Raw genomic sequence first — 57,671 nt, 5'->3', positions numbered from 1 at the left:
GCGGGTGGTCGTCCGCGCGGTCCTGGCCGTAGGTGGCGAGCAGGGCCTGGGCCTCGATGGGGTCGCCGAGGCTGGTGCCGGTGCCGTGCGCCTCGACGGCGTCGACGTCCTGGGGTGTGAGCCCGGCGGAGGCGAGCGCCTGGCGGATGACGCGCTGCTGGGAGGGGCCGTTGGGGGCGGTGAGGCCGCTGCTGGCGCCGTCCTGGTTGACGGCCGAGCCGCGGATCACGGCGAGTACGGGGTGTCCGTTGCGGCGGGCGTCGCAGAGGCGTTCGAGCAGCAGGACGCCGGCGCCCTCGCCCCAGCCGGTGCCGTCGGTGGCGTCCGCGAAGGACTTGCAGCGGCCGTCGGGTGCGAGGCCGCGCTGGCGGCTGAACTCCAGGAAGGTGACCGGTGTCGACATGAACGCGACGCCGCCGGCGAGGGCGAGGTCGCACTCGTCCTGGCGCAGGGACTGGACGGCGAGGTGCAGGGCGACGAGGGAGGAGGAGCACGCGGTGTCGACGGTGAGGGCGGGGCCCTCGAAGCCGAAGGTGTAGGAGACGCGGCCGGAGGCGATGCTCGCCGCGCTGCCGTTGCCGAGGTAGCCCTCGACGCCGGGGGGCGGCTCGGGGAAACGGGTGGCGTAGTCGTTGTACATGACCCCGGCGAACACGCTGGTGGCGCTGCCACGCAGGTCCGAGGGGCGCAGTCCGGCGCGTTCGAGGGATTCCCAGGCGAGTTCGAGCAGGAGGCGCTGCTGCGGGTCGGTGGCGAGGGCCTCGCGCGGTGACATGCCGAAGAAGGCGGGGTCGAAGTCGGCGGCGTCGTGGAGGAAGCCGCCTTCGCGCGTGTAGCAGGTGCCGGGGCTCGCGGGGTCGGGGTCGTAGAGGGTGTCGAGGTCCCAGCCACGGTCGTCGGGGAACGGGGAGATGCCGTCGGTGCCGGTGTCGACGAGGCGCCACAGGTCCTCGGGGGTGCGGACCCCGCCGGGGTAGCGGCAGCTCATGGAGACGACGGCGATCGGTTCCGTGGCCCTGCCCTCGACCTGGCGCAGCCGGGCGCGGGTGCGCTGCAGGTCGTTGGAGACGCGGGTCAAGAAGTCGCGCAGCTTGTCCTCGCTCACAGGGCGGTCTCCCTTCGGCGGCGGGCACGCTGGCTCCGCCGGTGGGCACGGGGGTATCGGGCGGGCCCCGGCGCCTTGTGGGCGCCGGGGCCGGTGAGGGGCGGGCGTGCCACCCGATGCCCTCGTGGGGGCCGGCCGTGGCGCTCCCGGTGCCGGGCCTGTCCCTGGGGCCGATTATGGGAAGAGTCGTGCCGGTGCACGGGGTGTCAGCGGGGTGCTCTAAGAGAACTTCTAGCGTTACCGCTCGTCGGAGTCCGCCGGTGATCCGGGCCGCGGGTCACAGGGCGAGCGTCGCGTCGAAGGATCCGTCAGGGACGGGGGGCAGCAGCCCGAGTCCGGCCGAGCGGTCGAGCAGGGTGCGTACGGCGTGCAGACCGTTCTCGCCGAGGTCGGCGGTGAACTCGTTGACGTACAGGTCGATGTGCTGGTCGACGACGTCGGGCTCCATCTCCTGCGCATGCCGCAGGACATGGGCCCTGGAGGCGTCGGGGTCGCGGCGGGCGGCTCGTACGGAGGCGCGGGTGGCGTCGGCGAGGGAGCGCAGGACGGGGGTGCCGAGGGAGCGGCGGGCGACGATGGCGCCGAGCGGGATGGGAAGGCCGGTGCGCTTCTCCCACTCCTCGCCCATGTCGGCGGTGCGGTGCAGGCCGTAGCGGCCGTAGGTGAAGCGGGCCTCGTGGATGACGAGTCCGGCGTCCACGAGGCCGTCGCGGACGGCGGGCATGATCTCGTGGAACGGCAGGACGACGATCTCGCCGACGCCGCCGGGCACGGCGTCGGCCGCCCACAGCCGGAACAGCAGGTAGGCCGTGGAGGTGGTGCTGGGGACGGCGACGCGGGCCCCGGCGAGGGCCGCGGGTTCGCCCGGCTCGGCGACCAGGACGAGCGGGCCGCAGCCGTGTCCGAGTGCGCCGCCGCAGGGCAGCAGCGCGTACTCGTCGAGGATGTGCGGCAGTACGCCGTAGGAGACCTTCAGGACGTCGAGTTCGCCGCGCCGGGCCTGGCCGTTGGTGACGTCGATGTCGGCGAGGGTGAGCGTGACCCCGGGGGCGTCGGGGAGCAGCCCTTCGGTCCAGGCGTGGAAGACGAAGGTGTCGTTGGGGCAGGACGAGTGCGCGAGGGTCAGCGGTGCCGGCATGGCGTTCCTCTCCTGGGATGTGGCGGTGGTGCCCTCAGCAAAGCCGTTGCGGATGTGGGGTTTTCCCCAGACTGCCCTCCGCGAGGATGGGGGAGCCCCACCCGACGCGGCGTCGGTGCCCGCCGACGGGCCTGGGGTCCGCGATGCCGGATGGTTGGCCGGCCCCGCGGGCCCGTGACGGTCCCCAGGTGCGACGGAGTGTCCGTGTGGTGCGGTCCCGGCCGTCGTGCCCACTCCCCTTCGGGCACGACGGCCGGGGCCGTGGTCCGTCGGCGCCGGGACGTCCCGGGCTCGCCGACGTGGCACCCCGCGCGCCGTGCGCAGACCCACTACGCGTGCCGTCAGGCACTGAACGAGGAGGTTCCCGGCCATGGACGCTGGGCTCAAGCGCGAACTGGAGGAGAAGGTCTTCTCCGGTGAGCGGCTGTCCCGTGAGGACGGCATCGCCCTGTACGAGTCGGACGACCTGGCGTGGCTGGGCGGTCTGGCACACGAGGTGCGCACGCGCAAGAACGGTGACGTGGTGCACTTCAACGTCAACCGGCACCTCAACATGACCAATGTGTGCACGGCGTCCTGCGCCTACTGCTCCTTCCAGCGCAAGCCGGGCGAGCAGGACGCGTACACGATGCGCATCGAGGAGGCCGTCCGCCTGGCGAAGGCGATGGAGAACGAGCACCTCTCGGAGCTCCACATCGTCAACGGTCTGCACCCGAACCTGCCGTGGCGCTACTACCCGCGCTCGCTGCGGGAGCTGAAGAAGGCGCTGCCGCACGTCGGCCTCAAGGCGTTCACGGCCACCGAGATCCACCACTTCGAGACGATCAGCGGGATGAGCGCGTCCGAGATCCTCGACGAGCTGATCGACGCCGGTCTGGAGTCGCTGACCGGTGGCGGTGCGGAGATCTTCGACTGGGAGGTCCGCCAGCACATCGTGGACCACCGCACCCACTGGGAGGACTGGTCCCGGATCCACCGCCTCGCGCACGAGAAGGGTCTGAAGACCCCGTGCACCATGCTCTACGGGCACATCGAGGAGCGGCGCCACCGCGTCGACCACGTGCTTCGCCTGCGCGAGCTGCAGGACGAGACGAACGGTTTCCAGGTCTTCATCCCGCTGCGCTACCAGCACGACTTCGTGGACATGAAGGACGGCAAGATCCGCAACCGGCTGCAGGCGCGGACCACCATGGCGACCGGTGCCGAGGCGCTCAAGACCTTCGCGGTCTCGCGGCTGCTGTTCGACAACGTCCCGCACGTCAAGGTCTTCTGGGTCATGCACGGCGTCCAGACCGCGCAGCTCGCCCTTCAGCACGGCGCGGACGACATGGACGGCTCGGTCGTCGAGTACAAGATCACGCACGACGCCGACAACTACGGCACCCCGAACAAGCTGACGCGCGAGGACCTCCTCGACCTGATCCGCGACGCCGGCTTCCGCCCGGTCGAGCGGAACACCCGCTACGAGATCATCCGCGAGTACGACGGCCCCGACCCGGCCCGCCGCGAGGCGCCGCAGCCGATGCGCGTGTGACCCGGCCGGCCCACCCACAGACGACTCCGAGACGACACTGCCAGGCAGGTGTGTATGTCCCCGCAGACAACGAACGACGAGGACCTGGAAGTCTGGATCGACCAGGACCTGTGCACCGGTGACGGTATCTGTGCCCAGTACGCGCCCGAGGTGTTCGAGCTGGACATCGACGGGCTCGCCTACGTCAAGAGCGACCAGGACGAACTGCTCCAGACGCCGGGCGCGACGACGCCGCTGCGCCTGGAGCTGCTGACCGACGTGGTGGACTCGGCCAAGGAGTGCCCCGGCGAGTGCATCCACGTGCGCCGGGTCGCCGACCAGGTCGAGGTGTACGGCCCCGAGGCCGAGGACGCCTGATCCCGCCCCTCCCCCGCGCTCACCGGGCGGCCTCGCCGCGCCGCCCGGTGAGCGGGCTGCCGGGCCCGGGCGCCCCGGTGCACCGACGACCTACCGGAAGGACACGTACGTCCCATGAGTTCCACCACCGACAACCTGTGGATCCGCAGGTTCCGGCCCTCCCCCGGCGCCGCCGAACGCCTCGTGTGCTTCCCGCACGCCGGTGGTTCGGCCAGCTTCTACGTGCCGGTCGCCGGCGCGCTCAGCCCCCGCGTCGACGTCGCCGCGATCCAGTACCCCGGGCGTCAGGACCGGCGGCTCGAACCGGGCCCCGCCTCGGTGGCCGAACTCGCCGACCAGGTCGCCGGGGCCCTCACGGCGTGGGACGACGACCGTCCGCTGACCTTCTTCGGGCACAGCATGGGCGCGCTGGTCGCGTTCGAGGTGGCGCGGCGCATGGAGCGCACCGGGTCCGGCCCGGTCCGGCTGTTCGCCTCGGGCCGACGGGCCCCGTCCCGTACGCGCAGCGAGCACGTCCACACCCTCGACGACGACGGTGTGATCGCCGAACTGCGGGCGCTCGCCGGCACGGACGCCCAGGTCCTCCAGGACGAGGAGCTCCTGCGCATGGTGCTGCCGGCGATCCGCAGCGACTACCGGGCGGTGGAGACCTACCGCTGCGACCCCGGGGCGGCCGTGAGCTGCCCCGTGACCGTCCTGACCGGCGACGCCGACCCCCGGACATCGCTTCCGGAGGCGCACGCCTGGAGCGAGCACACCACGGCGGGATCGGACGTGCGGGTCTTCACCGGCGGCCACTTCTTCCTCTCGGAGCGGCCCGCCGAGGTCCTCGCCGTGCTCGACGAGCACTTCGCCGCGCCCGCCCGCCAGGGCTGACCCCCACCATCCCCCTCCCCGCTTCCCCCTCGACCCGTTCCGGGAGTTGTGCACGATGACCGAGCAACTCGTCCCCGAGGCCACGCAGTCGACGCAGGTGCGCCGACGCCGTCCCCGGGTGGGCCACATCCAGTTCCTCAACTGCCTGCCCCTGTTCTGGGGGCTGGCCCGCACCGGCACCCTCCTGGACATGGACCTCCGCCCCGACACGCCGGACGGTCTCAACGACGCCCTCGCGGCGGGCGACCTCGACATGGGCCCGATCAGCCTGCTCGAGTTCCTGCGCCACGCCGACGACCTGGTCGCGCTGCCGGACATCGCGGTCGGCAGCGACGGCGACGTCATGTCCTGCCTGATCGTCAGCCAGGTACCCCTCGATGAACTGGACGGGGAGCGCGTCGCCCTCGGCTCGACCAGCCGTACGTCCGTACGCCTGGCACAGCTGCTGCTTGCCGAGCGGGTCGGCGTACAGCCCGAGTACTACGTGTGCCCGCCGGATCTGCGCACCATGATGTCCGAGGCCAAGGCGGCGGTGGTCATCGGTGACGCTGCGCTGCGCGCGTCGCTGTACGAGGCGCCCCGGATGGGGCTGCAGGTGCACGACCTCGGCCGCATGTGGAAGGACTGGACGGGGCTGCCGTTCGTGTTCGCCGTCTTCGCCGCGCGCCGCGAGTTCCTGGCGCGGGAGCCGGAGACGGTGCGCCAGGTCCACTCCGACCTGCTCGCCTCACGCGACCTCTCGCTCGCCGAGGTGACCAAGGTCTGCGAACAGGCCTCGCAGTGGGAGGAGTTCGACGCCTCGACGCTGGAGCGCTACTACACCACGGCCCTCGACTTCACCCTCGGCGCCGCACAGCTCGACGGCATCACCGAGTTCGCCCGCCGGGTGGGCGGTGGCGAGGAGGGGTTCCCGCCCGACGTCGCCGTCCGTCTGTTCGATCCCGCCGCCCTCTGAACCGTCCCGCACCGTCCCGCACCGTTCTGCACCGTTTTCATGTCACCGGAAAGGCCCGGACACCATGTCCCGACCCGCACACCATCCGCTCCAACCCGTGCTCGACCGTGCCGCGGCCGGTGGGCGGATCACGCCGGAAGAGGCCCTCGACCTCTACCGCGACGCCCCGCTGCACGCGCTGGGCGCCGCCGCGGACGCCGTACGCCGCCGTAAGTACGCGGACACCGAGCACATCGCCACGTACATCATCGAGCGGAACATCAACTACACGAACGTGTGCGTCACGGCGTGCAAGTTCTGCGCCTTCTACGCACCCCCGAAGGACACCGAGAAGGGCTGGACGCGGGATCTGGACGACATCCTGCGCCGCTGCGCGGAGACCGTCGAGCTGGGCGGCACCCAGATCATGTTCCAGGGCGGCCACCACCCCGACTACGGCGTGGAGTACTACGAGAAGCACTTCTCCGCGATCAAGGAGGCCTTCCCGCAGCTGGTCATCCACTCGCTGGGCGCGTCCGAGGTCGAGCACATGGCCCGGATCTCGAAGGTCTCCGTCGAGGAGGCGATCACCCGCATCCACGCGGCCGGTCTCGACTCCTTCGCGGGCGCCGGTGCCGAGCTGCTGCCGGCCCGGCCGCGCAAGGCCATCGCCCCGCTGAAGGAGAGCGGGGAGCGCTGGCTGGAGATCATGGAGACCGCGCACGGCCTGGGCGTCGAGTCCACCTCCACCATGCTGATGGGCACCGGCGAGACCAACGCCGAGCGCATCGAGCACATCCGCATGATCCGCGACGTGCAGGACCGCACGGGCGGCTTCCGCGCGTTCATCCCGTACACGTACCAGCCCGAGAACAACCACCTGAAGGGCCGTACGCAGGCCACGCTCTTCGAGTACCTGCGCATGATCGCGATCGCCCGGATCTTCCTCGACAACGTCCAGCACATCCAGGGCTCCTGGCTGACCACCGGCAAGGAGATCGGCCAGCTCTCCCTGCACTACGGCGCCGACGACCTCGGCTCGATCATGCTGGAGGAGAACGTCGTCTCCTCGGCCGGTGCCAAGCACCGCTCCAACCTGGTCGAACTGCTCACCCTCATCCGGGGCGCGGGCCGCGTCCCGGCGCAGCGCAACACCACGTACGAGCACCTCGCCGTCCACGACGACCCGGCGAACGACCCCGTCGACGAACGGATCGTCTCCCACGTGTCCTCCACCGCGATCGCGGGCGGCACCGCCCACCCCGAGCTGAAGCTGATCGCCGCCACCTGAGCCCCGGGCGCGTGTCCGGGGCTCGCACCTTTCGGGCCCCGGACCACCCGCGCCCCCGCGCTCATTCCCCACGCAGTGCCATCCCCCACCCCTGCACACGACGAGGACGGAGAAGCCCATGGCGGGCGCCATTCACGCCACGGGTCTGGTGAAGACCTTCGGCGAGGTCCGGGCCGTGGACGGAGTAGACCTGGACGTGCCGGAAGGCGGCGTGCTCGGTCTGCTCGGCCCCAACGGAGCGGGCAAGACCACGACCGTACGGCTGCTCACCACCCTGCTGCGCCCCGACGCGGGCACCGCCGTCGTGGCCGGTCACGACGTGGTCCGCGATGCGGACCGGGTCCGGCTCTCGATCGGGCTCTCGGGCCAGTTCGCGGCCGTCGACGACCGGCTGACGGGCCGTGAGAACCTTCGCATGATCGGCGAACTGTACGGCCTGCGCTCGCGGGCCGCCCGCCGGCGGGCCGACGAGCTCCTCGACCAGTTCGACCTGACCGCGGCCGGCGACCGGGTGTCGAGCACCTACTCCGGCGGCATGAAGCGCCGCCTCGACCTGGCCGGCGCCCTTGTCGTCCGGCCCTCGGTGATGTTCCTCGACGAGCCGTCGGTCGGGCTCGACCCCACCAGCCGGCTGATGCTGTGGGACGCCATCGAGAACCTGGTGGCCCAGGGCACCACGCTGCTGCTGACCACCCAGTACCTGGAGGAGGCCGACCGGCTGGCCCGGGACATCGCCGTGGTCGACCACGGGCGGATCATCGCGCGCGGCACCCCCCGCGACCTGAAGGCCCAGGCGGGCGGCCAGCACATCGAGGTCGTCGTGGACTGGCCGGAGCAACTCGACGCCGCCGCGGGCCTGCTTGCCCGGTTCGGCAACCGCGCCCCCGATGTGGACCGGCCGCGCGGCACGGTCTCCGTGCCCGTGGACGGCGGTGTGCGACTCCTCACCGAGGTCATCGCCGCACTCGACGCCGGCGGCATCGAGATCACCGACATCGGGCTGCGCCGCCCCACCCTCGACGAGGTCTTCCTCGCCCTCACCGAGGACACGCCGCCCGGCACACAGCCCGACACCCCGCGGGACACCGCACGCACGGCGGTCGGCGCCGGCGCGCCGAGCGAGAAGGAGTGATGAACGTGTCGGCAGTGGCACCACCCCTACCCGAACTCAAGCCCGGCACGGCCGCCAAGTCCGTGCGCGACGTCCTCGTCGTCACCCGGCGCAACGTGATCCGGATGGTGCGGATCCCCGAGGTCCTCGTCCTCAGCCTGGTGCAGCCCGTGGTGTTCGTGCTGCTCTTCGCGTACATCTTCGCCGGGTCCTTCAGCCTGCCCGGCGCGGAGGGCGCCACGGCCTACCGCGAGTACATGATGCCGGGCTTCTTCGCCCAGACCATCGCCTTCGCCACCGCCAGCAACAGCAGCGTCAGCATGGCCAACGACGTGCAGAGCGGCATGGTGGACCGGTTCCGGTCGCTGCCCATGGCGCGCGGCGCGCTGCTCACCGGCCGCACCGTCGCCGACCTCGTACAGAACGCCATCGTGGTCGTGGTGATGATCCTGTGCGCGCTGCTCGTCGGCTGGCGCATCCACCACGGCGTACTGCGCGCCGTCGCGGCGTTCGCGCTGCTGCTGCTCCTCGGATACGCGCTGTCGTGGGTGGGCGTCGTGATCGGCCTGTCGGTACGCGCCCCGGAAGCGGCCGCCACCAGCAACTTCCTGTGGCTGTTCCCGCTGACGTTCCTGTCGAACGCGTTCGTGGCGCCCTCGACGCTGCCGACCGTGCTGCGCTGGGCCGCGGAGTGGAACCCGCTGAGCGCCACCGTGCAGGCGGCCCGCCAGCTGTTCGGCAACCCGGGACTGACCGCGACCGGCGCCTGGCCCGCACAGCACCCCATCCTGGTGTCGCTCGGATGGTCGGTCCTCATCGCCGTGGTGGGCCGCACCCTCGCGGTGCGCCGCTACCGTTCGGCCAACTCGTGAGGGGGCACCGGTGACCGCGGACTCCACGTTCCGGGCGGACCTGATCCGCCCGGTGCACGAACTGCTCGCCGGGCACGCCGCCCGGCAGCCCGACCGCACGGCGTTCAAGGACGCCCGGCGGTCGGTCACCTGGGCCGAGCTCGACCGGCGTACCGCGCGCGTCGCCAGTCACCTGGTGGGGCTCGGCCTCGAACGGGGCGCCTCCGCGGTCATCTACCTGCCGAACCGGGTGGAGACGGTGGAGAGTTACCTCGCCATCACCCGCGCCGGCGCCGTGGGCGTACCGCTCAACCCGAAGTCGACCGACTCGGAACTTGCACACCTGCTGGACGACTGCGCGGCGCGGCTCGTCATCACCGGCGCCGCCCAACTGCCGCAGGTGCGCCGGGTGCTCGCCGAGCGGCCGGGCGTCACGGTGGTCCTGGTCGGCCAGGACTCCGAGCCGGGCTTCGCGGAGGCGGCCTTCACGGAGGCCGCCGACGAGCGGCTGCCGCGCTGGGAGGAGCTCGCGCTGACGTGGTCCCTTCGCGACCCGCCCCGCGACGACCTGGGCCTCGACGAGCCCGCCTGGATGCTCTACACGTCCGGGACGACCGGGCTGCCCAAGGGCGTCGTGTCCACGCAGCGTACGTCGCTGTGGGCGACGGCCTCCTGCAACGCCCCGCTGCTCGGCCTCTCGCCGCAGGACCGGGTGGTGTGGCCGATGCCGCTGTTCCACGCCGTGGCGCACAACGTGTGCGTGCTCGGCGTGGTCGCGGTCGGCGCCACCGCCTGCATCACCGACGGGCTCTCGGCCGACGAGGTGCTGCGCCGGGCGGTCGCGGAGGACGCCACCTTCCTGGTGGGTGTGCCGACGATGTACCACCAGATGGCGGAGCTCGCCCGGTCCGGAGAGACTGAAGTCCCGCCGCTGCGGGTGTGCATGGTGGCCGGATCCTCCTGCCCGCAGTCCCTGCACGAGTCGTTCCGGTCCGCGTTCGGCATCGCGCTCCTCGACAGCTACGGGTCGACGGAGACCGGCGGTGCGATCACCACGAACCTGCCCGAGGGCCCCCGCGTCCCCGGCTCGTGCGGGGTGCCGCTGCCGGGTCTGACGCTGCGCCTCACGGATCCGCGCACCGGGAACGAGGTGGAACAGGGCGCCGAGGGCGAGATCTGGGTCTCCAGCCCCGCGCTGATGCTGGGCTACCACCACCAGCCCGGGGAGACCGCCGCCGTGCTGTCGGACGGCTGGTACCGCACCGGCGACCTGGCCCGGCAGGACACCGACGGCTATGTGACCATCACGGGCCGGCTCAAGGAGCTGATCATCCGGGGCGGGGAGAACATCCACCCCCGCGAGGTGGAGCAGGTGCTCGCCCAGGCGCCCGGGGTCGCGGACGCGGCTGTCGCGGGCGCCCCCCACGAGTCGCTCGGCGAGGTCCCGGTCGCCTACGTGGTGCCCGCCGAGGGCGGAGTGAACGTGGAGGCGGTCCTCGCGGCCTGCCGTCAGCGGCTGTCGGCGTTCAAGCTCCCGGAGGAGATCCACGAGATCGCCGAGGTGCCGCGCAACCCGGCCGGGAAGGTCGCCCGCAAGCAGCTGGCAGGGCTGCCCGCACGGCTGCTGTGGCGCAGGTCCCGGCAGCCCGTCGGGGCGGCGGCCCGGTACACCGGCGCCGTCGGTCTGGGCGTGGACGACGCGGGCCATCCCCTGCTGTCCGCCGCGGTCGAACTGCCGGAGCGGGACGAGCTGGTGTGCACCGGGCGGATCACGGCGGCCGACGCCGACCCGACCCTGCTGCGACGCGTGGACGGCGCGACGGTCGTCGCCGGGGCCGTGTTGCTCGACCTGGTGCTGCACGCGGCGGGCCGGGCCGGCTGCGCCCGGGTCCTCGAACTGTCGGCGGACGGCCCGCTGGTGCTGCCGCGCGACGAGGGCGTACAACTGCGCGTGTCCGTCGGCGCGCCGGACGCCGAGGGTGTCCGGCGGGTGACGGTGCACGGCCGCCGGGACGCACGCGGTGCGGCCGGGCGCCCATGGACCCGGCACGCATCGGCGACGGTCACGGCCGGCTCCGCGCCGGAGCCGGAGACCAGCCTGGCGGTGTGGCCGCCGCACGGTGCGGACCGCGTCGCCGAGGCCGCCGACGGCGAGGCCCCGGACACCGCACGGATGCCGCGCGGGGTGTGGCGCCGCGACGACGAGATCTTCGTCGAGGTGTCGCTGCCCGACTGGGCGGCCGCACAGGAGAACCCCGCACTGCATCCGGCGCTGCTCGACGCGGCCCTCGCGAGCGCGGTGCGGCACTCCGGCTCCGGCGCCGACGACGTGGTCGCGGTGGGCTGGCGCGAGGTGTCGCTGTACGCCGTGGGCGCGTCGGTGCTGCGGGTGCGGCTGCGGCCCGCGGCGGACGGCACCTGGGACGTCGAGGCCGCCGACGGCGCCGGTGACCCGGCGTTCGAAGCCCGTTCGGTGGTGTGCGCCCCGCTCGACACCCGGGACGTACGGACCGCCTCGGCGATCCAGCAGGACGGTCTGTTCGAGGAGGCGTGGGCGGAGGTCGGCCTGGAGCGGACCACGTCGCGCGCGGGCCGGTGGGCCGTCGTCGGCGCGGACCGCTACGGCGCCCGGGCCGGCCTGATGTCGGCGGGCCGCTACGCCGAGGCCCACCCCGACCTGCCGACGCTTCTGACAGCGGCGACGGAGGAGGACGCACCCGTCCCGGACGTCGTGGTCGTCTCCCCCACCGCGGCCGACCATCCGGACTCGGACCCGGCCGACGCGGTGCGCACAGCGGTCGCCGAAGCCCTTGAGTGGGTACGGCGCTTCGCCCACCCGCTGCTCGCGCAGACCCGGCTCGTCGTGATCACCCGGGGCGCGGTCGCCACGACGGACGACGACCCGGCGGACGCCGGCGCCGCCGCCGCGTGGGGCCTGGTCGGCGCCGCCCAGGACCGGGCGCCCGGACGTTTCGTGCTCGTGGACACGGACGGCGTCAAGCGGTCCTGGCGACGGGTGGAGTCCGCGGTGGCCTGCGGCGAGCCCAGGGTCGCACTGCGGTCGGGGCAGCCTCGCACGCCACGTGCGGTACGGGTCCCCGCGGCTTCCCCTGACACAGCGGCCAGTGACCGGGCATCCCTGCTCAAGCGGGGCGAGACTGCCCCGCCCGCCCGGGACATGACCATCCCGCATGCCGGGGACGCAACCATCCCGCTCACGTCGGACACGGCCACCCCGTACGCCGGGATCACGTCCACCCCGTACACCCGGGACGCGACCGCCCCGCTCACCCAGAACACCACCACCTCGTTCATGCGGGACGCGACCGCCCTGTTCGCCGGGGACGAGACACCGACCGCCGCCGAGGCGCTCCTCGCAAGGCCCGAGGCGCGTGCGGCCCTTCTGGCGGGGCCGTTCGCGAAGAACGTGGCGGACCGGCTGCCGGACTCCGCGAAGGCGGCCGAGCCGGTGCGCTGGGAGCCGGTCGACCCGGCCGGGGCGATCCGGGCGCTGCTCGAGAGCGCCCCGCGAACGGTGCTGTTCACCGCCGCCGTACACACCGACGGGGCGACGACCGGGGCACAGGCCGATGTGGACGCCGCGCTGCGTCCCCTGATCGACCCCGCCCTCGAACTGGTGCGGTCCGCGCCCGCGCGCGGGGTGACCTCCGTGGTGTTCGCGACGCCCGCGCCCGCCACGGCAGGGCTCGCGGACGCGGCCGTGGCCGCGGTGTACGACGTATGGGCCCGTGCCCTGCGCGCGGCCGGGGTGGCGGCGGTGTCGGTACGCGGTCCGGGCACGGCCGGGGACGAGGCGGCGGACCTGTTCGCGTCGGCCGTCGCGACCGGCAGGCCCGCGCTCGTCGCCGACCGGCCGGAACTGCCAGGACCGCGGGCCGCCGGGCCCCTGACCGGTTCGGCCGCGCTCCTGCGCGACCTGACGGGCGGCGTCGTCCGGCGCCGCGCCCGCGACACGGTCACCGACCCCGGCGGACTGCGCCACCGCCTTGCCGCGCTCACCGGGGCCGAGCAGGAGGACACCCTGCTGCGTCTGGTGCGTACGCACTTCGCGACCGCGCTCGGACTCGCGTCGGCCGGACAGGTCCCCGAGGAGAAGGAGACCCGCGACCTCGGCTTCGACTCGCTGACCGCGCTCACCGCGCGCAACGCGCTGGAGACGGCGACGGGGCTCTCCCTGCCCGCCGCGGTGGTCTTCGACTTCGCCACACCGGCGGGCCTCGCCCGCCATCTCACGAAGGAACTGCTCGCCGACTGAGGCGGGCCGAGGGTTCACAGCCGGGCGGTACGGCACCGAGGTGCCGTACCGCCCGTGCCGTGTCCGCAGTCGTCGACGGCCGGGGCGACGCTCCGGTCAGGAGGAGGAACTGATGCGTGTCGAGAACGTCCACATCGAGTCGCTCGGCGTGGTGCTGCCCGAGTGGGCGAGCGCCGAGCAGGCGGTCGCGGAAGGGAGACTGGACGCGGAGATCCAGGCCGCGAACGGCCTGACGGGGGCTCACATAGCGGGCGACGTACCGGCGCTGGACATGGCCGTCGAGGCGGCCCGGATCGCCCTGGACCGCTCGAAGACCGACCCCGAGGACCTGGGGGCGCACATCCACGCCGCGGTCCACTACCAGGCCCCGGAGGGCGCCTACCCGCCCGGGTACATACTGCGCGAACTCGGCCTGGGACGGCTGCCCGCGCTCTATCTCCAGCAGGGCTGCGACGGCATGCTCAGCGCTCTCGACGTGGCGATCGGCAAGCTCACCGGAGCGGCCGCGGCCGGTTCGGTGCTTCTGACGACGGGTGAGAACTTCTCCTCCCCCACCATGGACCGCTGGAAGGGCTTCGGGCAGGCGTACATCCTCGGCGACGGCGCGGCGGCCGCCCTCATCAGCGACGAGGGCGGCTTCGCCGAGGTGCGGTCGCTGAACTCCGGTGTACTGCACGAGCTGGAGAAGTGGCACCGCGGCGACGGTCCGCTCCTGCTCCGTGAGGGCGCCGGCTCGATGTCGGACATGGCCGACCGGGCGCAGCGGTTCACCGAACGGGAGATGCCGCTGTCGGAGACGATGGAGAAGCTGACCCTCTTCGACCTGGAGGTCATCCAGCGGTCCCTTGTGGACGCGGGACTGAACGCCACGGACCTGGCCAAGGTCGTGCCGATCAACATGGACGGCCGGATGATCGAGTACTCGATCATGCTGCCGCTCGGCCTGACGATGGACCGGTGCAGCTGGGGCGAGTTCGGTAAGTCGGTGGGGCATGTGGGCGGCGCCGACGTCTTCATCACCCTGGAGCACCTGGTGCGCACCCGCCAGGTCGCACCCGGCGACCACGTCCTGCTGGTGTCGCAGGGTCCTGGCTGGCTGTGCAGCGCGGCCGTCGTCACCGTGACCGCTGTCCCGCACTGGGCCGAGTAGTCGTTCTCCGCTCACGCGTAAGGCCGAGGGCCCGCTCCCTGATCAGGGGGCGGGCCCTCGGCCTTACGGACTGCTGTCAGGCGCCGAGGCCGGTCAGCCAGGTGTCGGTGGCCCCGGCCGTGGAGCGGGCGTGGTCCTCCATCATCGTGAAGTGGTTGCCGGGGACCTCGAGCACGGTGTGCGCCCGCTCCCACGACGTCTGCCAGTCCTCGGGCCGCAGCTCCTCGCCGGGCGCGGCGGGCACCGGGGGCTCGGTGGAGCGGACAAGGAGGACCGGGCAGTCGAGGGGGCCCGGCTCCCACTCGCCGATCATGGCCACGTACCAGCTCATCGCGGTGAGCCGGTCGGAGTCCATGTGCGCGAACATCGACTCGCGGTCGAACATCCCGGCCAGCATCTGCTGGGAGAACCGCAGGAACGGTGAGTCCGCGCGCGGCATGTAGGTGTCGAGCAGGACGACGGCTGCCGGTGCGGCGCCCCGCTCCTGCATCCGCCTGGCCGTCGACAGGGCGAGGACGCCGCCGGAGGACGAGCCGAGCAGGACGGGCGGGGTGTCGCCCACGGTGCGGTGCACCGCGTCCGCGTGCAGGTCGGCGACGGCGTCGAAGGTGGCGGGCAGCGCCTCCCCGGTGCCGAAGCCCTGGGTGGGCAGCGCCCACACGTCGCGCCGCCCGCGGAAGGCGGAGGCGAACCGGGCGTACTGGTGGACGCCGGCGAGGGCCACGTAGGAGCTGAAGCAGACCAGCGGGGCGTCGGTGTCACCGGCCGAGAGGCGGATCGCGCCGGGGGTGGTGGCGAGTTCGTCCGGCGAGGTGAAGGTCGGGCGCAGTTCGGCCGCGGCCTGCAGCAGGGTGAAGCCGTCGTCGACCCGGCCGTCCAGGCATGCCCGCTTGAACAGTCCGCCGATGGTGTCCCCCGGTCGTACGGCGGTGGAGGCAGCTGCCGTACGGTCCTGACCGGTGTCCGCGCTGCCCGGTGCGGCCTGTTCGCCGAGCCTGCCGTGCAGGTGGGCGGCGAGCGCCTCCGGGGTCGCGTGGTCGAACAGGAGGGTGGGGGCGAGCTTCAGGCCGGTGGCGGTGGCGAGGTGGTTGCGCAGCTCGACCACGGTCAGGGAGTCGAAGCCCTGCTCGGTGAAGAGCCGGTCGGGTTCTATCTCGTCCGGGCCCGCGTGCCCCAGGACGGTCGCCGCCAGCTCCCGCACCAGGCCGGTCAGCAGACCGCGGCCCTCTTCGGGGGTGCGTCCGGCGACGAGGTTCCCCGGGGATGCCGCGGAGGCACCGGCCGCGACCCTGCGGACGGCCGTCGGGGCGGCGGGCCGCACCATCGCCCGTACGCCGGACCGGCCGGAGGCGGCGGCGACGGCGATCACCGAGGGGTCGGTGGTGGCCAGCGCGTCGTCCAGGAGGGCGAGGGCGTCCTCGGCGGCCAGGGGTCGCAGGCCGCCGCGGGCAAGGCGGCCGCGGTCGGTGTCGGAGAGGCGACCGGTGATACCGCTGTTGTCGTCCCACAGCCCCCAGGCGATGGAGGCGGCGGGCAGTTGGGCGGAGTGCCGCAGGGCGGCGAGTCCGTCGAGGAAGCCGTTGGCCGCGGCGTAGTTGGCCTGGCCCGGGGCGCCGAAGGTGCCCGCGGCGGAGGAGAACAGCACGAACGCGGCGAGCCGGTGGCCTGCCGTGAGCTCGTGCAGGTGCCAGGCTCCGTCCGCCTTCGGCCGGAGCACGGTGTCGAAGCGTTCGCCGTCGAGGGCGGTGAGGACGGCGTCGTCGGTGACACCGGCCGCGTGGACGACTCCGGTCAGCGGCAGGCCGGCTGGGACGCGGTGCAACAGGCGCCGCACGTCAGCGCGTTCGGCGACGTCGCATGCCGCCAAGTGGACGTGGGCGCCCAGCTCGGTCAGTTCGGCGACGAGGGCGTCCGCTCCGTCGGCCGCGGGTCCGCGCCGCCCCGCCAGGAGCAGGGAGCGTACGCCGTGCCGGGTGACGAGGTGGCGGGCGATGGCGCGGCCGAGCGTGCCGGTGGCGCCGGTGACCAGTACCGTGCCGTCCGCGAGTGCGGGCGCGTCGCCGGTCGCGGCCGGTGCGACGTCGGGGCGCAGGACACGGCCGCCCCGGACGGCCGACTGCGGGTGTCCGCAGGCGACGGCGGCGAGCAGGGCGGGGTCGTCGCCGTCCTCGACGTCACCGGCCAGGTCCACCAGCTGGAAGCGGCCGGGGTGTTCGGCCTGGCCGGAGCGGACCAGGCCCCAGAGAGCGGCGCCCGCCACATCAGGCTGCGTGTTGCCGCCCGCGGTGATCGCGGAACGGGTGACGAACGCGAGACGCGCGTCGGCGAACCGCTCGTCGGCGAGCCAGCCGCACATCAGCTCGTGGGCGCGGGCGAGGTGGCCGCGGACCGTCTCGGGCACGGCCTGGCCATGGGCCTCGGGGGCGGCGAGGACCACGTCGGGCATGGTCATGCCGGTGTCGACGGCCTTGGCGAGGGCCTCCAGGTCGGCGTAGGTCTCCAGGTGGACCCCGGCCGCGTCGAGAGCGGCGGCCACGCGGTCGTCGCCCTCGCCGAGGAGGATCCAGCGCACCGTGCCCGGACGCGGGGCCTCGGGGGCCGGAATGAGCTCCGGCCAGTCCAGGCGCAGCAGTTCGGGCCGGCTGGTGTCCGTGGCGGGGGCGGCGGAGACGGCCCGCAGGGTGATCGAGTCGGCGGTGGCGACGGGCTGTCCTGTGGTGTCGGTGACAAGGACCCGGTAGCCGTGGTCGTGGCCGGCCGGGGTGAGGCGTACCCTCAGCGCGGTCGCGCCGGTGGCGTGCAGGGTGAGACCGGTCCAGGCGAACGGCAGCATCGGCACCGCCTCGTGCTCGTCGTCCCGTACTCCGGGGCGGCGGACAAGGAGCGTCTGCACGGCCGCGTCGAGCAGCGCCGGGTGCAGGGCGTGGTGCGCGGCGTCCTGCCGGTACGGCTCGGGCAGCGCGACCTCGGCGTACACCTCGTCGCCGCGCTCCCACACGGTGCCGAGACCCTGGAAGCTGGGCCCGTAGGCGAACCCGGCGGCGGCGAAGGCCGCGTAGGGATCTTCGGCGGCGGAGATCTCCACGGCGCCCGGCGGGGGCCAGGCCGTCAGGTCGTCGGCCGGGGCGGGCGGCGCCTGCGGGGCGAGGACGCCCTGCGCGTGCCGCTGCCAGTCGCCGTCGTCATCGGCGGGCCGGGACCAGACGGTGAAGGCGCGGCGGCCGGTGTCGTCCGCGCCGTCCACGGTGACCTGGAGTCGTGCGGCGCCCTCGGCCGGCACCACGAGCGGACTGAGCAGGGTGAGTTCGCTCAGGTGTCCGCAGCCGGTGCGGTCGCCGATGTGCACGGCGAGGTCGAGGTAGCCGGTGGCGGGCAGGATGGCCTGGCCGAGGACGGTGTGGTCGGCGAGCCACGGGTGGCTGCGCAGGGAGAGGCGTCCGGTGAACAGCAGGCCGTCGGAGTCCGCCCGGGTGATCTCGGCGCCGAGGAAGGGGTGCTCGGCGGTGCGCAGTCCGGCGGCCTCGGGGTCACCGGCCGGGGCCACGGTCGGCAGCCAGTACCGCTGTCGCTGGAAGGCGTAGGTGGGCAGCGGCACGACGCGGGCGCCGGGCAGCATCGCCGCCCAGTCGGGTGCGACGCCGTGCGTGAACAGCGTGCCGACGGCGGTGAGCAGGCGCTCCGTCTCGGGCTTGTCGCGCAGGACGGCCGCCACGAACAGGGATTCGTCCGTGCTCGACGCCTCCTGCTCGGTGAGCGCGGACTCGGCGAGCGTGGTGAGCGGGCCGTCGGGCCCGACCTCGAGGAAGCGGCGGGCGCCGAGGCCGTGCAGGTGTGTGACGCAGTCGTGGAAGCGGACCGGTTCGCGTACGTGCCGCACCCAGTACTCGGGGTCGGTGAGCAGTCCGGGCGCGGCGCTCTCGCCGGTCCGCCCGGAGACCAGGGTCAGGGTCGGTTCGGAGTACGAGATCCGGGTGGCGACGGCACGGAAGTCGTCGAGCACCGGGTCCATCAGGGGCGAGTGGAAGGCGTGGCTGACCCGCAGCCGAGTGGTGCGCCGTCCGGCCGCCGAGAAGTGGGCGCAGATCTCGTCCACGGCCGACTCGGTGCCGGAGACCACCGTCGCCCGGGGCCCGTTGAGGGCGGCGATGCCGACTTCGTGCTCGCGGCCGGCGATGAGCGGCGCCACCTCGTCCGCGGCGGCCCGTACGGAGGCCATCGCCCCGCCGGACGGCAGGGCCTGCATGAGGCGGCCGCGGGCGGCGACCAGGGCGCAGGCGTCATCCAGGTCGAACACCCCTGCGACGTGGGCGGCCGCGATCTCGCCGATGGAGTGCCCGGCTACGAGGTCGGGTCGCACCCCCCAGGATTCGAGCAGGCGGTGGAGAGCGACCTCGAAGGCGAAGAGGGCGGGCTGGGCGTACTCGGTGCGGTTGAGGAGATCTGCGTCATCACCGGACACCGCCTCGGTAAGCCCGGGGACGCGCTCGCACACGGCGTCGAAGGTCTCCGCGAACACCGGGTATGCGGCGCGCAGTTGGCGGCCCATGCCGAGGCGCTGGGCCCCTTGCCCGGTGAACAGGAACGCCGTGCGGCCGCCGGAGCGGGCCGTGCCGGACGGCTGGGATCCGTCTGCCAGCGCGCGGAGTTGGGTCGTGAGCCCGTCGTGGTCGGCGCCGACGAGGACGGCCCGGTGGGTGAAGGGTGTCCGGGTGGTCGCCAGCGCCAACGCGGTGTCGGCGGGCCGGACATCGGGGTGCGCGGCGACGTGGTCGAGCAGCCGGGCGGCCTGGTCGCGCAGAGCGTCCTGGCTGCGGGCGGACAGGACCCAGGGCACCGGGCCCGCCCATGCGGCCGGCTCCTCCCCCTGCGCTTCCTCGGGCGGGGCTTCCAGGACGATATGGGCGTTCGTTCCGCTGATACCGAAGGACGACACTCCCGCGCGACGCGGGCGCTCCCCCGTCTCAGGCCACTCCCGCGCCTCGGTCAGGAGCGCTACCGCGCCCTGCTCCCAGTCCACGTGCGAGGACGGTGCGTCCACGTGCAGCGTCGCCGGCAGCACACCGTGCCGCATCGCCAGGACCATCTTCATGACACCCGCCACACCGGCACCCGCCTGGGTGTGGCCGACGTTCGACTTCACCGATCCCAGCCACAACGGCCGGTCCTCCGCACGGCCTTGGCCGTACGTGGCGAGCAGCGCCTGCGCCTCGATCGGGTCGCCCAGCCTGGTGCCCGTGCCGTGCGCCTCCACCGCGTCCACATCCTGCGAGGACAGCCCGGCGGAAGCCAGCGCGGCGCGGATGACTCGCTGCTGCGAGGGGCCGTTCGGCGCGCTCAGCCCATTGGACGCACCGTCCTGGTTGACCGCCGAACCCGCCACCACGGCGAGGACCGGATGCCCATGACGCCGGGCGTCGGACAGCCGCTCCACGAGCAGCAGGCCACCGCCCTCCGAGAAGCCCGTACCGTCGGCCCCGTCCGCGAACGCCTTGCAGCGGCCGTCCGCCGCGAGACCCTGCTGACGGCTGAAATCCACGAAGAGACCGGGGGTCGACATCACCGTCACGCCGCCGGCCAGCGCGAGGTCGCACTCCCCGTTGCGCAGGGCCTGTGCCGCCAGGTGCAGGGCGACCAGGGACGACGAGCAGGCGGTGTCGACGGTGACCGCCGGGCCTTCGAGGCCGAACGTGTAGGACATGCGGCCCGACAGGACGCTGGCCGAGTTGCCGGTGCCGAGGTGGGCGCCGACCTCGTCGCCGGGTGCGATCGGACGGGCTGTGTAGTCCTGGTAGTTCGTGCCCGCGAAGACGCCGGTACGGCTGCCGCGCAGACTGCGCGGGTCGATGCCCGCCCGCTCGAACGACTCCCACGCCATCTCCAGGAGCAGCCGCTGCTGCGGGTCCGTCGCGAGTGCCTCGCGGGGCGAGATGTTGAAGACTCCGGGGTCGAAGTCGGCGAAGCCGTCGAGGAAACCGCCGACGCGGGTGGAGGAGCGGCCCGCCTTGCCGGGCTCCGGGTCGTACAGGGCCGCCACGTCCCAGTCGCGGTCCTCCGGGAAGGGGCCAAGGGCGTCGGTGCCGTCGCTGAGGAGCTGCCAGAACCGCTCGGGGGTGTCGGCGTCGCCGGGGAAGCGGCAGGCCATGCCGACGATGACGACGGGGTCTTCGGCGGATTCCCGGCGGGCCGGGGCGGTGGCGCCGGCAGACACCGCACGGCCGGCCGGGGCCAGCCGCTCGCTGAGGTGCTCGGCGAGCGCGGCCGGGGTCGGGTAGTCGTAGACGAGGGTGGCGGGCAGGCGCATGCCGGTCGCCTCGCCGAGGGTGTTGCGCAGTTCGACGGCGGTGAGGGAGTCGAAGCCCAACTCGCGGAAGGCGCGGGCGGGTTCGACGTCGTCGGGGCTCGGGTGGTTGAGGACGTAGGCGATGTGTCCGCGCACCAGGTCGAGCAGGGCCTGACGCCGGTCCGCCTCACCGAGGGCCGCGATGGCCGCGAGTACGTCGTCGCCGTCGTCGGCGGAACCGCTCGGGGCGGTGGACGGGCGCTGGGCGCGGAGCCGTTCGAGGTCGGGGAGCCCGGTGTAGAGGCGGCGCGGGCGGCCCTTGTCGAGTTCGGCGCCGAAGACCTCCCAGTCGATGTCGGTGACGACGAGCGTGGTGTCGTCCTGTTCGAGGGCGTCCTGGAGGGCGGTGCAGGCGACGGCCGGGTCCATGAGGCGGACGCCGTGGCGCTGGAGGCGTTCGCCGACGGTGCCGGAGGCCATGCCGCCGTCGGCCCAGCCGCTCCAGGCGACCGCCGTGGCGGGCAGGCCGCGGGCGCGGCGGTCCTGGGCGAGGGCGTCGAGGTAGGCGTTGCCGGGGGCGTAGTTGCCGTGGCCCGGGCTGCCGAAGACGCCGGACGACGACGAGAACAGGACGAAGGCGGTCAGGTCGAGGCCCGCGGTGGCGGCGTCCAGGTTGAGGGCGCCGCCGACCTTGACCCGTAGGACTTCGGCGAGGCGCTCGGGGGTGAGGGAGCCGATGACGCCGTCGTCGAGGACGGCGGCGGTGTGGAAGACGGCGGTGAGGGGCCGCTCCTCCGGGATGGAGGCAAGGAGCGCGGCGAGGTCGGCCGGGTCGGCGATGTCGCAGGCGACGAGGTCGGCGCGGGCGCCGGTGGCCGTCAGCTCGGCGAGCAGCTCTGCGGCGCCCTCCGCCTCGGGGCCTGAGCGACTGACGAGCAGGAGGTGGGCTGCGCCGGTACGGGCGAGCCAGCGGGCGACGTGGCGGCCGAGGGCGCCGGTGCCGCCGGTGACGAGGACCGTGCCCTGCGGGTTCCAGGCGCGGCGGCCGGGCAGTCCGCCGATGGCGGCGCGCTCCAGGCGGCGGCCGAGGACGCCGGTGGCGCGGACGGCGACCTGGTCCTCGTGGTCGGTTCCGGCGAGTACGGCGACGATCCGGTCAGCGGCGCGCCGGTCGCACTGTTCGGGCAGGTCGATGAGGCCGCCCCAGCTGTCGGCCTGTTCGAGGGCGACGACGCGTCCGAAGCCCCATACGAGCGCCTGGGCGGGGTGGGTGGGTGCGGTGTCGGGGCCGGTGGCGACGGCGCCGCTGGTCAGGAACCAGACCGGGAGGCGGGCGCCCCGGTCGTCCATCGCCTGCACGAGAGCGACCGTGGCGGCGAACCCGCCGGGCAGTAGCGGGTGTTCGGGGTGCGGTGTGTCGTCCAGAGCGAGGAGGGAGAGGAGGCCGCGGGCCTCGGCGACCGGGTCGGCCAGGGCGTCGGCGAGGACTGCACGGTCGGCGCGAGCGTCGACGACGACGGGCAGGCACTCGGCGCCCGCGCGGGTCAGCGCGTCCCGTACGGCGGTGGCCTCGGGCCCGTCTTCGTGGCCGCGCGGCACGACGAGCACCCAACGGCCGCTGAGCGAGGGCGAGTCGGTGACCTGGAGCGGTGACCATGCGATGCGGTAGCGCCAGCGGTCGGCGGTGGCGCGGTCGGTGCTGCGCCGCCGGTAGCCGGCCAGGGCCGGGGCGAGGGTGGCGACGGTCGCCTCGTCGAGGTCGAGCGCGGTGGCGAGGGTGGTGAGGTCGCCGGAGTCGACGGCCTCCCAGAAGGGCGCGTCGGCGGTGCCCGCGGCGGGCTCGGTGGTGGCGTCGTCGGCACTGAACCCGGGCCAGTAGCGGCGGCGTTGGAAGGCGTAGACGGGCAGGTCCACGCGGTGGGCGGGCTCGTCGTGGACGGCGGTCCAGTCGACCGGGCCGCCGCGGACGGCGAGCGCGGCGACGGAGGCGAGGAAGCGGTCGGGTCCGCCCTCGGAGCGGCGCAGCGAGCCGAGGACCGCGCCGTCGGTGATGCCGAGGTCCTCCAGGATGTCGCCGACGGCGGTGGTGACGACGGGGTGCGGGCCCGCCTCGACGAAGACGCGGTGGCCCGCGTCGGCGAGGGTGCGCACGGTGGTCTCGAAGCGGACGGTGCGGCGGATGTTCTCGTACCAGTAGGCGCCGTCGAGGGTGGTGGTGTCCTCGACGCGGGCGCCGGTGACGGTGGAGTGGAAGGGGATCTCGGCGGGGCGCGGGCGCACCGGCGCGAACCCGGCGAGCAGGGCGTCCTTGACCTCTTCGACCTGGCCGCAGTGCGAGGCGTAGTCGACGGGGACGCGGCGGGCGCGGATGCCGTCGTCGGTGAGGCGGGTGAAGAGTTCGGCGAGCGGTCCGGCGTCGCCGGAGACGGTGACGGAACGCGGCCCTGTGACCGAGCCGACGGAGATCCGGCCCTCGTACGGGGCGAGGAGTTGCTCGACCTCGGCGAGGGGCAGCGGGACGGCGACCATGCCGCCGCGGCCAGTGATCGCGGTCAGTTCACGCGAGCGGGTGACGACGACGCGGGCGGCGTCCTCCAGGGTGAGGACGCCCGCGATGTGCGCGGCGGCGATCTCGCCCTGGCTCTGCCCGGCCACGGCGGCCGGGCGCACCCCGCACGCCATCCACAGGCGTGCGAGGGCGACGCAGACGACGAACAGGGTGGGCTGGACGACGTCGAGGCGGTCGAGGGGCGGGGCGCCGGGGGCGCCGCGCAGGACGTCGAGGACGCGATAGTCGGTGAACGCCTCGACGGCCGCGGCGGCTTCGTCGAATGCGGTACGGAACCGGGCGTCGGCCGCGTGCAGTTCGACCGCCATGCCCTCCCACTGCGGGCCCTGGCCGGGGAAGAGGAAGACCGGGTCGCCCTCGGTGTCGGCGACGCCGCGGACCACGGCCGGGTCGGGGATCCCGTCGGCGAGGGCGGTCAGGCCGCGCAGCAGTACGTCGAGGTCGGGGGCGACGACGGCGGCGCGGTGTTCGAGTGCCGGGCGGGTGGCCGCGAGGGACCAGGCGAGGTCGGCGGGGTGCCGTGCGGTGTCCGGGGCGGCGCGCAGGTGGGCGGCGAGGCGCCCGGCCTGGTCGCGCAGGGCGGCGGCGGTGCGTCCTGAGACGGTGAAGGCGCGGGGGCGGGGGGTGTCGTCGGCGGGTGCGGCTACGACGTCGTTCTCGGCCGGCGGGGCCTGTTCGAGGATGACGTGGGCGTTGGTGCCGCTGACGCCGAAGGAGGAGACGCCCGCGCGGCGGGGCCGGTCGCCGGTGTCGGGCCAGGCGCGGTTCTCGGTGAGGAGTTCGACGCGTCCGGCGGTCCAGTCGACGTGGTCGCTGGGCCGGTCGACGTGGAGGGTGGCGGGCAGCCGTCCGGCGCGCAGCGCGAGCACCGTCTTGATGATGCCCGCGACGCCTGCGGCGGCCTGGGTGTGGCCGATGTTCGACTTGACGGAGCCGAGGAGCAGCGGCCGGTCGGCGGGCCGGTCCTGGCCGTAGGTGGCGAGCAGGGCCTGGGCCTCGATGGGGTCGCCGAGGGTGGTGCCGGTGCCGTGCGCCTCGACGGCGTCGACGTCGGCGGGCACGAGACGCGCCGCCTTCAGCGCCTGCCAGATGACGCGTTCCTGGGAGGGCCCGTTGGGCGCGGTCAGGCCATTGGAGGCGCCGTCCTGGTTGACGGCGGAGCCGCGCACCACGGCGAGGACGGGGTGGCCGTTGCGGCGGGCGTCGGAGAGCCGTTCGACGACGAGGACGCCCGCGCCCTCGCCCCAGGCGGTGCCGTCGGCGGCGTCCGCGAAGGCGCGGCAGCGGCCGTCCGCCGACAGGCCGCGCTGCCGGCTGAACTCCAGGAAGATCGTGGGCGTCGACATGACGGTGACGCCGCCGGCCAGGGCGAGGTCGCACTCCCCCGCGCGCAGCGCCTGCGCCGCCAGGTGCAGGGTGACCAGGGAGGACGAGCAGGCGGTGTCGACGGAGACCGCCGGGCCCTCCAGTCCGAGGGTGTACGAGATCCGGCCGGACAGGACACTGGGCGAGTTGCCGACACCGTCGTCACCCGCGTTGTCGGAGTGGCTCAGCAGCGTCGTGTAGTCCTGGAGGTTGGTGCCGGAGAACACGCCGGTGCGGCTGCCGCGCAGGGCGAGCGGGTCGATGCCCGCCCGCTCCAGGGCCTCCCAGCAGATCTCCAGGAGGATGCGCTGCTGCGGGTCGGTGCCGACGGCCTCGCGGGGCGAGATGCCGAAGAACCCGGCGTCGAAGTCGCCGACGCGGTCGATGAATCCGCCGGTACGGGTGTAGCTGCGGCCGGGGGTTCCGGGCGTCGGGTCGTAGAGCGCGTCGATGTCCCAGCCGCGGTCGCGCGGCCACTCGGTCATGGCGTCGGTGCCCTGGTCGAGCAGGTGCCACAGGTCGTCGGGGCCGCCGACGCCGCCGGGGAAGCGGCAGCCCATCGCGACGATCGCTATGGGTTCGCTCTGCTGCGCCTCGGCCGCGGCCAGGCGCCGGCGCGTCTGGTGCAGGTCGGCCGTGACCTTCTTCAGGTAGCCGAGGAGCTTGTCCTCATCGGTCATGCGTTCTCACCCGTTCTAGGTCCCGTGGCCGTCTCGTCAGCCGTCTGGTCAGCCGTCTCATGAGCCGTCTCGTGAGCCGTCTCGTCAGGAGATGCCGAGGTCGTTCTCGATGAAGTCGAAGATCTCGTCCGCGCCGGCGGCCTCGAGCCGGTCGCTCACGTCGCCGCCGTCCGCGGACGCGGGCACGGTGGTGACGGCGACCGTGCCGCCGAACCGTCCGAGCAGCGCCTGGAGGCGGGCGCCGATGCGGTCGCGCCGGACGTCGTCCTCGGGCAGCCCGTCGAGGGCGGCCTCCAGGGAGTCGAGTCCGGCGAGGACCGCGGCCGCGCCGTCGGTGTCCTCGGTAAGCCGGCCGCGCAGGTATCCGGCGAGCGCCTGCGCGCTCGGCTGGTCGAAGAGGAGCGTGGCGGGCAGGGCGAGGCCGGTGGCGGCGCCGATGCGGTTGCGCAACTCGACGGCCATGAGGGAGTCGAACCCGAGCGCGTTGAACGCCGTCGTGGCGCCGACCCGGTCGGTGCCGGTGTGGCCGAGTACGGCGGCGGCCTCGGCCCGTACGAGGGCGGTCAGGGTGCGCTCGCGTTCGGCGGCGGACTGTCCGGCGAGCCGGTCGCGCAGGGCCTCGGGGGCGCCCGCGGCGGTCTCCGGGCGCTGGGCGAGCACGTCGCGGACCTCGGGGAGGTCGGCGAGGAGCGGGCTGGTCCTGGAGGTGGTGAAGCCGGGGGCGAAGCGGGCCCAGTCGATGTCGGCGAGGGCGAGGACCGCGTCGGGGCGGGCGACGGCCCGGCCGAGGGCGTCGGCCGCCCTGCCCGGGTCGAGCGGGTTGACGCCGCCGCGGCGCATCCGGGCCTCGGTGTCGGCGTCGGCGGTGGCCATGCCGCCGCCTCCCCAGGGGCCCCAGGCCAGTGAGGTGGCCGGCCGTCCGGCGGCCCTGCGCGCCTCGGCGAGGGCGTCCAAGTAGGCGTTGGCGGCCGCGTAGTTGGCCTGCCCGATGGTGCCGAGGGTGCCGGAGACCGACGAGTACAGGACGAACGCGGTGAGGTCGCGGTCGCGGGTCAGCTCGTCGAGGTTGCGGGCGGCGGCCAGCTTGGGCCGCAGGACGCGGTCCAGTGCGCCTGGGTCCATGGTGTCCAGGAGCCGGTCGTCGAGGACGCCCGCGGTGTGCACGACGGCGTCCACGGGGTGCTCGGCGAGCAGGGCGGCGAGCGCGTCGCGGTCGGCGGTGTCGCAGGCGGCCAGGACGAGTTCCGTGCCGGTGTCGGCGAGGGCGTCCTTCAGGCGGGCCGCGCCGTCGGAGCCCGCGCCCGAGCGGCTCGCGGCGACGATACGGGCGGCACCCTGCGCGGCGAGCCAGGTCGCGGTGCGCAGGCCGAGCGCGCCGGTCGCGCCGGTGAGCAGGACGGTGCCGGTCCAGTCCGGGGCGGTCACCGCCGTCGGCCCGGCCGGGGCGTGTTCGAGGCGGCGCAGGAAGGTCCCGGCGCCGCGGACGGCGATCTGGTCCTCACCGGAGGTGTCGGCGAGGGCTGCCACCAGGCGCCGGGCCACGTCGGTGGCGACGGCGGTCTCGGTGCCCGCGGGCAGGTCCACCAAGCCGCCCCACAGCTGGGGGTGTTCCAGGGCCGCGGTGCGTCCCAGACCCCAGACGGCGGCCTGTTCGGGTACGGCGGGTGCCTCGGTGCCGAGCACACCGGTCGCCCCGGCGGTGAGCGCCCACAGGCGGACCGGGTCGGCCCCGGCGGCGCCGTCGGCGAGGGCCTGGAGGAGAGCGGTGGTCGCGGCGAGACCGGCCGGAACGGCTTCGTGCGCGGGCAGCGGCTCGGTGTCGGCGGCCAGCAGGGAGAGGACACCCGTCCAGGCGGGGGCGGCGTCTTGGCGCGAACCGGTGACGGCGGTGGTCAGCCCGTCACGGCCGGCAGCGGCGCTGTCGCCCTCCTGGCGCAGGGCGCCGAGAGCCCTCGTCAGCCCCTCACGATCGGCGGTGGCGCAGTCCACGGGCAGGATGCGGACGTCCGCCCCGTGCGCGGTGAGCGCGCCGGCGACGGAGCGCGCCCACGGGCTGCCGGCGAGCCTGCTGGGGACGGCGACGAGCCACGTGCCGGTGAGCGTGGCGGCACCGCCCTCCGCGGCGGGGCGCCACACCACACGGTGCTCCCAGCGCCGGCTCTCCTCCTGCTTGCGGTCCTCGTCGCGCCATGCGGCGAGCGCGGGCAGGACGGTGCTGAGCGGGGCGTCGGCCGCGACGGAGAGCCGCTCGGCGAGCGCGGCGGGGTCGGCGGCCCGGACGAGGTCCCAGAACGCGGAGTCCTCGCCGGAGGCGGCCGGGGCCGCGGACGACTCCAGCCAGAAGCGCTCCCGCTGGAAGGCGTAGGTCGGCAGCGGTACGGTCCGCGCCCCGGTGTCGAGGGGCGGAGCGGGGACGCCTGCGCGGCCGGTGACGTGCAGGGCCGCGGCCGCGAGCAGGGCGGTGCGCTCCTCGGGCAGGCCGCGGCGCAGCAGGGACACGGCGGTGACCGCGGCGGGGTCGGTGACGCCGTCCCGCACGAGGGTGGTCAGGGTGGTGTCGGGGCCGAGCTCCAGGAAGTGCGTGACGCCCGCGGCCTCCAGCGCGCCCACCCCGTCGGCGAAGCGGACGGCCTGGCGCACGTGGCGCACCCAGTAATCGGGGGTGACCAGGTCTTCGCCGGTGGCGAGAGCGCCGGTGAGGTTGGAGACCACCGGGACGGCCGGGGCGTCGTAGCGGACGCGGGAGGCGACGGCGCGGAAGTCGTCGAGCATGGCGTCCATGAGCGGCGAGTGGAAGGCGTGCGAGACGCGCAGGCGCCGCGTCTTGCGGCCCCGCCCGGCGAACTCGGCGGCGAGCGCGTCCACGTCCTCCGCCTGGCCGGACACCACCACGGACACGGGGCCGTTGACGGCGGCGATCGCCACACGCCCGGCGCGGCCGTCGAGGAGCGGCAGGACCTCGTCCTCGGTGGCCTCCAGCGCGGCCATGGCACCGCCCTCGGGCAGGTTCTGCATGAGCCGGCCGCGGGCGGCGACCAGGGCGCAGGCGTCGGCGAGGCCGAACACCCCGGCGGCGTGCGCGGCGGTCAGCTCGCCGATCGAGTGGCCGCCGAGCACGTCGGCCCGTACGCCCCAGGACACGGCCAGGGCGTGCGCGGCGGTGCCGAACGCGAACAGGGCGGCCTGGGTGTAGGCGGTGCGGTCGAGGAGCGCGGCCTCGGCGCTGTCGTCTTCGGCGAAGACCACGTCGCGCAGCGGCGGTCCGTCGAGGTGGCGGTCGAGTTCGGCGCAGACGGCGTCGAAGGTCTCGGCGAAGGCGGGCTGCGTGGCGTGGAGTTCGCGGCCCATGCCGGGGTGCTGGGCGCCCTGGCCGCTGAAGAGGACGGCGAGCAGGCCGCCGTCGGCGGTGCCGGTGGTAACGTGCGGGGCCGTCTCCCCGGCGGCGAGGGCGGCGAGGCCGGTGAGTAGCTCGTCCCGGTCGGCGGCGACGACCGCGGCCCGGTGGGCCTGCGGGTTGCGGGCGGCGGCGAGGCTGTGCGCGAGGTCGCGGGCGTCGTGGGCGTCGTCGTCCTGCTGGAGCAGGTGGGTGCGCAGGCGCGCGGCCTGGGCGCGCAGCGCGTCCGGGGTGTGTCCGGAGACGGGGTGCACGCGCGGTACGGCGGCGGGTGCGGGCCGCTCGGCAGCCGGCGGGGCGGCGGGCGGTTCCTCCAGGACGACGTGGGCGTTGCTGCCGCTGATACCGAAGGAGGAGACACCGGCGCGGCGCGGCCGGCCGTCCCGGGCGGGCCAGGGGCGGGGGTCGGTGAGCAGGTCGACGGTGCCGCTGGACCAGTCGATGTGCGGCGAGGGTGCGTCGACGTGCAGGGTGCGCGGCAGTTCGCCGTGGTGCATCGCCATGACCATCTTGATGACGCCCGCGGCGCCCGCGGCGGCCTGGGTGTGCCCGAAGTTGGACTTGGCGGAGCCGAGCGACAAAGGCTGCTCAGGGCTGTGTTCGCGGCCGTAGGTGGCGAACAGGGCCTGCGCCTCGATGGGGTCGCCGAGGGTGGTGCCGGTGCCGTGCGCCTCGACGGCGTCGACGTCGGCCGCGGAAAGACCGGCCGAGGCGAGGGCCTGCCGGATGACGCGTTCCTGGGAGGGTCCGTTGGGCGCGGTCAGGCCGTTGGAGGCGCCGTCCTGGTTGGTGGCGGAGCCGCGGACGACGGCGAGGACGGGGTGGCCGTTGCGCCGGGCGTCGGAGAGCCGTTCGAGGAGCAGCATGCCGACGCCCTCGGAGAAGCTGGTGCCGTCGGCGGCTTCGGCGAACGCCTTGCACCGGCCGTCGGCGGCGAGACCGTTCTGGGCGGTGAACTCGGTGTAGGTGCCGGGTGTGGCCATGACGGTGACGCCGCCCGCAAGGGCCATCGAGCACTCGCCCTGGCGCAGCGCGTGGGCCGCGAGGTGCAGGGCTACGAGGGCGGAGGAGCAGGCCGTGTCGACGGTCATGGTCGGCCCTTCCAGGCCGAACGTGTAGGCGACCCGGCCGGAGATGACGCTGCCGGAGACGCCGAGCCCGATGTAGCCCTCCATGCCCTCGGGGATGTCGGCGAGCCCGGAGGCGTAGCCGGAGCCCATGGCGCCGACGTAGACGCCGGTGCTGCTGCCGCGCAGGGACAGCGGGTCGATCCCCGCGCGTTCGAACGTCTCCCACGAGGTCTCCAGGAGGAGGCGCTGCTGGGGGTCCATGGCGAGGGCCTCGCGGGGCGCGATGCCGAAGAGGGAGGCGTCGAAGTGGGTGGCGCCGTACAGGAATCCGGCCTCGAGGCCGGGCAGGCGGTCCAGGTCCCAGCCGCGGTCGGTGGGGAAGGCGCCGATGGCGTCGCCGCCCTCGGAGACGAACCGCCACAGGTCCTCGGGCGAGGAGACGCCGCCGGGGTACTGGCAGGCCATGCCGACGATCACGACCGGGTCGTCCTGGTCGGAAGCGACCGTGGCGGCGGCGAGCTGCTCGGTCGTACCCGCGAGTTGACCGACCAGGTACCGGGCGAGCGCGCTGGGCCTTGGGTGGTCGAAGACGAGGGTGGCGGGCAGCCGCAGACCGGTCTCGGCGTTCAGCCGGTTACGGAGGTCGACGGAGGTGAGGGAGTCGAAGCCGAGGTCCTTGAAGGACTGTTCGCCGTCGACGGCGCCGGCCGAGCCGTGGCCGAGGGCGACAGCGGCGTGCTTGCGCACGATGTCGAGGAGGAGCCGTTCCTGGTCAGGCGCGGACAGTCCGGCGAGGCGGCGGCCAAGCGCGGTGGAGTCGGTGTCGGCGGCGCGGGCCGCGCGGCGGGCGGGCGCCGGGACGAGTCCTTGCAGCAGGGCGGGCAGGCGCCCGGCGAAGGCCGCGGCGCGCAGAGCGCCGGGTTCGGTGCGCAGGGGTGCGAGCAAGGGCTCGTCGCCGCTCAGGGCCTCGTCGAGCAGGAGCAGCGCCCGGCCGGGGTCGAGGGCGGGCAGCCCGGAGGCGGCGATGCGGCGCCGGTCGTCGTCGCCGAGTCCGCCGGTCATGCCGCTGTCGTGGTCCCACAGGGTCCAGGCCAGGGAGGTGGCGGGGAGGCCGGCGGCGCGGCGGTGGTGGGCGAGGGCGTCCAGGACGGTGTTGGCGGCGGCGTAGTTGGCCTGTCCGGCGCCGCCGAGGAGGCCCGAGGCGGAGGAGAACAGCACGAACGCGGTGAGGTGGGCGCCGCCGGTCGCGGTGTGCAGGGCCAGCGCGGCGTCCGCCTTGGCCCGCAGGACGGCGGTGAGCCGCTCGGGGGTGAGCGAGCCGAGGGTGCCGTCGTCGAGCACCCCGGCCGTGTGGACGACGCCACGCAGCGGCCGGTCGGCGGGGAGCGCGGCCAGGACGGCGGCGAGGGCTTCGGGGTCGGCGGCGTCGCAGGCCTCGACGCGTACGACGGCGCCGTGCGCGATGAGTTCGGCCGTCAGCTCGTCGGCGCCGGGGGCGTCGGCGCCGCGCCGGGAGAGCAGCAGCAGTGAGCGCACGCCGTGCGTGGTGACCAGGTGGCGGGCGACGAGTGCGCCGAGCGCTCCGGTGCCGCCGGTGATCAGGACCGTACCGTCCGGGTCCCAGGCGGGGGCCCGGTCCGCGGCGGGGGTACGGGTGAGCGCGGGGGTCAGCAACTGCCCCTGACGCAGAACCAGTTGAGCTGCTCCTGTGGCTACGGCGGCGGCGAGCGCGGCCCGCGAGGCGTCGGTGTCGTCGACGTCGGCGAGGACGAGGCGGCCGGGGTTCTCGGTCTGTGCGGCACGGACCAGGCCCCAGACCGCGGCGGCGGGCAGGTCCGTGACGTCCTCACCGTCGGCGGAGACGGCTCCGCGGGTGACGACGACGAGAGGGGCGTCCTCGGTGCGCGGGTCGGCAAGGAGGGTCTGGAGGTCGGTCAGGGTGCGGCCCGCCACGTCGGCGGGCGTCTCCCCGGGGCGCGAGGCGTACGGCACGACGGCGACGGTGCAGGACGTGTCGCCGCCGCCGAGTACCGGCCACGCGGGGACCAGGCCGTCGGCCGGGTCCTGGCCGGCCACACGCCAGCCGTCGGTGTCCGGCGCGGAGTCGAGTTCGGCGCCGCTCCAGCGCACCGCGTAGAGGGCACTGTCGGCGGGGCGGGCAGCGCGCAGGGCTCCGTCCACGACGGGTCGGCTCACGAGAGACTCCACGCCGGCGACGGGGTCTCCCGCGCCGTCGGCGAGCGTCAGGCGTACGGCGCCGGAGGGGCCGCGGTCGAGGCGGACACGCAGCTCGGTGGCGCCGACGGCGTGCAGGCTCACGCCGCTGAACGCGAACGGCAGCCCCGGACCGCTGCCCTCGCTGCTGCCGTCGCCGGTGAGCTGGGCGTGCAGGGCGGCGTCGAGGAGGGCGGGGTGCAGTCCGTAGCGGGCCGCGTCGCGGTGCTGGTCCTCGGGGAGGGCGATCTCGGCGTACCAGGTGTCGCCGGACCGCCAGGCGGCGCGCAGGCCCTGGAAGACGGGGCCGTACTGGTAACCCTGCGCGGCGAGGGCCTCGTAGAAGCCGTCGAGGGAGATCGGCTGTCCGTCCGCGGGCGGCCAAGCGGCGAGGCCGGTGGCCGGCTCGGCGGGGGCCGGGGCGAGCAGGGCGGCGGCGTGCCGGGTCCAGGGGCTGTCGTCGTCGGCGTCGGGCCGCGCGTACACGGTGACCGGGCGACGGCCGGAGGCGTCGGGCGCGCCGAGCGCGATCTGGAGCTGGACGCCGGTGTCGTCCGTGAGGACGAGCGGTGCCTCCAGGGTCAGGTCGTCGAGGAAGCAGCAGCCGACCTCTTCACCGGCGCGCAGGACGAGCTCGACGAACGCGGTGCCCGGCAGCAGGACGGCGCCGGAGACGGTGTGGTCCGCGAGCCACGGCTGGGCGCGCGTGGAGAGGCGGCCGGTGAGCAGGACCCGGTCGTCGTCGGCGACCCGGACGACGGCGCCGAGCAGCGGGTGCCCGGTGCCGGTCAGACCCGCGCCGGTGACGTCGGCGGTGGTGAGGGCGGGGCGCAGCCAGTATCGGTCGCGGGTGAAGGCGTAGGTGGGCAGGGCGATGCGCGGGTCGGCGGGGTCGTTGCCGAGCAGGGCGTCGAGGTCGACGGGGACGCCGTGGGCGTGGGCGGTGGCGACACCGGCAAGGAGGGTGACCGCCTCGGGACGGTCCTTGCGCAGCAGCGGCACGCACACCCGGTCGGTGGTGTCGTCGGGCAGGCAGGTGCGCGCGAGCGCGGTGAGGGTGGCGTCGGGGCCGAGTTCGAGGTAGCGGGTGACGCCGTGGGCGGCGAGCCAGTCGACGCCGTCCGCGAAGCGGACCGCGTGGCGCAGGTGGCGCACCCAGTAGTCGGCGGAGGCGAGTTCGTCGGCGGTGGCGGGGCGCCCGGTGAGGTTGGAGACGACGGTCAGCCGCGGCTTGTGCGCGATGACGCTCTCGGCGACCGCGCGGAAGTCGTCGAGGACGGTGTCCATGCGCGCCGAATGGAAGGCGTGCGAGACACGCAGTCGGCGGGTGGTCCGGCCGCGGGCGCCGAGTTCGGCGGCGACGGCCTCGACGACGGCGGTGTCGCCGGAGATCACCGTGGCGCGCGGGCCGTTGACGGCGGCGACGGACACGGCGTCGCCGTGCTGGGTGAGCAGTGCGGTGACCTCGTCCTCGGCCGCCTCGACGGCGACCATGGCGCCGCCCTCGGGCAGCGCCTGCATGAGCCGGCCACGGGCGGCGACCAGACGGCAGGCGTCGGGCAGGGACCACACGCCGGCGACGTGCGCGGCGGACAGTTCGCCCAGGGAGTGGCCGAGGACGTACTTGGGGGCGACGCCCCAGGACTCCAGGAGCCGGAAGAGGGCGACCTCGAAAGCGAACAGGGCCGGCTGGGCGAGGCCCGTCTCGCGCAGCGCCTCGTCGTCCGGGGCGGCGTCCAGGACGGCGTCCCGGAGGGGGAGGCCGAGTTCGGGGTCGAGGTGGGCGCATATTTCGTCGAAGGCGCGGGCGAAGGCGGGGAACGCGGCGTGCAGTTCGCGGCCCATGCCGGGGCGCTGGGCGCCCTGTCCGGAGAAGAGGAACGCGGTGGCGCCGCGCAGGGTGCGGCCGGTGACGACGGCCGGGTGCTCCTCCCCCGCCGCGAGGGCGGCGAGGGCGTCGCGGGCGGCCTCGGTGGACTCGGCGAGGACGACGGCGCGGTGTTCGAAGGCCTGCCGGGTGGTGGCGAGGGCGCGCGCGGTGACGTGCGGGTCGTCACCGGGGTGCGCGTCCACGTGGCCGAGGAGGCGGGCTGCCTGACCGCGCAGGGCGTCGGCGCCGCGCGCGGACAGCAGCCAGGGCGCGAGCGGGAGCCGTACGGCGGTGGCCTCCTCGGCGCCGTGGGACTCCTCGTTCGCGTCCGGTGCCGCCTCCAGGATCGTGTGCGCGTTGGTGCCGCTGATACCGAAGGACGAGACGGCGGCGCGGCGCGGACGGCCCTCGGTGACGGGCCACTCGGCGGGCTCGGTGAGCAGCCGGACGTGCCCGGCGTCCCAGTCGACGTGGGTGGACGGCGTGTCGACGTGGAGGGTGCGCGGCAGCCGGCCGTGCTGGAGCGCCATGACCGTCTTGATGACACCGGCGACACCGGCTGCGGCCTGCGTGTGGCCGAGGTTGGACTTGAGGGAGCCCAGGAACAGGGGCTGCTCGGCGTCCTTGGCGCGGCCATAGGTGGCGAGGAGGGCCTGGGCCTCGATCGGGTCGCCGAGGGTGGTGCCGGTGCCGTGCGCCTCGACGGCGTCGACGTCGGCGGCGGTGATCCCGGCGTTGGCGAGGGCCTGCTCGATGACGCGCTGCTGGGCGGGCCCGTTGGGCGCGGTCAGGCCGTTGGAGGCGCCGTCGGAGTTGACGGCGGAGCCGCGGACCACGGCGAGGACGGGGTGCCCGTTGCGGCGGGCGTCGGAGAGCCGCTCGACCAGGAGCAGGCCGACGCCCTCGGACCAGCCGGTGCCGTCGGCGGAGTCGGCGAACGCCTTGCAGCGGCCGTCGGGCGCGAGGCCGCGCTGCCGGCTGAACTCGAAGAGGAGGCCGGGCGTGGCCATCACGGCGACACCGCCCGCCATCGCGAGGTCGCACTCCCCCGCCCGCAGCGCCTGCACCGCCCAGTGCAGGGCGACCAGCGAGGACGAACAGGCCGTGTCGACGGTGACCGTGGGGCCCTCCAGGCCGAGCACGTAGGAGATGCGGCCGGAGGCGACGGAGGTCGCGTTCCCGGCCAGCATCAGGCCGTGCACGTCCTCGGGCACCTCGACCGGGCCCTGCCCGTAGCCGGAGGTGGCGGCGCCGACGAAGACGCCGGTGGCGCTGCCCCGCAGCGACTGCGGGCGGATCCCGGCGCGTTCCAGGACCTCCCAGGACGCTTCGAGCAGGATCCGCTGCTGCGGGTCGGTGGCGAGCGCCTCGCGGGGGCTCATGCCGAAGAACGCGGCGTCGAAGGAGGCGGCGTCGCCGAGGAAGCCGCCCTCGCGGGTGGAGAAGGTGCCCGGCCGGTCGGGGTCGGGGTCGTAGCGGTCGGCGATGTCCCAGCCGCGGTCCTCGGGCAGCGGTCCGATGGCGTCGCCGCCCTCGTCGACCAGGCGCCACAGGTCCTCGGGCGTACGCACACCGCCGGGGAACCGGCAGCTCATCGCGACGATGGCGATGGGCTCGCTGTTCCGGTCCTCGGCCTCGCGCAGCTTGCGGCGGGTCTGCCGCAGTTCGCCCGTGACCCGCTTGAGGTATTCCACGTACTTGTCGTCGTCAGCCACGTGTGTCACTTCCTTGTACAACCGGGCGGGCCGGGGCGTCGGGTGCGGGCAAGGGACCGGCGGGGGTGCTCATACGTCCCCCAGCTCGCGGTCGATCAGGTCGAAGAGGTCGCCCGCGGACTCGACCCCGGCCAGTTCCGCGTCCTCCGCGTCCTGCGGGTCGGGGGCGTCGGCCGGGGCGGCGACGGGGTCGCCCTGCCAGTGGGCGAGGAGTTCGCGCAGCCGGGCGGTGACCTTGTCCCGGTCCTCGCCGGCCACGCCGGAGTCGCGCAGCGCGCCCTCCAGGCGGTCCACCTCGCCGAGCAGCGCCTGCGCGGTGCCGGGCGGCTCGGGCAGGGCCAGTTCGCCCAGCAGGTGCCGGGCCATGGCGAGGGCGGTCGGGTAGTCGAAGACCAGAGTTGCGGGCAGCCGCAGTCCGGTGGCGGCGGCGAGCCGGTTGCGCAGTTCGACCGCGGTCAGCGAGTCGAAGCCGAGCTCCTTGAAGGTCAGTTCGGGGTCGACCTCGTCGGCCGAGCCGTGTCCGAGGACGGCCGCCGCCTGTTCGGCGGCCACGTCGAGAAGGAGCTGTTCGCGGTCGGCGGCGGGCAGCGGGGCGAGCCGTTCGGCCAGCGACTGCGGCTTCTGCGGGGCCGGTGTGGCGGTGTCCGCGCGGCGCCTGGTGGGCGTGCGGACCAGACCGCGAAGGAGCACCGGCAGCACGTCGTGGTGCTCACGCACGGCGGCCGCGTCGAGGTTCATGGGCAGCAGCGCGGCCCGGTCGGTGTCGGCCGCGGCGTCGAGGAGGCGCATGCCGTGGGCGGCGTCGAGCGGCACCATGCCCGTGCGGGCATGACGTTCGCGGTCGGCGTCGCTCAGCTCCCCGGTCATCCCGGCCTCCGGCAGCCAGGTGCCCCAGGCGAGGGAGACGGCGGGCAGGCCCTGGGCGCGCCGGTGGTGGGCGAAGGCGTCCAGGAAGGCGTTGGCCGCCGAGTAGTTGGCCTGGCCCGCGCCGCCGAAGGTGCCGGCGACGGAGGAGAAGACCACGAACCGGGCGAGGTCGAGGTCGCGGGTCAGTTCGTGCAGGGCGACCACGGCGTCGGCCTTGGGGCGCAGCGCTTCGGCGAAGCGCCGCGGGGTCAGCGAGGACAGCACGCCGTCAGCGAGGACTCCCGCGGTGTGCACCACTGCGGTCAGGGGCCGGTCGGCGGGGATGTTGGCGAGGAGCGTGGCGAGCGCGGTGCGGTCGGCGACGTCGCAGGCCGCGACCGTCACCTCGGCTCCCAGAGCGGTGAGTTCGGCGCGCAGTTCGGCCGCGCCGGGCGCGTCCGGGCCGCGCCGCCCGGCGATCAGCAGGTGCCGGACGCCCTGGTCGGCGACGAGGTGGCGAGCGGTGATCCGGCCGAGCCCGCCGAGCCCGCCGGTGAGCAGGACGGTGCCCTCGGGGTCGGGTGCCGTCGGCAGGGTGAGGACGACCTTGCCGATGTGGCGGGCCTGGCTGAGGAAGCGGAACGCGTCGGGCGCCCGGCGCACGTCCCACACGGCCATCGGCAGCGGCTTGAGGACACCGCGTCCGAAGAGGTCGACGAGGTCGGCGAGGATCTCGCCGATCCGCTCGGGACCCGCTTCGACCAGGTCGAAGGCGCGGTAGGCGACGCCGGGGTGGTCGGCGGCGACCTGTGCGGGCTCGCGGACGTCGGTCTTGCCCATCTCCAGGAACCGGCCGCCGCGCGGCAGGAGCCGCAGGGAGGCGTCGACGAACTCGCGGGCCAGGGAGTCGAGGACGACGTCGAAGCCGTCGCCGTCGGTGGCGGTGCGCAGCCGGTCCTCGAAGCCGAGGTCGCGGGAGGAGGCGAGGTGCGCGTCGTCCAGGCCGGCGGCGCGCAGGGCGTCCCACTTGCCGGGGGAGGCGGTGCCGTACACCTCGGCGCCGAGGTGGCGGGCGAGCTGGACGGCCGCGGAGCCGACGCCACCGGCCGCGGCGTGAACAAGGACACGCTCGCCGGGCTTGAGCCCGCCGAGGTCGACGAGCGCGTAGTACGCGGTGAGGTAGACGATCGGGACGGTGGCGGCCTCGGCGAAGCTCCAGCCCTTCGGGATCCGCGCGACCATCCGGGCGTCGGCGACGGCGACCGGTCCGAACGCACCGGCGAACATCCCCATCACCCGGTCCCCGGGCGTCAGTTCCGTCACACCGGAGCCGACTTCGGTGACGACACCCGCGCCCTCCAGGCCGATCGCGGTGGCGTCGCCGGGGTACATGCCGAGCGCGGTCAGGACGTCACGGAAGTTGACGCCCGCGGCGCGCGTCGAGATCCGCACCTCGTTCAGCGCGAGCGGCGCGGTGACCTCAGGGCACGGCGCCAGGCGCAGACTTTCCAGGGTGCCCTTGCGCTCGACGCCGAGCCGCCAGGCCTCGGTGCCGGCCGGCGGGACGAGGGCCCGGTCGGCGGCGAACGGCACGATGCACGGTGCGAGCGCCTTGCCGTCCTGGACGGCGAGTTCGAAGGCGCTGTCGCCGTCCAGGACGGCGGGCAGTGCGGCCACGGACTCGTCGGTGCCGTCGGTGTCGGCGAGGACGAGCCGGCCGGGGTTCTCGGTGCGGGCCGCCCGCACCAGGCCCCACACGGCGGCCTGCGCCGGGTCGGCGGCCCGTGGCGCGGCCGGGACGGCGCACCGGGTCACGACGGCGAGGCGCGCGTGCAGGAACGCCGGTTCGTCGAGCCACCGCCGTACGAGGTCCAGGGCGTGGCCGGTGGTGGTGCGGGCCGCGTCGGCCTCGGACCCGGAGTGGGCCGCTGCGACCGGTACGGCGTACAGAACCGTGTCGGGAATCTCGTCGGCTTCGGCGAGGGCGTCCAGGTCGGGCACGGCGTGCGCGGTGTGGCCGGCGGCGCGCAGCGTGGCGGCCAGTTCGTCCGCCTCGCCCGCCCCGACAACCGTCCACGCGGTCGTGGTCCCGGTGGCCGGGGTGGTGAGCGGCTGCCAGTCCAGCTCGTACAGGCCCTGCGGGCCCCGGGCGCCGACGGTGGAGCCCGCGAGGTCTCCGGTCAGTTCGCGCAGGGTGAGCGAGCCGACGGAGGCGACGGGGCGGCCCGCCGGGTCGGCGAGCGCGAGGCCGATGGCCTCCGGGCCCTCCTGGACCATCCGCAGCCGCAGCGCGGAGGCGCCGACGGCGTCCACGCGCACATCGTTCCAGGAGAACGGGAGCCGTCCCGCGTCCTTCATCGGGACGAACATCACCGCGTGCAGGGCGGCGTCGAGGAGGGCCGGGTGCAGGTCGAAGGCGTCGGCGGCGGGGTCCGCGTCGGCCGGCAGGGCGACCTCGGCGAACACCTCCTCGCCGCGCGTCCATACCCGCGTCAGTCCTTGGAACAGCGGGCCGTAGAGGTGGCCGCGGTCGGCGAACGCCTCGTAGAAGCCGTCGAGCGCCACCTCCGCGCCGCCCTCGGGCGGCCAGACCGTGAAGTCGTACGGTGTGACGGCCGGTTCGGCCGCTTCCGTGAGCAGTCCGCTGACGTGCAGGGTCCATGGTGCGCCGGGCCCGGCGTCGTCAGGGCGGCCGTGGACGGTCAGCGGGCGGGCCCCGGTGGCGTCCGGTGCCTCGACCCGTACCTGCACCTGCACGCCGCCCCGGTCGGGGAGGGGCAGCGGGGCGAGGATGGTCAGTTCGGCGACCTGCTCGCAGCCGGTCCTGACGCCCGCGTGCAGGGCCAGGTCCAGGAAGCCGGTGGCGGGGAACAGGGCGGTGCTGGTGAGGGCGTGGTCCTTCAGCCAGGGGCTGGAGCCGAGCGCGAGGCGGCCCGTGAAGACCTGGGTGGCCCCGTCGGCCAGCTCCACGGCGGCGCCGAGCAGCGGGTGGCTGCTCGCGCCGAGCCCGGCGGTGGTGACGTCACCGAGCAGCACGGGCGGCTTCGGCCAGAAGCGGCGGCGCTGGAAGGGGTAGGTGGGCAGCGGGGTGACGCGGGCGCCGGTGGCATCGAAGAGGCGGGGCCAGTCGACGCTCACGCCGTGGGTGAAGGCGTGGGCGAGGGCGTCGAGGAGCGTCTCCGGCTCGTCGCGGTCCTTGCGCAGCGCCGGTACGAAGAGGGTGTGCCCGGCGTCCGGCAGGCAGCTCTGCGCCATCGCGGTGAGGGTGCCGTCGGGGCCGACCTCCACGAACCGGTCCGCGCCGTGCTCGGCGAGCCGTTGGACTCCGTCGGCGAAGCGGACGGCTCCGCGCACGTGGCGCACCCAGTACTCCGGGTCCTGAAGCTCGCCGGGGGCGGCGGCCCGTCCTGTGACGTTGGAGACCACGGCCATCTGCTGCGGCGCGTAGGAGAGGCCGGCGGCGACGGCACGGAAGTCGTCGAGCATCGGCTCCATGAGCGGCGAGTGGAAGGCGTGGCTGACCCGCAGGCGGGTGGTGCGACGTCCGTCGGCGGCGAGCTTCGCCGCGATGTCGGCGACGACGCCCTCGGCGCCGGAGATCACCACGGAGCGCGGCCCGTTGACAGCGGCGACACCGGCGGCGCCCAGGTGGTCCTCAAGGAGGGGCAGCACCTCGTCCTCGGTGGCCTCTACGGCGAACATGGCGCCGCCTGCCGGGAGTTGCTGCATGAGGCGACCACGAGCGGCGACCAGGGCGCAGGCGTCGGGGAGCGTCAGCACCCCGGCGACGTGGGCGGCCGCGATCTCCCCGATGGAGTGCCCCGCTACGAAGTCGGGTCGCACCCCCCACGATTCGAGCAGGCGATAGAGGGCGACCTCGACGGCGAACAGAGCCGGCTGCGTCCACTCCGTGCGGTTCAGGCGCTCGGCGTCGTCACCGAGGACGAGACCGCGCAGGTCGTCGTCGCCGAAGTGGGCGCAGACCGCGTCGAAGGCGTCGGCGTAGACGGGGAACGCCTCGTACAGTCCGGCGCCCATGCCCGGGCGCTGGGCGCCCTGGCCGGAGAACAGGAACGCGGTCCTGCCGTCCCCTCGGTGGGTGCCGGTGACGGTGTGCGGTCCGGTCTCGCCGGAGGCGAGCAGCCGCAGTCCGTCGGTGAGGGCGGCTCGGTCGGCGCCGAGGACGACGGCGCGGTGCTCGAAGACGGCGCGGGTCGCGGTGAGCGAGAGGCCGAGGTCGGCGGGGGTCACCTCGGGGTGCGCGGTGATGTGGTCGAGGAGCTGGGCGGCCTGGGCGCGCAGGGCGTCACGGCTGCGGGCGGACAGGACCCAGGGCACGCGGCCCGTCGACGCGGCCGGCTCTACGACGGCGGCAGGTTCCTCGGGGGCGGCTTCCAGGACGACATGGGCGTTCGTTCCGCTGATACCGAAGGACGACACACCCGCACGACGCGGGCGCTCCCCCGTCTCCGGCCACTCCCGCGCCTCGGTCAGCAGGGCCACGGCGCCCTGCTCCCAATCCACGTGGGAAGAAGGCGCGTCTACGTGGAGCGTCGCGGGCAGCACACCATGGCGCATCGCAAGCACCATCTTCATCACACCCGCCACACCGGCACCCGCCTGGGTGTGGCCGACGTTCGACTTCACCGATCCCAGCCACAACGGCCGCTCGGCGTCGCGCTCCTGGCCGTACGTGGCGAGCAGCGCCTGCGCCTCGATCGGGTCACCCAGCCTGGTGCCCGTACCGTGCGCCTCGACCGCGTCCACCTCGGCCGCCGGGACGCCCGCGTCGGCCAGGGCCGCCCGGATGACTCGCTGCTGCGAGGGGCCGTTCGGCGCGCTCAGCCCGTTGGACGCGCCGTCCTGGTTGACGGCCGAACCCGCCACCACCGCGAGCACCGGGTGCCCGTTGCGGCGCGCGTCCGACAGCCGCTCCACGAGCAGCAGACCGCCGCCCTCGGAGAAGCCCGTACCGTCGGCCGCCTCGGCGAACGCCTTGCAGCGGCCGTCCTCCGCGAGACCCTGCTGACGGCTGAAGTCGACGAAGAGGCCGGGCGAGGCCATGACGGTGACGCCGCCCGCGAGCGCGAGGTCGCACTCCCCCGTGCGCAGGGACTGCACGGCGAGGTGCAGGGCGACGAGAGAGGCGGAGCAGGCGGTGTCGACGGTGACCGCCGGGCCTTCGAGGCCGAAGGTGTACGAGAGGCGGCCGGAGACGACACTGGCCGCGTTGCCGGTCAGCATGTAGCCCTCGAAGTCCTCGCCGGAGGCGGCGAGCATGCCGGTGTAGTCCTGGCCGTTGGTGCCGGCGAAGACTCCGGTACGGCTGCCGCGCAGGGCGCGCGGATCGATGCCCGCCCGCTCGAACGTCTCCCACGCCATCTCGAGCAGCAGTCGCTGCTGCGGGTCCATGGCGACGGCCTCGCGGGGCGAGATGTTGAAGAACGCAGGGTCGAAACCGCCCGCGTCGGTGAGGAATCCGCCGGTACGGGTGGCGACGGTGCCCGCCTTGCCGGGCCCGGCGTGGTGAAGCGCGTCGAGGTCCCAGCCACGGTCCTCCGGGAAGGGCACGAGGCCCTCCTCGCCGTTCAGGAGCATGCTCCACAGCTGTTCGGGGGTGCGGATGCCGCCGGGGAAGCGGCAGCCCATGGCGACGACGGCGATCGGGTCGTCGTCCGTGGCGTCCCGGCGCGGGCCGCGCTCAGTGGTGTCCGCCGCCGTGTCGTCGGCGACCTCCGCGACCTCCGCCAGCAGGAAGTCGGCGAGGGCGCGGCAGGTGGGCTGGTCGAAGACGAGGGTGGAGGGCAGGCGCAGGCCGGTGATGCGGTTCATGCCGTTGCGCAGTTCGACGGCGCTGAGCGAGTCGATGCCCAGGTCGGTGAAGGGCTGATCCGGGTCGACGGCGTCGGCGGCGGGGTGGCCGAGGACGCCCGCGACGTGTCCGCGCACGATCTCCAGGACGGCTCCGGCCCGTTCGTACGCGGGCAGGGCGGCCAGGTGCGCGTGGAGCGAGGAGGTGTCGTCCACGGCCGGTCCCGCGGCCTGCCGGGCGGTGTCCAGCGCCTTGCGGGCGGCGGGCAGTTCGTCGAGCAGGTGGCTGGGCCGTGGCGCCGTGAAGGACGGGGCGTAGATGTCCCAGCGCAGGTCGGTGACGACGACGTGGGTGTCGCCGAGATCGAGGGCGTGGCCGAGGGCCTCGCAGGCGGCCGCGGTGTCCATGGGGTGGACGCCGTGGCGGCGCATGCGGTCCCCGGCGCTGTCCCCGACCATGCCGCCGTCGGCCCACAGGCCCCAGGAGACGGCGGTGGCCGGGAGTCCGGCGGCGCGGCGTTCGGCGGCGAGGGCGTCGAGGTAGGCGTTGCCGGGCGCGTAGTTGCCGAGTCCGGCGCCGCCGAGGACGCCTGCCGTGGAGGAGAAGAGGACGAACGCGGAGAGGCCGAGGTCGCGGGTGAGGTCGTGCAGGGCGCGGGCGGCACCCGCCTTGCCGCGCAGGACGGGGTCCATGCGGTCCGGCGTCAGCGAGTGGACCACGCCGTCGTCGAGGGATCCGGCGGCGTGGAACACGGCGTCCAGGGGCTGGTCGGCCGGGATCGCGGCGAGCAGCTCCGCGAGGGCCGCACGGTCGGACACGTCGCAGGCGGCGAGGGTCACCTCGACGCCGCGGGCGCCGAGTTCGTCGCGCAGACCGGTGGCGCCGGGCGCGTCGGCGCCGCGTCGGCCTGCGAGGACCAGGTGGGTGGCGCCGCGGTCGGCGAGCCAGCGGGCGACGTGGCCGCCGAGGGCGCCGGTGCCGCCGGTGACGAGGACGGTGCCGCGCGGTCGCCAGGTCTCGGCGGGGGTGTCGGCGCCGGGGGCGTGGACCAGGCGGCGGCCGTGGGCGCCGGTGGCGCGCAGCGCGATCTGGTCCTCCTGGCCGGGGTCGGCGAGGACGGCGGCGAGCCGGGTGGCGGAGCGGGTGCCGAGGTCGGCGGGCAGGTCGATGAGGCCGCCCCAGCGGTCGGCGTGTTCCATGGCGGCGACCCGGCCGAGGCCCCAGACGAGGGCCTGGGCGGCGTCGGGCACGGGGTCGGCGGAGCCGACGGCGACGGCGCCGCGGGTGGCGCACCACAGGGGCGCGTCGATGCCGAGGTCACCGAGGGCCTGGACGAGGGCGAGGGTGGTCGCCAGGCCGACGGGGACGGCTGCGTGGCCGGGGTGGTCGCGGGTGTCCAGGGCCAGCAGGGACAGGACGCCGACGGGCCGTCCGGTGCCGTCGTCGCCGTCGGTGAGCAGGCCGGCGAGGGCGGCGCGGTCGCAGGTTCCGTCGGGCAGGACGATCCGCCGGACCGTGCGCGCGCCGCCCGCGGTGAGCGCGTCCGAGACGGCGTCGGCGACCGCGGTGTGCCCGGCCTCCTCGGCGGGGGTGACGAGCAGCCACGTACCGGTGAGGGTGGCGGCGCCGGTGTCGAGGGGGCTGAAGGCGACCCGGTAGCGCAGGGCGTCCGTGGTGGCGCGTTCCCTGCGGGTGCGCCGCCACTGGGACAGGGCGGGCAGCACGGTGCTGAGCGGCGCGTCGGCGGGCAGGTCGAGGCTGTCGGCGAGGCTCTCCAGGTCCTCCTGCTCGACGGTCTCCCAGAACCGGGCCTCTACGGAATCCGCCGTGAGGGCGCCGCTCGCGGCGAGGTCCGCGGCGGCCGCCTCGCGGATGGTGGGCCAGTAACGCTGGTGCTCGAAGGCGTAGGTGGGCAGGTCGGTGCGGAGGGCGCCGGTGCCGTCGAAGACGGTCCCGAAGTCGATGTCCACGCCGAGTACGTGGGCTTCGGTGAGCGCGGTGAGGAACTGGCGCAGGCCGCCCTGGTCGCGGCGCAGCGAGCCGAGGACGGCGCCGTCGACCCCGGCCGCGTCGAGGGTCTCGCGCACTCCGACGGCCAGCACGGGGTGCGGGCCGACCTCGATGAACGTACGGTGTCCGGCCGCGATCAGGCCGCGCACGGCGTCCTCGAAGCGGACGGTCTCGCGCAGGTTGGTGTACCAGTAGGCGGCGTCGAGCCCGGTGGTGTCCTGCCAGTCGCCGGTGAGCGAGGAGCGGAAGGGGATCTCCGCCTCGCGCGGGGTGATGCCGTCGAGGGCGTCGAGGACGGTCTCGCGGATCGCCTCGACCTGCGCGGAGTGCGAGCCGTAGTCGACGTTGACCTTACGGGCCCGGATGCCGTCCGCGACGAGGGCGGCGTGCAGTTCGTCCAGGGCCGCGGCCTCGCCGGAGACGACGGACGAGGCGGGTCCGTTGACGGCGGCGACGGCGAGGTGCTCCGCCCACGGCTCCGTGCGGGCGCGGGTCTCGTCGGCGGACAGCGGCACGGACATCATGCCGCCGGTCCCGGCGATGCGGGTGAGGGCGCGGCTGCGCAGGGCGACGACGCGGGCGCCGTCCTCCAGGGTGAGCGCCCCGGCCGCGCAGGCGGCGGCGATCTCGCCCTGGGAGTGGCCGACGACGGCGGCCGGGCGGACGCCGTGCGCGCGCCACAGTTCGGCGGTGGCGACCATGACTGCCCACAGGGCGGGCTGGACGACGTCTACGCGGCCGAGGTCGGCGGCGCCCTCGTCGCCGCGCAGCACGGCGGTCAGCGACCAGTCGACGTGCGGGGCGAGCGCCTGCTCGCAGCGGTCGATCCAGTCGGCGAACACCGGTGACTCGTCGAGGAGTTCACGGGCCATGCCCGCCCACTGGGCGCCCTGTCCGGGGAAGACGAGGACGGGTTCGGCGCCGCCGGGCACAGCGCTGCCGACCGGGACGGGCGTGGCGAGCGGCGCGTCGGCGGCGAGGGCGGACAGGGTCTCGTCGAGTGCGGCGGTGTCGTCGGCGAGGACGGCGGCGCGGTGGGTGAGGGCGGCGCGGCCGACGGCGAGGGTGTAGCCGAGGTCGGTGAGCGGGGTGTCGGGGCGGGCGCGGAGGTGGGTGCGGAGCCGGGCGGCCTGGGCGCGCAGGGCGGCCGGGGTGCGGGCGGACAGCAGTACGGGGACGGCCGGCAGGGTGGTGCGCGCGGCGGGCCGCTCGGTGCTTTCGGGGCTGTCGGGGGCCTGTTCCACGATGACGTGGGCGTTGGTGCCGCTCATGCCGAAGGAGGAGACGCCGGCGCGGCGTGCGCGGCCGGTCTCCGGCCAGGGCTGTTCCTCGGTGAGGAGGCGGACGTTGCCGGCGCTCCAGTCGACGTGCGGGGTCGGGTTGTCCGCGTACAGGGTGCGTGGCAGCAGGTTCTCGCGCAGCGCCATGACCATCTTGATGACGCCGCCGACACCGGCGGCGGCCTGGCTGTGCCCGATGTTCGACTTGAGGGAGCCGAGCCACAGCGGCCGGTCCTCGTCGCGGTCCTGGCCGTAGGCGGAGAGCAGGGCCTGGGCCTCGATGGGGTCGCCGAGGGTGGTGCCGGTGCCGTGCGCCTCGACGGCGTCCACGTCCTGCGGCGAGAGTCCGGCGGAGGCCAGCGCCTGCCGGATGACGCGCTGCTGGGAGGGCCCGTTGGGGGCGGTCAGGCCGTTGGAGGCGCCGTCCTGGTTGAGGGCGGAGCCGCGGATCACGGCGAGCACCTGGTGGCCGTTGCGGCGGGCGTCGGAGAGCCGTTCGAGGACGATCATGCCGACGCCCTCGGCCCAGCTGGCGCCGTCGGCGTCCGCGGAGAACGGCTTGCAGCGGCCGTCCTCGGCGAGCGCGCGCTGCCGGCTGAACTCGATGAGGGAGCCGGGCGTCGACATCACGGTGACGCCGCCCGCCAGAGCGAGTTCGCACTCCCCCTGGCGCAGGGACTGGGCGGCGAGGTGCAGGGCGACGAGCGAGGAGGAGCAGGCGGTGTCGACGGAGACCGCGGGGCCTTCCAGGCCGAGGGCGTAGGAGATGCGGCCGGACAGCACGCTGGGCGAGTTGCCCGTGCCGACGTAGCCCTCGAAGTTGTCGTCGGAGGCGGCGAGGATCGTCACGTAGTCCTGGTAGGTGACACCGGCGAAGACGCCGGTGGCGGAGCCGCGGGCCGCGGCCGGGTCGACGCCCGCGCGCTCCAGCGCCTCCCAGGACACTTCGAGCAGGAGCCGCTGCTGCGGGTCCATGGCGAGGGCCTCGCGGGGGCTGATCGAGAAGAACGCCGGGTCGAAGCGGCTGGCGTCGTGCAGGAAGCCGCCCTCGCGGGTGTAGACGGTGCCCGGGTGGTCGGGGTCCGGGTGGTAGAGCCGCTCGGGGTTCCAGTTGCGGTCGGTGGGCAGCGGCGAGATGCCGTCGGCCCCGGCCCGCACCAGGTTCCACAGGTCCTCGGGGTCCGCGATGCCGCCGGGGTAGCGGCAGGCCATGCCGACGACGGCGATGGGGTCGTCGTCGACGGCGCGTCGTCGTATGGCTACGGGCCCGGCGGCGTCGGCGGTGTCGAACAGGTCGTCGGCGAGGTGGCGGGCGAGCGCCGTGGGGGTGGGGTGGTCGAAGACGAGGGTGGCGGGCAGGGTGACGCCGAGGGCGGCGCTGAGGCCGTTGCGGAGTTCGACGGCGGTCAGTGAGGTGAGGCCGAGGTCGGTGAACGGGCGTGCCGGTTCGATCTCGTCGGGGCCGCTGTGGCCGAGGACGGCGGCGACGCGTTCGCGGACGGTGGTGAGCAGGGTGCGCTCGCGCTCCGCGGCGGGGCGGGCGGCGAGGCGTTCGAGGAGGCTGCCGGGGGGCTGGGTGCGGGTGGCTGCGCGGCGGCGGGCCGGGGTGGTGGCGGGGGCGGTCTGCTCCTCGGGGGCCGGGTCGGTCCCCTGGCCGGTGGCAGCTGCGGCAGCCGGGCCGGTGGTGCTGCCCGGGGCCGGGCGCAGCAGCAACGAGCCGATGCTCAGGACGGGTTCGCCGATCGCGTCGGCCGCCGTGAGGGCCAGGGTGTCCGGGCCGGTGCGCTCCAGGCGGACGCGCAGGGTGGTGGCGCCGGTGGCGAACAGACGGGCCGGGCCTGCGGAGAACAGCACGCGTCCGTCACTCAGGCCGTCGAACGCGCCGAGGCCCAGCGGGTGCAGCGCGGCGTCCAGGAGCGCCGGGTGCAGGTCGTGGCGGGCGGCGTCGGCGGTCGCGGACTCGGGCAGCGCGACCTCCGCGTATACGGCGTCGTCGTCCTGCCAGGCGGCCGTAAGGCCCTGGAAGACGGGCCCGTAGTCGAGTCCGGCCTCGCGAAGGCGGGCGTACAGCCCGTCGGTGGCGAGTTCCCGGACGCCGGGCGGCGGCCAGGCGGTGAGGTCGTGGGCCGGGGCGGGTGCCGTCTCGGTGGTCAGGACGCCGGCGGCGTGCCGGGTCCATTCCGCGCCGGTGTCACCGGCGGGCCGGGCGTGCACGGAGAACGCGCGGTCGCCGCGGGCGTCGGGGGCCTCGACCCGGATCTGGAGGGCGACGCCGTCGTGCTCGGGCAGCGCCAGGGGGCGTTCGAGGACGAGTTCGCCGAGTTGCGGGCGGCCCGCGTGGGCCCCTGCGGTCAGGGCGAGTTCGAGGAAGGCGGTGCTCGGGACGACGGCGGCGCCGCCGATGCGGTGGGCGGCGAGCCAGCCCGCGCCGCGGACGGTGAGGCGGCCGGTGAGCAGCAGGGTGTCGTCGACGGCGGACGGCACGATGGCTCCGAGCAGCGGGTGTCCGGCGGGGACGAGTCCGGCGGCGGCCGGGTCTGTGGTGGGGGTGGACTCGATCCAGTAGGGCCGGTGCTGGAAGGCGTAGGTGGGCAGGTCGACGACGGCCGCTCCGGGCGCCACGGTGTCGAGCACGGCGCGCCAGTCGACGTCGGTGCCGTGGGCGTGCAGGGCGCCGACGGCGCTCAGCAGTGTCTCCGCCTCGTCGCGGTCGCCGCGCAGCGCGGGTGCGGCCACCGGCGCGGCGCCCTGCCAGGCGCTCTGCGCGAGGGCGGTCAGGGTGGTGTCGGGTCCCAGTTCGAGCAGGCGGCCCGCGCCCAGCTCCTCCAGGGCGGTGACGCCGTCGGCGAACCGTACGGCGTGCCGCACGTGCCGGACCCAGTACTCCGGGTCGGTCAGTTCGCCGGGCCCGGCGAGACGGCCGGTGAGGTCGGAGACGACGGGGATGCGCGGCTCGGCGTACTCGACGGAGGTCGCGACGGCGCGGAACTCGTCGAGCATGGGTTCCATGCGGGGCGAGTGGAAGGCGTGGCTGACCCGCAGGTGGGTGGTCTTGCGGCCCTGCTCGGCGAAGTGGGCGGCGACCGCGAGGGCCGCGTCCTCGTCGCCGGAGACCACGACCGAGCGGGGACCGTTGACGGCGGCCACCCCGAGGACGTCCTCCCGTCCGGCGAGGAGGGGCAGCACCTCCTCCTCGGCGGCCTGGAGGGCGATCATCGCGCCGCCCTCGGGCAGCGCCTGCATCAGCCGGCCGCGGGCGGCGACCAGACGGCAGGCGTCGGGAAGCGTCATCACCCCGGCGACGTGGGCGGCCGCGATCTCGCCGATGGAGTGGCCGAGGAGGTGGGCGGGCCGTACCCCGAAGGACTCCAGGAGCCGGTAGAGGGCGACCTCGACGGCGAACAGGGCGGGCTGCGCGTACTCGGTGCGGTTCAGGGTGCCGGCGTCGTCGCCGTGCACGACCTCGGCGAGCGGCCAGGGCAGCAGCCCGTCGAAGTGGCCGCAGACGGCGTCGAAGGCGTCGGCGTACGCGGGGAACGCCTCGTACAGGCCGCGTCCCATACCGGGCCGCTGGGTGCCCTGGCCGGCGAACAGGAACGCGGTGCCGCCGGCGGTCGGAGCGTATCCGGTGACGACGGCGGGGTCGGTGCCGCCCGTGGCGAGGATGCCGAGGGCGGCAAGCAGGGCATCACGGCCCGTACCGGTGACGACGGCCCGGTGCTCAAGGGGGGCCCGGGTGAACGCGAGGGAGTGCGCGACGTCGGCGGCGTCGAGTCCGGGGCGCTGTTCGAGGTGGGCGAGGAGCCGCATGGCCTGGTCGCGGAGGGCGGGCGCGCTGCGGGCGGCGAGCAGCCAGGGCAGGGCGGCGGCTCGGTCGGTGTCCGCGCCGTCCATGCCGGACGAGGCCGACTCGGGCACCAGGCGGGCCGGTTCGGCGAGGACGCCTTGGGCGTCGCCGTCCATGCCGGACGAGGCCGACTCGGGCACCAGGCGGGCCGGTTCGGCGAGGACGCCTTGGGCGTCGCCGTCCATGTCGGAGGAAGTGAACTCGGTTACTGTGCGGGCCGGTTCGGCGAAGGTCGCGTGGGCGTTGTCTCCTCGGCCGAGCGCGGCCGGCTCAGCCGCCGTACGGGCCGGTTCGGCGAGGACGACGTGGGCGTTGGTGCCGGAGACGCCGAACGCGGAGACGCCCGCGCGGCGGACCCGGTCGCCGTCGCCGGGCCACGCGACGGCCTCGTCGAGGAGGCGGATGCGGCCGGTCTGCCAGTCGACACGGGAGGAGGGATGGTCGGCGTGCAGGGTGCGCGGCAGCTGGTTCTCGCGCAGCGCCAGGATCATCTTGATGATGCCGACGGCGCCGGCCGCGGCCTGCGTGTGCCCCAGGTTGGACTTGACCGAGCCGAGCCACAGCGGCCGGTCCTCGTCGCGGTCCTGGCCGTAGGTGGCGAGCAGCGCCTGTGCCTCGATGGGGTCGCCGAGGGTGGTGCCGGTGCCGTGCGCCTCGACGGCGTCCACGTCCCGCGGCGAGAGTCCGGCGGAGGCCAACGCCTGCCGGATGACCCGCTGCTGCGAGGGACCGTTGGGGGCGGTGAGCCCGTTGGAGGCGCCGTCCTGGTTGACTGCGGTGCCCTCCACGACGGCCAGCACGCGGTGGCCGTTGCGGCGTGCGTCGGAGAGCCGTTCGACGACGAGGACGCCGACGCCCTCCGCCCAGCCGGTGCCGTCGGCGTCCTCGGAGAACGCCTTGCAGCGGCCGTCGGGCGCGAGCCCGCCCTGGAGGCTGAACTCGACGAAGGCGCCGGGGTCGGCCATGACGGTGACGCCGCCCGCGAGCGCGAGGTCGCACTCGCCGGAGCGCAGCGACTGCGCGGCGAGGTGCAGGGCGACCAGCGAGGAGGAGCAGGCGGTGTCGATGGTGACGGCCGGGCCCTCCAGACCGAGGGCGTAGGAGACCCGGCCGGAGACCACGCTGCCCGCCTGCCCGGTCAGCAGATGACCGCCGAGCCCCTCGGGAACCTCGGTGAGGCCGGTGGCGTAGCCGGAGCTTCCGGCGCCGACGAAGACGCCGGTGCGCGAACCCTTCAGCGCGGTGGGGGCGATCCCGGAACGCTCCAGGGCCTCCCAGGAGGTCTCCAGGACGAGCCTCTGCTGCGGGTCGAGGGCCTGGGCCTCACGGGGGCTGATACCGAAGAACGCGGCGTCGAACGCGGAGGCTTGTGCAAGGAAGCCGCCGGACGCGGTGTCGCTGGCATCGAGGAGGGCGGACAGGTCCCAGCCGCGGTCCTCGGGGAACCCTCCGGCGGTGTCGCCACCGGCGGCCAGCAGCTCCCACAGCTGGTCGGGTCCCTCGATGCCGCCCGGCAGGCGGCAGCCCATGCCGACGATGACGACGGGGTCGGCGTCGGTGTGGATGTCGGTGGCCCGCACCGGCACGTCGTGCCGCTCCTGCGCGGCGCCGAACAGGACGTCCCGCAGGTGCGCGGCGACGGCGAGCGGGGTGGGGTGGTCGAAGACGAGGGTGCTGGGCAGCGGGGCGCCGGTCTCGGTGGTGAGGTCGTTGCGCAGTTCGACGGCGGTCAGCGAGTCGAAGCCCATGTCGCGGAAGGCGCGCCCGACGGTGACGGCGGCCGGGTCGCTGTGTCCGAGCGCGGCGGCGGCCCGGCGGCACACGAGGTCGAGCAGGGCGGCGTCGCGCTCCTCCGCGGTGAGTGAGGCGAGCCGGTCGCGCAGCGCGCCGCCTGCGCCGGTGGCGGCGCCGGGCGTACGGGTCGACGGGGCCGGGGCCGCGTCCGTCAGCGCGGCGAGCAGCGGGCTCGGCCGACCGGTGGTGAACGCGGGCGCGAACCGCTCCCAGTCCACGTCGGCCACGACCACGGCGGTGTCCCGGGCGGCCAGGGCGCGGCCGAGAGCGGTCAGTGCGGCGTCCGGGTCGAGCGGCCGCAGCCCGCGTCGTTCAAGCAGCGTCCGGGCGGCGTCGTCGGCGGCCATGCCGGTGCCGCCCCACGGGCCCCAGGCCACGGACGTACCGGCCAGACCCCGGGCCCGGCGGCGCTCGACGAGGGCGTCCAGATGGGCGTTGGCCGCGGCATAGGCGGCCTGCCCGCCACTTCCCCACACGCCGGCGATGGAGGAGAACGTCACGAAAGCCGACAGGCCGCTGTCGCTGTCGCTCCCGCTCTCGCGGGTCAGTTCGTCGAGGTGGTCGGCGGCGTCCGCCTTGGCGGCGAGCACGGCCGCGAGCCGGTCGGGGGTGTACGAGGCGATCACGTCGTCGTCGAGGACGCCCGCGCAGTGCAGCACCGCGTCGACGGGGTGCTCGGCCAGGAGCGAGGCGACGGCGTCGCGGTCACCCATGTCGCAGGCGACGACCGTCACCCGCGCCCCGAGCGCGACGAGTTCGTCCCGCAGCTCGTCGGCGCCGGGCGCCTCGGGCCCGCGCCGGCTCGTCAGCACCAGCTCCTGGGCACCGTGCCCGACGGCCCAGCGGGCGACGCGCGTCCCGAGGGCGCCCGTGCCGCCGGTGATCAGAACACGCTCGGGCGCCGTCCACTCGCCGGTGGCGGCGGGCGCGGGCGCGGAGACGAGCCGACGGGCGTAGGCGTCGGTGCCGCGTACGGCGACCTGGTCCTCGTCGGCGGCGGCGAGCACGGCGGCGGCCCGCGCGAGCGAACGCCGGTCCGGGCGGGCAGGCAGGTCGAGCAATCCGCCCCAGACGTCCGGGTGTTCCAGGGCGGCGACGCGCCCCAGGCCCCACACCGCGGCCCGGGCCGGCTCGACCACGGCCTCGGTCCCGCCGCCCACGGCGACGGCACCGCTGGTCACCAGCCACAGCGGCGCCGCGAGCGCCGCGTCGGAGTGCGCCTGTACGAGTGTGAGCGCACCGCCGACGTCCGGCAGGCAGGACAGCACACCGGCGACGGGCTCCGGTTCGGCGGCCACCGCGCGCAGCAGCTCCGCGAGCGCGTCCCGCTCCACGCCCGCAGCGCACTCCACGCGCTCGATCCCGGGCACGAAGTCCTCGATGCCGGGCAGGGCGGGGCCGTCACCGGACTGCAGCAGCAGCCACCGCCCGCCGGCCGCGCGTCGGTCATCCGTGGTCGCCTTGAGCCGCTCCCACCGCACGCGGTAGCGCCAGGAATCCGCGGTCGTCCGCTCGGCCTGGTCACGCCGCCACGCGGACAGCGCGGGAAGGACACCGTCAAGCGCGTCACCGTCGAGGTCGAGGACACCTGCGAGTTCCTCGGCGTCCCCCCGGTCGACGGCCTCCCAGAACGCGGCCTCCCCGGCCGACGTCACGGCGGCCGCACCGGTCACGGGGTGCGCACCGCGCCGCGGCTCGGGCCAGTACCAGGAGCGCTGGAAGGCGTACGTCGGCAGGGACGCGGGCCGCGCCCCGGCGAAGACCTTCTCCCAGCCGACCTGGACGCCGGCGGTGTGCATGGCGGCCACGGCGGCGTACAGCGCGTCGGCCTCGGCCCGGTCCTTGCGCAGGACCGGGGCACAGACAGCACGGTCGACGTCACCGAGCACGGTCCGGGTGAGTGCGGTGAGGGTACCGTCCGGGCCGATCTCCAGGAATCGGGTCACGCCCTCGGCGGCAAGCGCGTCGACACCATCGGCGAAGCGGACGGCCTGGCGGACGTGGCGGATCCAGTAGTCGGCCGACGTCAGCTCCCCCTCGGCGGAGGCGGCGAGGCGTCCGGTCACGTTCGAGACGACAGGGATCGACGGGGTCGCGTAGGTGATCTGCTCGGCCACCGCACGGAAGGCGTCGAGCATCGGCTCCATGAGCGAAGAGTGGAAGGCGTGCGAGACGCGCAGCCGAGCCGTACGCCGGCCCTGCCGCTTCAGCTCCTCGGCCACCGCGACGACAGCCGACTCGTGACCGGCGATCACCACCGCCCGCGGGCCGTTGACGGCAGCGATGGACACCCCGTCGACCAGCAAGGGCAGTACTTCGGCCTCCGCCGCCTCCACGGCCACCATCACGCCACCGGCGGGCAGCTCCTGCATCAGGCGGCCACGCGCGACGACCAGGGCGCACGCGTCCTCCAGCGACATCACCCCCGCCACGTGAGCGGCAGCGATCTCACCGATCGAGTGACCGATCAGGAAGTCCGGGCGTATACCGAAGGACTCCACCAGCCGGAACAGAGCAACCTCGACCGCGAACAACGCGGGCTGCGTCCACTCCGTACGGTTCAGACGCTCGGCGTCGTCACCGAACACGACATCACGCAGCTCGTCACCCACCTGCGCACAGACGGCGTCGAAGGCCTCCGCGAACACCGAGAAGGCCGCGTGCAGTTCACGCCCCATACCGAGCCGCTGCGCACCCTGCCCCGAGAACAGGAACGCCGTGCGGCCTTCGTCGACAGTGCCCGTGAGGCTACGAGGGCTCGGCTCACCCTGTGCCAACGCGGCCAGTGCGGCGCGGAGTTCGGCGTCGTCACGGCCCCAGACGACAGCTCGGTTCTCGAAGGCGGTACGTGTGGTGGCGAGGGCGGTACCGATCTCGACGGCGTCGGTCTCGGACCCGGCTCGTACGGCTTCCAGCAGGCGGGCGGCCTGGGAGCGCAGGGCGTCGGCGCTACGACCGGACAGCACCCACGGCACCACCGGCATGGCGACGGACTCGACCGGCTCCGCACTCTGCTGGGGCGCCTCTTCCAGGATGACGTGGGCGTTGGTGCCGCTGAGGCCGAAGGACGACACACCCGCGCGACGCGGACGGTCCACACCCGTCGGCCATTCCTGCCGCTCGGTGAGCAACTGCACGGTCCCGGACGACCAGTCCACATGCGAGGACGGCTCCTCCGCGTGCAGGGTCGCGGGCAGCATCCCGTTCCGGAGCGCCTCCACCATCTTGATGACCCCGGCCACACCCGCAGCCGCCTGCGTGTGTCCGAGGTTCGATTTCACCGACCCGAGCCACAGCGGCCGGTCCTCAGCGCGGTCCCGCCCGTACGTGGCCAGGAGCGCCTGCGCCTCGATCGGGTCACCGAGCTTGGTGCCCGTGCCGTGCGCCTCCACCGCGTCCACATCCGCCGCCGACAACCCGGCCGACGACAGCGCGGCACGGATCACCCGCTGCTGCGACGGACCATTCGGCGCCGTCAGACCATTCGACGCACCGTCCTGATTGACCGCCGAGCCCCGCACCACCGCCAGGACGCGGTGCCCGTTGCGGCGCGCATCCGAGAGCCGCTCCACCAGCAGGACACCGACACCCTCACCCCAGCCCGTACCGTCCGCGCCTTCACCGAACGCCTTGCACCGGCCGTCACCGGCAAGCCCACCCTGCCGGCTGAACTCCACGAACGCGCCCGGCGTGGACATCACCGTCACACCGCCCGCCAGCGCCAGATCACACTCACCAGCCCTTAGGGCTTGGCCGGCCAAGTGCAGAGCCACCAGGGAGGACGAGCAGGCGGTGTCGACCGTCACCGCCGGACCCTCAAGACCCAGCACATACGCCACACGGCCCGACGCCACACTCGCCGCATTGCCCGTACCGACGTAGCCCCCGAAGTCGCCCTCCGACAGGCTCAGCAGGGCGGGGTAGTCCTGACCGTTGGTACCGGCGAAGACACCCGTGCGGCTTCCGCGCAGCGACCGCGGGTCGATCCCGGCCCGCTCCACCGCCTCCCACGACGCCTCTAGGAGCAACCGCTGCTGCGGGTCCATCGCCAGCGCCTCACGCGGCGACACCCCGAAGAACTCCGCGTCGAAACCGCCGACGCCCGACAGGAAACCGCCGCGTGCGGTGTGGCTGGCGTAGGGGTTGTCCGGGTCGGGGGCGAAGAGCAGGTCGAGGTCCCAGCCTCGGTCGGTGGGGAAGTCGCCGATGCCGTCCCGGCCGTCGGCGAGGAGGTCCCACAGGTCCTCGGGCGACTCCACGCCGCCCGGGAAACGGCATGCCATGCCGACGATCGCCACCGGCTCGTCCACCGCCACCACGGACGACGAGACGACCGAGGCCGCATCGTCGCCGAACAGCTCGGCGTACAGGAACGAGGCCAGCGCCTGAGGCGTCGGGTGATCGAAGACCACCGTCGTCGGAAGCGTCACGCCCGACACGGCCGCCAGGACATTGCGCAGCTCCACCGCGATCAGCGAGTCCACGCCCAGGTCACGGAAGGCCCGCTCCGCGCCGACCCGTTCGGGGCCGGGGTAGCCGAGGGCGGCGGCGGCCCGGGTGCGGACCTCGGTGAGCAGTGCACGTCGGCGGGGCTCGGGGCCGAGGTCCTGGAGGCGGGCCCGCAGGCCGGTGGCGACGGTCTCGGCGGTCGCCTCGGGTGCGGCCGGGGCGCGGAACACCTCGGTGAGCATGGAGCTGTGGCGGACGGCCGTGAAAGCGGGGCCGAAGCGGTTCCAGTCGATGTCGGCCACGAGGGCGGTAGCCGGTGTGTCCCCGGCGCAGGCCGCGAGGGCGTCCAGTGCCCGGTCCGGGTCGAGCAGTCCGACGCCGCCGCGCAGCTGACGGCTCTCGGCGTCGGCGTCGGCGGCCATGCCACCGCCCGCCCAAGGTCCCCAGGCGATCGAGGTGGCGGGCAGGCCCGCGCTCCTGCGCCGCTCGGCTATGGCGTCCAACAGGGCGTTCGCGGCGGCGTAGTTGGCCTGCCCGGCGGAGCCGACGGTACCGGCGAACGAGGAGAACAGGACGAACGCGGCGAGGTCGCGGTCCCGGGTCAGCTCGTCGAGGTGGCGTGCGCCCGTCACCTTCGCGGCGAAGACCCGGCTGAAGGCTTCCGGGGTGAGACCGTCGAGGACTCCGTCCTCCAACACGCCCGCGGTGTGGACGACCGCGTCCACGGGGTGGGTCTCGAACAGCGCGGCCAGCGCCGGACGGTCCGCCAGGTCCACGGCCGCGAAAGTCACTTCGGCGCCCAGGCCGCGCAGTTCCGCGCGCAGCGCCTCTGCTCCCTGCGCCTGATCGCCGCTGCGGCTGACGAGGATCAGGTGTGCGGCACCGTTCCGCGCCGCCCACCGGGCGACCCTGGCGCCGAGTGCGCCGGTGCCGCCGGTCACCAGGACCGTGCCCGCGGGCTGCCAGGCCGCCCCGGACCCGGACGGCGCCGCGACGATACGGCGCCCGAGCAGTCCGCCGGGGCGGATCGCGGCCTGGTCCTCGCGCGCGCCGCCCGCGAGCAGGGCGACGAGGCGGGTGGCCGAGCGCCGGTCGAGGGTCGGCGGGAGGTCCACGAGGCCGCCCCAGCGGTCGGGGTGTTCCAGGGCGGCGACGCGGCCGAGACCCCATACGGCGGCCTGGTCCGGAAGCGGCGCCGCGTCGCTCGGAGCGGCGGTGACGGCTCCACGGGTGAGGGTCCAGAGCGGGGCCTGGACGCCCGCGTCGCCGAGTGCCTGGGTCACCGCGGCGGTCGCGAGGACGCCGTGGGGCACGTCATCACTCTCGCCGCCTGCGAGGGCGAGCGTGGACACGACTCCGGTCACGGGGGCGTCCACCGTGGCGGCAGTGATGCGGCGGGCGAACTCGGCCCGCGTATCGGTGTGATGGTGTTCGACGACGACCAGCTCGGCCCCGGCCTCGGTGAGCGCTTCGGCCAATGCGCTGTCCCAGCCGTCGTCCCCTTCCAGGTTCGCGGGCCGTACGAACAGCCAGCGACCGGGCAGGCGCGCGCCTTCGGGCAGACCGGCGACGGTGCGCCAGACGACACGGTGGTACGGGCTCGACGCGCCGACGGCCGAACCGTCCTCGGCGTACGAGCGCTCCAGCCAGTAGCGGTCGCGGCGGAAGGCATAGGTGGGCAGCTCGACCGCGCGGGCGCCCGGCAGGAGCGCGGTCCACTCCACGGCGCCACCGCGCAGGTGCAGTCGCGCGAGGGCGGTCAGGAGGGTGTGAGTCTCGTGGCCGTCCTTGCGGAGCACCGGCACGTACAGGGCGTCGCTGTCCGGCGCGCAGTTCTGGGCGAGGGCGGTGAG

The 57,671-nt window shown here is 74.7% G+C and carries 13 protein-coding genes and 1 pseudogene (2 of these 14 cut by a window edge); 9 read left to right on the top strand and 5 right to left on the bottom strand.

Going from position 1 to position 57,671, the window contains the following annotated elements; genetic code table 11:
* Both ACH4RC_RS29150 and ACH4RC_RS29145 read right to left on the bottom strand, forming a co-directional pair.
* Positions 1-1,093 (bottom strand): annotated as a pseudogene (locus ACH4RC_RS29150) (type I polyketide synthase) (its annotated part extends 6,259 nt beyond the left edge of the window); the annotation flags it as partial.
* Positions 1,094-1,382: 289 nt separating this feature from the next.
* Positions 1,383-2,243 carry a 1,4-dihydroxy-6-naphthoate synthase gene (locus ACH4RC_RS29145; RefSeq protein WP_398206184.1) on the bottom strand — a complete coding sequence of 287 codons (861 nt, stop codon included), beginning with the start codon at positions 2,241-2,243 and terminating at the stop codon, positions 1,383-1,385.
* Between the two features lie 370 nt (positions 2,244-2,613).
* Here ACH4RC_RS29145 and mqnE point away from each other — a divergent pair, with 370 nt between their 5' ends.
* The 9 genes from mqnE to ACH4RC_RS29100 all read left to right on the top strand — a co-directional run bounded on the left by mqnE (position 2,614) and on the right by ACH4RC_RS29100 (position 14,623).
* Positions 2,614-3,777 carry an aminofutalosine synthase MqnE gene (gene mqnE / locus ACH4RC_RS29140; RefSeq protein WP_398206182.1) on the top strand — a complete coding sequence of 388 codons (1,164 nt, stop codon included), beginning with the start codon at positions 2,614-2,616 and terminating at the stop codon, positions 3,775-3,777.
* Between the two features lie 54 nt (positions 3,778-3,831).
* The gene (locus ACH4RC_RS29135; RefSeq protein WP_398206180.1) at positions 3,832-4,134 is read left to right on the top strand and encodes a ferredoxin; all 303 of its coding nucleotides are present in this window, start codon (positions 3,832-3,834) and stop codon (positions 4,132-4,134) included.
* Positions 4,135-4,248: 114 nt separating this feature from the next.
* Positions 4,249-5,010: a thioesterase II family protein gene (locus ACH4RC_RS29130; protein ID WP_398206179.1), complete on the top strand. Its 762-nt coding sequence runs from the start codon at positions 4,249-4,251 to the stop codon at positions 5,008-5,010.
* Positions 5,011-5,065: 55 nt separating this feature from the next.
* On the top strand, positions 5,066-5,965 hold the full coding sequence (locus ACH4RC_RS29125; RefSeq protein WP_398206177.1) for a menaquinone biosynthetic enzyme MqnA/MqnD family protein: 900 nt from the start codon (positions 5,066-5,068) through the stop codon (positions 5,963-5,965).
* Between the two features lie 64 nt (positions 5,966-6,029).
* The gene (gene mqnC, locus ACH4RC_RS29120; protein ID WP_398206176.1) at positions 6,030-7,235 is read left to right on the top strand and encodes a cyclic dehypoxanthinyl futalosine synthase; all 1,206 of its coding nucleotides are present in this window, start codon (positions 6,030-6,032) and stop codon (positions 7,233-7,235) included.
* Positions 7,236-7,353: 118 nt separating this feature from the next.
* On the top strand, positions 7,354-8,367 hold the full coding sequence (locus ACH4RC_RS29115) for an ATP-binding cassette domain-containing protein (RefSeq protein WP_398206174.1): 1,014 nt from the start codon (positions 7,354-7,356) through the stop codon (positions 8,365-8,367).
* Positions 8,367-9,218 carry an ABC transporter permease gene (locus ACH4RC_RS29110; protein WP_398206172.1) on the top strand — a complete coding sequence of 284 codons (852 nt, stop codon included), beginning with the start codon at positions 8,367-8,369 and terminating at the stop codon, positions 9,216-9,218. Before ACH4RC_RS29115 ends, ACH4RC_RS29110 begins: the two co-directional genes overlap by 1 nt.
* A gap of 10 nt (positions 9,219-9,228) precedes the next feature.
* Entirely contained in the window at positions 9,229-13,473 is a 4,245-nt protein-coding gene (locus ACH4RC_RS29105; protein WP_398206170.1) for an AMP-binding protein, read from the top strand.
* 112 nt (positions 13,474-13,585) lie between these two features.
* Positions 13,586-14,623, top strand: a complete 1,038-nt coding sequence (locus ACH4RC_RS29100) for a ketoacyl-ACP synthase III family protein (protein WP_398206168.1) — start codon at positions 13,586-13,588, stop codon at positions 14,621-14,623.
* A 76-nt stretch (positions 14,624-14,699) separates the two neighbouring features.
* Here ACH4RC_RS29100 and ACH4RC_RS29095 read toward each other — a convergent pair whose 3' ends face one another.
* The 3 genes from ACH4RC_RS29095 to ACH4RC_RS29085 form a co-directional block, all read right to left on the bottom strand.
* A complete protein-coding gene (locus ACH4RC_RS29095) occupies positions 14,700-25,517 on the bottom strand; it encodes a type I polyketide synthase (RefSeq protein WP_398206166.1) in 10,818 nt (3,605 codons plus the stop codon).
* 84 nt (positions 25,518-25,601) lie between these two features.
* Positions 25,602-35,759, bottom strand: coding sequence for a type I polyketide synthase (locus tag ACH4RC_RS29090; RefSeq protein WP_398206186.1), 10,158 nt, complete (start codon positions 35,757-35,759; stop codon positions 25,602-25,604).
* A gap of 90 nt (positions 35,760-35,849) precedes the next feature.
* Positions 35,850-57,671, bottom strand: the 3' portion of a protein-coding gene (locus ACH4RC_RS29085) for a type I polyketide synthase (protein WP_398206164.1). It continues 2,490 nt past the right edge of the window; only the last 21,822 of its 24,312 coding nucleotides appear in the window; its start codon lies beyond the right edge, outside the window; it ends in the stop codon at positions 35,850-35,852.

The organism is Streptomyces sp. NPDC016845 (assembly GCF_044332585.1).
In the GTDB taxonomy this organism is placed as follows: Bacteria; Actinomycetota; Actinomycetes; order Streptomycetales; family Streptomycetaceae; genus Streptomyces.
This window is presented reverse-complemented; position numbering and strand designations above follow the sequence as displayed.

Excerpts from the sequence above, each read along its gene's own strand:
- mqnC (WP_398206176.1), top strand. The coding sequence starts at position 6,030 with ATGTCCCGACCCGCACACCATCCGCTCCAACCCGTGCTCGACCGTGCC.
- ACH4RC_RS29125 (WP_398206177.1), top strand. The coding sequence starts at position 5,066 with ATGACCGAGCAACTCGTCCCCGAGGCCACGCAGTCGACGCAGGTGCGC.
- ACH4RC_RS29110 (WP_398206172.1), top strand. The coding sequence starts at position 8,367 with ATGAACGTGTCGGCAGTGGCACCACCCCTACCCGAACTCAAGCCCGGC.
- ACH4RC_RS29115 (WP_398206174.1), top strand. The coding sequence starts at position 7,354 with ATGGCGGGCGCCATTCACGCCACGGGTCTGGTGAAGACCTTCGGCGAG.
- ACH4RC_RS29135 (WP_398206180.1), top strand. The coding sequence starts at position 3,832 with ATGTCCCCGCAGACAACGAACGACGAGGACCTGGAAGTCTGGATCGAC.
- ACH4RC_RS29100 (WP_398206168.1), top strand. The coding sequence starts at position 13,586 with ATGCGTGTCGAGAACGTCCACATCGAGTCGCTCGGCGTGGTGCTGCCC.
- ACH4RC_RS29145 (WP_398206184.1), bottom strand. The coding sequence starts at position 2,243 with ATGCCGGCACCGCTGACCCTCGCGCACTCGTCCTGCCCCAACGACACC.
- mqnE (WP_398206182.1), top strand. The coding sequence starts at position 2,614 with ATGGACGCTGGGCTCAAGCGCGAACTGGAGGAGAAGGTCTTCTCCGGT.
- ACH4RC_RS29095 (WP_398206166.1), bottom strand. The coding sequence starts at position 25,517 with ATGACCGATGAGGACAAGCTCCTCGGCTACCTGAAGAAGGTCACGGCC.
- ACH4RC_RS29130 (WP_398206179.1), top strand. The coding sequence starts at position 4,249 with ATGAGTTCCACCACCGACAACCTGTGGATCCGCAGGTTCCGGCCCTCC.